This window comes from Pseudomonas sp. Marseille-Q5117, assembly GCF_946901175.1.
In the GTDB taxonomy this organism is placed as follows: domain Bacteria; phylum Pseudomonadota; class Gammaproteobacteria; order Pseudomonadales; family Pseudomonadaceae; genus Aquipseudomonas; species Aquipseudomonas iranensis.
In genome coordinates this window covers 1-56,141 of record NZ_CAMPPP010000002.1, presented here as the reverse complement: position 1 = coordinate 56,141, position 56,141 = coordinate 1, and the positions used below count along the sequence as shown (strand labels likewise).

Sequence of the window (56,141 nt, the reverse complement as noted above, 5' to 3'; positions counted from 1 at the left end):
CTCCGGCCTCCACCTCGGTGGCCGATGTGCGCAGCTACCTCAATCAATTTCTGATGGACCCCTACGTGATCGACCTGCCATGGCCGCTGCGGCGGTTGCTGGTGTCGCTGATCCTGATCAAGCGTCCCGAGCAATCGGCGCATGCCTACGCCTCGATCTGGTGGGAAGAGGGCTCGCCGCTGGTGGTGCTCAGCCGCCGCTTGCAGGAGCAGATGACCCGGACGTGGAAACACGGCCCGGTGGATCTGGCGATGCGTTATGGCGAGCCGTCGATCGAAACCTGTCTGCTGCGTCTGGTCAAAGCGGGACATAAGAAGATCACGCTGGCGCCGCTGTATCCGCAGTTCGCCGACAGCACCACGACCACCGTGATCGAAGAAGCCCGGCGCGTACTGCGCGAGAAGAAGCTCGATGTGCAGTTGTCGATCCTGCAACCGTTCTACGATCAGCCGGAATACATCGAAGCACTGGCCGCCAGCGCGCGTCCGCATCTGCAGCAGGATTACGATCACCTGCTGCTGAGCTTTCACGGCTTGCCGGAGCGCCATCTGAGTAAACTCGACCCGACGGGCAATCACTGCCTCAAGGGCGCCGATTGCTGCCAGACCGCCTCGCCGGCGGTATTGGCAACCTGTTATCGCGCGCAATGTTTCCGTACCGCCGCCGCCTTCGCCAAAAGCATGGGGCTGGCGGACGGTAAATGGTCTGTGTCGTTTCAGTCGCGCCTGGGCCGGGCGAAGTGGATCGAGCCGTACACCGAAGCGCGGCTGGATGAACTGGCCAAAAGCGGGGTGAAAAAGATTCTGGTGATGTGCCCGGCGTTCGTCGCCGATTGCATCGAGACGCTGGAAGAGATCGGCGATCGCGGCAAGGAACAGTTCCGCGAAGCGGGGGGCGAGGAGTTGCTGCTGGTGCCGTGCCTGAACGACGACCCGCAATGGGCCAAGGCGTTGGCCACGCTCTGCGAAAGAGCGCCGCTGGCCCTCTGAGCAAGCCCGCTCACACAGTGATCGTTCCCACGCTCTGCGTGGGAATGCAGCCCGTGACGCTCCGCGTCACTGGACGCGGAGCGTCCCTTGAGGCATCCCCACGCGGAGCGTGGGAACGATCATTGCGGGGGGTTAAATCAGCGGCTCATCCGCCTTCTTCTGCTTCCAGCCATCATTGCCCGGCAGGATCAGGTTCAGCGCAATCGCCACCACCGCGCACAGCGCGATGCCTTTGAGGCCGAAGTCATCAGGACCGGTGCCGGTGCCGACCAGCACGCCGCCGATACCGAACACCAGCGTCACCGAAACAATCACCAGGTTGCGCGCTTCGCCCAGGTCGATCTTGTGGCGGATCAGGGTGTTCATGCCCACCGCTGCGATCGAACCGAACAACAGGCACAGAATCCCGCCCATCACCGGCACCGGAATGCTTTGCAGCAGCGCGCCGAACTTGCCGATGAACGCCAGGGTGATGGCGAAGACCGCCGCCCAGGTCATGATTTTCGGGTTGTAGTTCTTGGTCAGCATCACCGCGCCGGTCACTTCGGCGTAAGTGGTGTTGGGCGGGCCACCGAACAGGCCGGCAGCAGTGGTGGCGATGCCGTCACCGAGCAGGGTGCGATGCAGGCCCGGCTTTTTCAGGTAATCGCGACCGGTCACGCTACCCACGGCAATCACACCGCCGATGTGCTCGATCGCCGGGGCCAGTGCCACTGGAACGATGAACAGAATCGCCTGCCAGTTGAACTCCGGCGCGGTGAAATGCGGCAGGGCGAACCAAGGCGCTGCGGCAATCTTCGCCGTGTCGACCACGCCGAAATAGAACGACATGGCAAAGCCCACCAGCACGCCGGAAATGATCGGCACCAGACGGAAGATGCCCTTGCCGAACACCGCCACGATCAACGTGGTCAGCAGCGCCGGCATGGAAATCATCATCGCCGTCTGATAGTGAATCAGCTCGCTGCCGTCACCGGCCTTGCCCATCGCCATGTTCGCGGCAATCGGCGCCATGGCCAGACCGATGGAAATGATCACCGGGCCAATCACCACCGGTGGCAGCAGACGGTCAATGAAGCCGGTGCCTTTGATCTTCACGGCGAGGCCGAGGAAGGTGTAGACGAAACCGGCTGCCATCACCCCGCCCATGGTCGCGGCAAGACCGAACTGGCCCTTGGCGAGAATGATCGGCGTGATGAAAGCGAAGCTCGACGCCAGGAACACCGGCACCTGACGCCCGGTGACGATCTGAAACAGGATCGTGCCCAGACCCGCGGTGAACAGTGCCACGTTCGGGTCCAGGCCGGTGATCAGCGGCATCAGCACCAGGGCGCCGAAGGCCACGAACAGCATCTGCGCGCCGGACAGCACCGTGCGCCAGAGCGGATCGTTGAACTCTTGCTGCATGGTCACGCGTCCTTCTGCTTGGTGCCGAAGATCTTGTCACCAGCATCGCCAAGCCCAGGAATGATGTAACCGTGCTCGTTCAGACGTTCGTCGATGGACGCGGTGTAGATGGTCACGTCCGGGTGCGCTTGTTCGACGGCAGCAATGCCTTCCGGCGCGGCCACCAGGACCATGGCGCGGATGTCGCGGCAACCGGCCTTTTTCAGCAGATCGATGGTGGCAACCATGGAACTGCCGGTGGCGAGCATCGGGTCGATGATCATCGCCAGGCGCTCGTCGATTTCCGGTACCAGTTTTTCCAGATAGGTGTGCGCTTGCAGGGTTTCTTCGTTGCGGGCAACGCCCACAGCGGAGACCTTGGCGCCCGGGATCAGGCTGAGCACGCCTTCGAGCATGCCGATGCCGGCACGCAGGATCGGCACGACGGTGATCTTCTTGCCGGCGATCTTTTCCACCGACACGGTGCCGCACCAGCCGGCAATGTCGTAGGATTCGAGCGGCAGATCTTTTGTAGCTTCATAGGTCAACAGGGCGCCGACTTCCTGAGCGAGCTCGCGGAAATTCTTGGTGCTGATGTCAGCGCGGCGCATCAGGCCGAGTTTATGACGGATCAGCGGATGGCGGATCTCGAGGATGGGCATGGGAAAGGCTCCGGCGGCGGGCAAAAAAACCGGCCTAGATTAATCTATCCGAGGGTGATGTCCTATAGGACATTCTGTACGTTAGTCCATAAGAGCTTGATTCGACCTCGCGGGATGCGTACCTTTGCCCGCTTTTCCAATTCCGCCAACCCCCTGGAGAGCGCCATGTCCGCTGATCTCGAGCATATCCGTCAAATCATGCGAGAGGCTGACTGCCTGTACACCGAGTCTGAAGTCGAGGCGGCCATCGCCCGCGTCGGTGCACAAATCAACGAACAACTGGCTGACAGCAATCCGGTGGTGTTCTGCGTGATGAACGGCGGTCTGATCTTCTCCGGCAAGCTGCTGACGCATCTGCAATTCCCGCTGGAAGCGTCCTACCTGCACGCGACCCGTTATCGCAACGAAACCAGCGGCGGCGACCTGTTCTGGAAAGCCAAACCGGAAGTCTCGTTCATCGACCGCGACGTGCTGATCATCGACGACATCCTCGATGAAGGACACACCCTGGGCGCGATCATCGACTTCTGCAAACACGCCGGCGCACGCAAAGTGCACACCGCCGTGCTGATCGACAAGGACCACGACCGCAAGGCACGTCCTGACCTGAAAGCCGATTTCGTCGGCCTGCCATGCATCGACCGCTACATCTTCGGTTATGGCATGGACTACAAGGGCTACTGGCGCAACGCCAACGGGATTTACGCCGTTAAAGGCATGTAAGAACCTGCATTGCCCCCTGTGGGAGCGAGCCTGCTCGCGAAGGCGTCGTGTCAGTCAGCATCATTGAAAACTGACACACCGCTTTCGCGAGCAGGCTCGCTCCCACAGTTGTTTTTGTGTGTGCTGATCCTTGCGCGACAGCCATGCTAGAGTTCTCGGCCCCGCCCTCCGGAGCCTGTCATGCGCCTCTTGATCCGCAGTCTCGCCGCCCTGTTGCTGTCGCTCAGCCTGCCGCTGTCCGCCGCGCCGATGCACAGCCAGTTCCTGCCGCCGGACGATCTGACCCTGCGCGACGCTGAACCCGAGCAGCAGCAACTGCTGCAGGTCAGCGAGTATTCGGTGGTGGTCGGTGCGCAGCGCCAGTCCAATCAGCAGCCGATTCCGGTCACCTCATCCTTGTTGATCCGCCTCAAAGGCAAATCGCTGAACAAGGGCGCGACCATCAGCCAGGTGCTGGTGAGTTTCGACGGCGAGAGCAAAAGCCTGAAAAAACCGGCTTACGATGACAAAAACAAAACCCTGACGCTGTTCTATCCGCTCGCTCAATACCGCGTGGTGATGGATCTGTTGCGCAACGACACGGTGTATGTGCAGTTCCTCAGTTATGCCAACGGCCATATCTGGGCCGATTTGCACACCGGGGCGATTCGTCCGCGTTGAGCCGGGCGGTCGGGCAGGGGTAAACTGCCCGCCCCGTGTCATGTCTGCGAGCTGGAGTCGGCAATGCGTAAAGATAAGAAACAAGTGATTGGTGACGAGATCGGCGATGAGCAGATCAAGCTGTTCCTCGATTTTGAGCCGGTCGACGCCACTTCGCCGTCGCTGCACAAACTGATCAAGGCCTACCGCGGTTTGCGCATCGATGACTTCGAGCGCTTTCTGGGCTTCTTTGTTGCGGCGGGTTATGACGTCGATGGCAAGGATGAGCAGGGTCAGACTTTCGTTGACCTGATCAAGGATCAGCGTAATGCCGCCGAGTACATCGAATTGATCGAGAAGGCTCGCACCTGAGGCCACCTCACTACAAAGGTTTGTAAGCCAGAAGTATCGGGTCTTGCCTGGCCATAAAAAAACGCCCCGCACTCAACGAGTACGGGGCGTTTTTCATGCAGCCAGATCAAGCGAAGCTTGGCGTCTCGCTGCTTTCTTCAACCAGTTCCAGGGCGATGTTGTTCTGCGTGTTGATCTTGCGATACAGCGCAGCATCGGTTTCCAGAACCTTTTCACGGGCCGGGAAGATTTCCGCGAGTTTGCTTGCCCACTCGCCGGAGGCCTTGGCCGGGAAGCACTTCTCGATCAGTTCGAGCATGATCGAAACGGTCACCGATGCGCCTGGCGATGCGCCGAGCAGGGCAGCGAGGGAGCCGTCCTTCGCTGCGACCAGTTCGGTACCGAACTGCAGGATGCCGCCCTTTTTCGGGTCTTTCTTGATGATCTGCACCCGTTGGCCGGCCACTTCCAGGCGCCAGTCTTCGGCTTTCGCCTGCGGGTAGAAACGGCGCAGGGATTCCAGACGCTGTTCCATCGACTGCATCACTTCGCTGACCAGGTACTTGGTCAGGTCCATGTTGTTTTTCGCCACCGCCAGCATCGGCCCGATGTTGCCGGCGCGCACCGACATTGGCAGGTCCATGAAGGAGCCGTGCTTGAGGAACTTGGTGGTGAAACCGGCGTATGGCCCGAACAGCAGGGATTTCTTACCGTCGACGACGCGAGTGTCGAGGTGCGGCACCGACATCGGTGGCGAACCCACGGCAGCCTGGCTGTAGACCTTGGCCTGATGCTGCTTGACCACTTCCGGGTTATCGCAACGCAGCCACTGGCCACTGATCGGGAAGCCGCCGAAGCCTTTGCTTTCTTCGATGCCCGAAGCCTGCAGCAACGGCAGGGCCGCGCCACCGGCACCGAGGAAGACAAACTTTGCGTCGACTTCGCGGGTGTTGCCGTTGTTGACGTCCTTGATGCTGACGGTCCAGCCGGCGCCGTTACGCTTGAGGTCGGTCACGCGCTTGCAGTATTTGACCTGGGTGTCCGGCGCGCTGCTCAGGTGTTTGAGCAACTGATTGGTCAGGGCGCCGAAGTTGACGTCGGTGCCGTTCATTACGCGGGTGGCGGCGAGGACTTCGTCGGGCGAGCGGCCCGGCATCATCAGCGGCATCCACTCGGCCATCTTGCCCTTGTCTTCGGTGTACTCCATGTCGGCGAACGCGTGGTGCTTGCTCAGGACATTGAAGCGTTCCTTGAGGAACGACACGCCGCTCTCGCCCTGAACGAAACTCAGGTGCGGCACCGGGCTGATGAAGGATTTGCTCGAGCCGAACGTGCCCTTTTTGGTCAGGTACGACCAGAACTGTTTCGACACCTCGAACTGGGTGTTGATGTGCACGGCTTTCTTGATGTCGACGCTGCCGTCGGCGGCCTGCGGCGTGTAGTTCAGCTCGCACAGGCCGGCGTGACCGGTACCGGCGTTGTTCCACGGATTGGAACTCTCGGCGGCGCCGGAATCCATCAGCTCGACGACTTCCAGCTTGATCGCGGGGTCGAGCTCTTTGAGCAGTACGGCCAGGGTGGCACTCATGATGCCGGCCCCTACCAGAACTACGTCGACTGCTTCGTTATGCGCCATTTAACGCGTCTCCCAAATCTGCAGCACCAAATTGTCGGCATGGCTGCCAGGCGTTCCAGGGCAGGTCAGTGGGCCCGGGCTATCCGTGGTCAGGTGGGCCATGTCCGAATCTTCGCAATTTTTCGCAACTTCGACGGATGCGTGCGGCCTGGTTTCAAGCGTTCCATGAACGCATTTTCACGCAGGGCTGGCAATTCGACTTATGGTCGAGTCATCCGTTTTCGTGCAACCAAATCCGTAGCGGACAGGCTTCAGGCTCCGATGTTCGAGGTATACCCGGTCCTGTGTCGTTGGGCTGTTTCGGACGCTAATGGTGCATGTTCAGACGCAAAACTATTCATTTGCTCGCCACACTCTTGTGAAGTTGTGAAAACCCGTTTTTTTCACGCTCTTTTGAAGACGTGAACCTCAAAAAAGGGCTGCCTTGGCCTGGCACCTGCCCGCTAGGGCAAAACAACGCGGTGGCCGAGCGAATGACAGCTCTGCAGATTCGCGAAAAGCGGGTTTTTGCCGGAAGAACAGGCAAGCGCGCCAACTTCACTCGATCTGTGTGGGCGGCTCTCTGTGGGCGATTTTGATGTCGATGCATGCGCATTGACGCTGTTGCGGGGCCCGATCAGGAGACGTCCTTATAATCGGGGGGAGATTGTAGCGAAGAAATGCGCGCAGTTGCTCGTGTTTAATGACTTTTATTAGGCATCCGGTCAGATGCTCAACTGCACCTGACCCCGTGCGCGCATTTGTCGCGGTACGACCCGGGCGCTGGCGGGCAGCGGCTGGTTCAGCCAGGTCAGGCGGATTTCTTCGATTTCCACCCAGCCGTCGCCCATCGGTTGCAGGCTGCACTGCTTGAAAGCCTGGCAATGGCCGTTGCGGTCGAGCAGGGCGAAGCTGCGATGCAGCGGGCGTGGGGCGAACAGCGAGATCAGATAGCGCATGGCAGAGTTCCTTGAAGGAGGACTGCTTTGAAGCTTGTCGGCAAGCCATGACGCCAGGGTGTATGGACGGTGAAGAATGTGTGACAGGAACCGCTTTCGGTGGGGTTTGTCTGACATTGCAGTATCCACTGTGCGGCGCTGGTTACGCGCAGTGGCCCACCGCTATACTGCCGGCCTGTTTGTGCCTGATTCTGGAGAGAAGAGCATGTTGCAACGCCTGTTGTTCGGTTTGATCACTGTCGCCGGTTTGACCCTCGCCGGCTGCGCCCACAGCCCGCAACAACTGAATCCGGAGCCGAAGCTGACCACGCAACTGCCAGCGGTCGGTCGCGGCCAGCCTGTCATCGTGCGTGTGGTCGACGGTCGTCCGTCGCCAACCCTCGGCACCCGTGGCGGTCTGTACCCGGAAACCAGCGCCATCACCGTACAGCGCGAGCAGATCCTGCCCAAGCTGCAAGCCCAGGCCGAAGCCGCCGTACGCCTGCTCGGCTTCACCCCGACCACCAACGCACCCAACGCGCCGCAGCTGACCGTGACCCTGGCCGAGCTGAAGTACCAGTCGCCGAAAGAAGGCATGTACGTGACCGAAGCGACCATCGGCGCGACCTTCCGCTCCGACGTGCAGAACGCCAACCGCCGCTACAGCGGCCGTTACGGTGCGTCGCTGGACCAGCGCTTCGGCATGGCGCCGAATCAGGAGACCAATACCAAACTGGTCAGCGATGTATTGAGTGATGCGCTGACGCGTCTGTTCAAGGACCCGACCGTGGGTCAGGTGCTCGCTGAGTAAGTTTGCAGCGAATGTGAAAAAGCCCGGGGCCAGTGATGGTTCCGGGCTTTTTTGTGGATCTGAGATTTGTGTCGTATGGGAAATCGATTCCCCTCACCCCAGCCCTCTCCCGAGGGAGAGGGAGCCGATCGCGTGTGCTTCAAAACCTGAGTTCGGCGCGGTATCTCAAGTCGGCGTATCTACCGCAAACACCTCGTTCAGTCCCCTCTCCCCAAGGAGAGGGATCCGATCGCGTGTGCTTCAAAACCTGAATTCGGCGCGGTATCTCATGTCGGCGTATCTACCGCAAACACCTCGGTCAGTCCCCTCTCCCTCTGGGAGAGGGCTAGGGTGAGGGTGCTTTTGACGTTCAGGCTGCCTGGGAATAGAAATCAAGCACGCTCACGCCAGTCAACAAATCGGTCTCGGGCAGATCCGCATGCTGATGCCCGCCCAGCGCGCAATACACCAGCCAGTGCCGGTCCTGCACGTTGAAGGCGAGGCTGCCGACCAGGCTTTGCTGGTCGTCGTAAGGGGTGATGAGGTACAGGCGATCCTGGTTTTCCGCGTGCAGCATGTCGCATTCCATTCGGGTTTCGAGGCGCGCAGGGTGAAGCATCCACGTGACGATGCCATGACACAGGACAGCCATCGGTCGATTGTCAGGTTATTTGTCGCAAAGGCTGGGGCAGGGCGTCAGGGTTTGGGTAGAATCCGCGCCGCGGTCGTCGGTCTGGCGTCTGCCACACCGGTTAAGTTCGAGGTCTGTGATGTCGCTGCACTTGATGACGCTGTTTACCGCCCATCCCGCCAAGTTGATCAACCTGCTGGCCTTGCTGCTGGCCTTTCCGGGCAGTTGGCTGCTGCACGCGACCCGCCGCCGCGAGCAACGCGCGCAGGCCAGCCTCGCCGCCCAGCGCCAGGCGCAGCCGAATGCCGAGCCGATGCTCGATTGGGCGACGTTGCGCATGAACCGGTTTTTCTATCGTTTTGGTTTTGCTTGCCTGGGGCTTGCTTTGATCGTTTCCTGGATCAGCACCCGCTTCTGAAGCAATAGCAAACCTGTGGTGAGGGGATTTATCCCCGTTGGAGTGCGCAGCGCTCCCAAGTTTTTTACCTGAGAAAAAACAGGGCCTGCTGCGCAGTCCAGCGGGGATAAATCCCCTCGCCACAGCTGTTGCCTACAGCGGCAACCCAGCCTTGACTCGATACTGATTGCGCACCGGCGTTGCATATTGCAGCACCAGATACGGCCGGTGCTCAGCGGGGCAGGCGTCCAGCCGGCTCTGCCATTCATCCTGTGCCTTGGCCAGTTCGTCAGCCGGGAACACCTCGGCAGCCTTCGGCACGTTCAGTTGCGGATCGGCATCCGCCCACTGCGCGTACGCCAGGTAATGCACCGGGAACAACCGGTAGCCGCCGAGAATCTGCTTGTCCATTTCGATCGCCAATTGCTTGGTGTCTTCAAACACCTCGGTGATCGGCGCGGCAAAATTCACGTGGACCCGGCCCTTGTAGCCGGTGATGCCCTTGGCGATGCTCACGTCATCCTCGCCCGGCGCCTTGGCGTAGGTGCCGGTGGTGGCGCGGATGTATAGCTCGCGGGCCTTGGCCTGATCGCACGGGTCGTACTCATAGCTGATCGACACCGGCGTCACGTTGAGCGAGCGGATCACTTCGCCGAACGGCTCGTCCTTGCGGCTCATGTGAAACATCTTGAGGATCGCCGACTCGGTACGGTCGTCGCCGTCCTTCGCCCGCCCTTCAGCCTGAGCAATCCAGATCGAGGCGCAATCGTTGCGGATCGAGTGATTGATATACGCCGACAGCAATTGATACGCCGCCATTTTCTCGCGACGGCCGGTGATCGAACGGTGGACGATAAAGCTCTTGTTCAAGCGCATCAGGTCACTGACAAACGGCTTTTGCAGCAGGTTGTCGCCAATCGCGATGCGCGGCGTCGGCAGGCCGGCGTGGTACACGGCATAGTTGACGAAGGCCGGGTCCATGACGATATCGCGGTGGTTGGCGATGAACAGGTAGGCGCTGCCGGACTTGAATTGCTCGACACCGGTATACGTCACGCCGTCGGTGGCGCGCTCGATGGTGTGGTCGACGTAGAACTCGACTTTGTCCTGTAAGGTAGCCACGGAATTCACGTCGGCAAACTCACGACGCAGCCGATGGGCTATAAGAGGTTTGAGCATCCAGCCGAAGGCACCGGCAAAACGCGGGAAGCGGAAGTGGGTGAGGATATCTAGAAACGCCTTGTCGCCGAGCAGTCTTGCCAGTACCGCAGGTACTTCGCTGTCGTCGTAAGGTCGGATGGCATCGAATTCGCCCATCATGCTCTCTTGTTGGAAACGGCTAGGGTAAGTAAAGGGTTTGATCGAAAACCCGCGGGGCACGGTCTGAAAAGTAGCCAGACAAAAATAGCCCTGCAAATAGACCGGCGATTATACGCACAAGTCACTGGGGAGACCGCGATGCTGGAAAATGCACTGTATGAATGTCCGTATTGCGGTGAGGAAGTCGAGACCACTCTGGATTTGTCCGCTGGAGATCAGACGTATATCGAAGACTGCCAGGTGTGCTGTCGTCCGATCACCTTTGTCCTGCAGGTACATGAAGAAGAGTGGCATCTGGAAGTCTTCAGCGAAAACGAGTGAGGGCCGCGTATGCAGCGCATCTACGAACCGGCGAACCTGATGGAGGGCGAAATGCTCAAGGGCATGCTTGCCACTGAGGGGATCGAGGCGCATCTGATTGGCCGTGATCTGGTGGGCGGTGCGGGTGAATTGCCGATCTTCGGCCTGCTCTGGCTGTCGGTGGATAACGATCAGGCCGAATACGCCCGCGAGTTGATCACCGCGTACAATGCCGCGCTGCCGCTGCCCGGCGACGAACCGGAAAGCTTTCCCGGCACGCTGGTCTGTTAGGCTGGCCTTCGTTTTATTCAGAGTCGTGTTGCCCCATGTGTGGACGTTATGCCCTGTTTCGCTGGAACCGCGACTTCGCGGCCCTGCCAGGTTTTCCCGCCGATCAGCAGGCGCAGTGGAACATTTCCCCGAATGACTCGGTGTTGATGCTGCGTGCCGAAGAAGATGGCCAGCGCACCTTGGCCCGTGCGCGCTGGGGCCTGACGCCGCCGTGGCTGACCGATCTGTCGAAGACCCCGGCCCATGCCCGCGCCGAAACCGTCGCTGAACAACCGATGTTTCGTGAGGCCTTGCGCTTGCGTCGCTGCCTGCTGCCGGCCAACGGTTTCTACGAATGGCGTGGCACCCAGCGCAAGCGGCCTTACTGGTTGACGCCGGGGGAGGGCTCGTCGTTGTTTTTCGCCGCGATCTGGGAAGCGTATCCGGTGCAGGAGCAGGTCTGGCTGAGCACGGCGGTGATTACTCAGTCGGCGGCGAGTCAGCGGCGGCCGTTGATTCTTGATGAAGCGGGGCAGGCTGCCTGGCTTGATCCTGAAACGCCGCTGCATGTGTTGCAGGGTTTGCTCGCCAGTGAACCGGCGGCATTGCGCGAGCGAGTGCTGGCGAATCTGGTGAATGATCCGAAGTTGAACGGGCCGGAGTGTTTGACCCCGGCTTGATTTGCGTGGATCAAAAGCCCCTCACCCCAGCCCTCTCCCGGAGGGAGAGGGAGCCGAATGGGGATGCTTCAGAGGTACACCGATCTGAACGATCTGTTGTGAATCCATAATCGACTGTTTTTTTCCAGGTCGATGTAGAGCGCAAGACATCGCGGTCGGTCCCCTCTCCCGGAGGGAGAGGGCTAGGGTGAGGGGCTCTTGATCTTTCAAACCTTGAACTGATTGATCAACCGCCGCTGCTGTTCCGCCAGTTTGGTCAACCCGGCGCTCGCCGAACTCGACTCATCCGCACCGCCGGCCACTTCATTCGCCACCTGACCGATGTTGATCACATTGCGGTTGATGTCGTCGGCCACTGCGCTTTGCTCTTCTGCCGCACTGGCGATCTGCGTGTTCATGTCGTTGATCACCGACACGGCCTGAGTAATGGTCTCCAGCGCTTCGGCCGCTTTCGCCGCGTGCTGCACGCTTTCGTCGGTGCGGTTCTGGCTGTCTTCCATGACGCGCACCACATCGCGGGTGCCCTGTTGCAACTGCTGGATCATGCTCTGGATTTCTTCGGTGGCCTTCTGGGTTTTCTGCGCCAGATTGCGCACTTCATCCGCGACCACTGCAAAACCGCGACCCTGCTCGCCGGCTCGCGCGGCCTCAATCGCCGCGTTCAGTGCCAGCAGGTTGGTCTGTTCGGCGATGCCGCGAATGGCGGTGAGGATGGCGTTGATGTTTTCGCTGTCCTTGGCCAGCGTCTGCACCACCTCGACAGCCTTGCCGATTTCCACCGCCAGTACGCCAATCGAATTCGACGTGTCGCGGACGATCTGCATGCCCTGGCTGGCGGCCTGATCGGCGTTGCTTGCCGCTTGTGCTGCCTGGGTGGCGTTGCGCGCCACGTCCTGGGCGGTGGCGGTCATTTCCTGCACCGCAGTCGCCACCTGATCGATTTCGGCCATTTGTTTCTGCACGCCGATGTTGGTGCGAATGGCGATGTCGGCGGTGTGTTCCGAAGAATCGCTGACGCTCTGCACCGAGGTCACCACTTGCGTAATCATCGCCTGCAACTTGGCGAGGAAGGTGTTGAAGCCTTTGGCAATCGAGCCCAGTTCATCGCTGCGGTCGCTGCTCAAGCGCCGGGTCAGATCGCCTTCGCCCTGAGCGATGTCATCGAGCATGGCGACCATTTGCTTGAGTGGCCGCGCAATGCCGTGACCCACCAGCCAGATCACCAGCAGGCCGATGCCGGCGATGATCAGGCCGACCATGGCCATGCCGAAGGTGTCGGATTTGCGCTGGGCGTCGAGGTCGGCCTGGAGGTTTTGCAGATCGGCCATGACTGCGTTGAGCGGCAATTGCAGCATCAGTGTCCAGCGTGCGTCGGTCTGGCCGATGCCGAACGGCAGGTACAGCTCGATACGGCCCTTGGCCTGATTCACCGAATAGGTGACCTCGTCGCGCTTGAGGTTGGCGAGATTGCTGGCCTGTTCGGCGTCGAGGATGTCGCTGACTTTTTCACCGAATTTGCTCGAGTCCTTGGTGTAGGCAACGATCCGCCCGTTGCCGCCGACCAGGGCCATTTCACCGGCGCCGCTGTAAAGCTTCTGGTTGGCGGCGAGCAGCATGTCCTGAATGAAGTTCACCGAGAGGTCGGCGCCGACGATGCCCTGGAACGCGCCGTTGACCATGATCGGTTCGATGAACGAGGCGAGCATGACGATCTTGTCACCGACCTTGTACGGTGCCGGGTCGATCACGCAGGGTTTCTTTGTCTCTTTCGAGCACAGGTAATACTCGCTGGCGCGTATGCCGGTGGACAAGGTTTTCTGGTCGTCGACATCGGCCAGTTTGTCCACGCCCAGGCTGCCGTCGGTATTGCGGAACCACCACGGCAAAAAGCGCCCGGTGGCCGGGTCGATACCGACCACGGCGCTGCCGATGTAGGCCGCGTCATTGTGGTCCAGTGCGTTTTTTTCCCAGCCGATGTAGGTGCCGAGAATCTTCGGGTTCTTTTCGACGTTTTCCTTGATCAGGCTGATCAGTTGTTCGCGGCTGAGACTCAGGCGCGGCTGGCCATCGGCGCCGGTTGTACCGAGCAAGGCGTTGACCCGTACCAGGCCGCCGGCAATCAGCAGCGGCGCTTCCAGTTCGCGCTGGATCTGGCTGACCTGGGTCTGCGCCAGCGAGGTCAGGCGCTGTTCGATGACTTGCTCGAACTGCGCCTGGGTGCGCTGTTGCACCATTTCTTGAGTGCGAGCGCCGGAGAACAGCGCGTACAGCACCAGCGCCGCGACCACGCTGAGAACGATGGCGCCGGCCAGAGCGGCGACGGAAAACTGGATCGACTTGAACTTCATGGGAGCTCCGCACGCAAGAGGACAATCTGCGAGGGATTTATCGGCGGGGGGTGCAGGGCCATGAGAGACGTTGGTCGGAATCGGCCCGCGATGTCGCTGATGGATCGGTGCGCGGCGGATTCAATGCGCTTGAGGAATTTCCACGAGGTCTTGCGGCCATAGGTGAATGTACGCGTAATGCGTCCGTTGTATCTGGCGCCGATACAATTAGCCGCCTAGGATACGCCTCAGGTTTTCAGGGAGCTTTTGAATGAACAAGACATTAGTAGTAAGTGCTTTGAGCGCAGCGCTGTTGCTGGCCGGTTGTCAGTCGGTCAACACCACCAGCGGCGGTGCCGTGGGCGTGGAGCGCAAGCAGTACATGTTCAGCATGCTGTCCTCGCAAGAGGTCGACCAGATGTACGCGCAGTCGTATCAGAAGACCGTCGGCGAGGCGTCGAGCAAAGGTGTGCTGGACAAGACCAGCCCTGAAGCCAAGCGCGTGCAGACCATCGCCAACCGCTTGATCGCCCAGGCGCCGACCTTCCGCCCGGACGCGGCGCAGTGGCAATGGGAAGTCAATCTGATCAAGAGCGATGAGCTCAATGCCAACTGCGGTCCCGGCGGCAAGATCATCTTCTACACCGGGCTGATCGACAGCCTGAAACTCACCGACGATGAAATCGCTGCGGTCATGGGCCATGAAATCGCCCACGCCCTGCGCGAGCACGGTCGTGAAGCGATGTCCAAGGCGTACGGTATGGAGATGGCCAAGCAGGGCGCCGGTGCCCTGTTCGGTCTGGGGCAGGACAGCCTGGCGCTGGCCGACACCGTGGCCAACTACGGCATGACCTTGCCCAACAGCCGCGCCAACGAAAACGAAGCCGACCTGATCGGCCTGGAACTGGCCGCCCGCGCCGGCTACAACCCGAACGCGGCGATCACCCTGTGGGACAAGATGAGCAAGGCTTCCGAAGGCGCGCCACCGGAATTCATGAGCACCCACCCGGCGTCGAGCAGCCGCATTGCTGCGTTGCAGGCAGCGATTCCGAAAGTGATGCCGTTGTACGAAAAAGCCCCGAAGTCTTAAAAGTCGAAGGACACAACGATTCTTCAGGTTGGGAGGGCTGTTGTGGCGAGGGGATTTATCCCCGATGGGCTGCGAAGCAGCCCCAAAACCTGCAAATGCGCTATGTATGACACTCTGAGGCAGCAGGTTTGGGGGCGCTTCGCGCCCCATCGGGGATAAATCCCCTCACCACAGGTTTTGGGTAGTTCAGTAGACGGGGTTAAACCCAGCCGCTGCTCTGCATCGCTTTATAAACCGCAACAATCGCCAGAATCATGAACGCCGAAGCCGCGAGGCGGCGGATCAGGGTCAGCGGCAGTTTCTCTGCAGCAAAGTTACCCGCCAGGACCACCGGCACGTTGGCAATCAGCATGCCCACGGTGGTGCCGATGATCACCAGCCACAGTTCCGGATATTGCGCGGCGAGCATCACCGTGGCGATCTGCGTCTTGTCGCCGATTTCCGCGAGGAAGAACGCGATCAGCGTGGTCAGGAACGGCCCGAACTTGCGCGCCGTGCTGGCTTCGTCGTCATCCATTTTGTCCGGGACCAGGGTCCACAGTGCCGTGGCGGCGAAGCTGGCGGCGAGGATCCAGTGCAGGACGGCGTCGGAGAAAAAACTGCCGACCCAGGCACCTACCGCACCGGCTGCTGCGTGGTTGGCCAAAGTCGCGGCGACAATCCCGGCGATGATCGGCCAGGGTTTGCGAAAGCGAGCGGCGAGAATCAGCGCGAGCAGTTGCGTCTTGTCGCCGATTTCGGCCAAGGCAACGATAGCGGTGGGAACGAGTAGCGAGTCCAGCATCAGGGATTTCCTAAGGGGCGGGTCGACACGGCTATGACACGTACAGCCTTCCCGCCCCGGGTAAGGTGTGCGTGTCATAGGTCTTGTCAAACCCTGCGATCCGTCTGGTGCGGACGCTTGGGTCGCATACGCCATGATCTGAGGATCAAGTATGTTGACGTATGCCGGACGAGCTTGGCGCTCGTGGGAGACTACTCCCCTAGGACGGAGCGGATTCTGCCTAGGCAAATACGATTGGGCAAGAACAAATTTTCAGCCGCGCTTGGCCCGGTAGATCCGGAAACCATTGCCTTCAGCCTTGATCGCACACACGCCCAGGTGCTCCTCGATCAGCGGCTGATACTTGAGGAAGCTGTTCGCCACAAGGCGCAGTTCGCCACCGTTTTTTAGATGTTTCGCCGCTTTTCGCAGCAGGTTCTCCGTAGCGAAATAATCGGTGTGCACGCCGACATGGAATGGCGGATTGCTCAGAATCGCGCTCAAACCCATCGGCGCGGCGTCGATGCCGTCGCCGGTCAGCACTTCGGCTTCCAGGCCATTGGCGGCGAGGGTCAGACGGCTGCTGGCGGCGGCGAACGCGTCGACATCCAGCAACGTCACCTGATTGTGCGGATAGCGACGTTTCACCGCAGCCCCGAGCACGCCGGCGCCGCAACCGAAGTCGAGCAGATGGCCGCTCGGCAGTTTGTCCAGATGCTCCAGCAGCAGGGCGCTGCCGCGATCCAGTCGACCGTGGCTGAACACGCCCGGCAGGCTGATGACTTTCAACGGCCCTTCGGCCAGCGGCAGTTCGTAAGTCTGCGCCAGGCTTTCCAGCGGTTTCGCTTCAGGCGCATTGGCCACGGTGACTTGCCAGAGCTGGCAGTGGCGGGCGCTGTCGAGTTTGCGTGGCTTGCCAAACGGATTGAGCTGTTTGGATGCGCCTTCGATGCCGCTGCGTTTTTCCCCGACCAGAAACACCTCGCGCCCGGCCAGACGCGACGCCACGGCGTTGAGGATGTAATCGGTCAGGTCCTTGGATTTGGGCAGGAACACCACAGCGCTGTCGAATTCGCGCTCGGGCACGTTTACGCCGAAATGGCTGCGGCCTTCGAAACGTGCGTCCAGTGCGGCTTGATCGCCAGCGTGCCAGCACCAGCCGAACGCGTTGGGCAAGCGCCCGAGCAAATCATCGGCGGGCAGGCCGGCCAACAGCAGCGAACCCTGGAATAACTCGGCCTGACGAAGCAGTACTTCACTGCGCGGATCCATAACTGCTCCTTGAAAAAAAGTGCCGCAGTTTATCAACTGACGACCCGCAGCGCCTCACCGCTGAAGAACGCCTGGGCGTTTTCGCTCAGTTGCCCGACGATACGCTGGCGCGCCTCACGGCTGCCCCAGGCGTTGTGCGGGGTGACGATCAGGCGCGGGATATCGGCAGCGAGCAGCGGATTGCCCTGGGTCGGTGGCTCGACACTCAACACATCGGTCGCCGCACCGCCGAGGTGGCCGCTACGCAAAGCGTCGGCCAGCGCTTGCTCGTCGATCAAGCCGCCACGAGCGGTATTGACCACAAATGCGCCGGGCTTCATCGCGGCCAGCTCGCCGGCGCCGATGAAGTTCCGGGTGTGCTCGTTGAGCGGGCAGTGCAGGGTCAGGGCGTCGATCTGCGGCAGCAGTTCTTCCAGCGGCAGGCGATCCGGCCGAGCCGGGCGCCCCGGAATCTGCCCGAGCAACACGCGCATGCCAAACGCTTCGGCCAGTCGCGCCACGGCGCCACCGAGTTCGCCATGGCCGAGCAGGCCGAGGGTTTTGCCTTGCAGTTCGACGATCGGGTAGTCGAGCAGACAGAACTGTTTCGCCTGTTGCCAGCGGCCTTCGCCCACAGCCTTTTGATAGTCAGCCAGGCGCGTGGCGAGGTTGAGCAACAGCATGATCGTGTGTTGCGCCACCGACGGCGTGCCGTAAGCCTGGCAATTGCACACGGTGATGCCCTGAGCGCGGGCGGCAGTGAGGTCGACGTTGTTGGTGCCGGTGGCGCTGATCAGGATCAGTTTCAGTGGCGGGTTGGCAGCCATCGCGGCCGCGTCGATCATGACTTTGTTGGTGATCGCCACACTGGCGCCGTACAGGCGTTCACTGACCTGTTCCGGCAGAGTGTGAGCGAACAGCTGCAAGTCGCTGAAGCATTCACGCAACGGACCGAGGTCCAGATCGCCGAGATCCAGCGAAGGGTGATCAAGGAATACCGCGCGGCGCGTGTTCGTCATCAACTGTACCTTTTGTGCTGTGAGCGGAGGGCGTACTCTGCCGAGCCTACCAGATGAAACAAATCGTTACGCTGATCCCGCAGCGGACACATAACCTTGTGGCGAGGGGATTTAGCGAAACGTCGCACCGCCCCGATCGGCTGCGCAGCCGTCGCAAAATCATTGCCTGCGGGCCAGACAGAAGTTTTTGGGGCTGCTTCGCAACCCAACGGGGATAAATCCCCTCGCCACAGGACTGTGTTCTTTACAGATTTTTTATTGACCCAAGCTGCCCCAAAGGAGCCCCCATGTACTGGACCGAGTTCTTGACCGTTGCCCTGATCCATCTGCTCGCCGTGGCCAGCCCCGGCCCGGACTTTGCCGTGGTCGTGCGCGAGAGCGTGACCCATGGGCGCCGCGCCGGCACCTGGACCGCGCTGGGCGTGGGCACGGCGATTTTCCTGCACGTTGGCTATTCGTTGCTCGGCATCGGTCTGATCGTGTCGCAATCGATCGTGCTGTTCAACGCCCTGAAGTGGGCGGCGGCGGCGTATCTGCTGTACATCGGCTTCAAGGCCTTGCGCGCGCAGCCAGCGAAAACTGTGGCCGATGATCTGCATCAGGAGGCCGGTGAGCGCACGGCGCGCGGGGCGTTCACCTCGGGCTTTGTGACCAACGGACTGAACCCGAAAGCCACGCTGTTCTTTTTGTCGCTGTTCACCGTGGTGATCAACCCGCACACACCGCTGGTGGTACAGGCCGGTTACGGGGTGTACCTGGCGGTGGCGACGGCGATCTGGTTTTGCCTGGTGGCGATGCTGTTCAGCCAGCAACGCGTGCGCGCCGGCTTCGCGCGCATGGGCCACTGGTTCGACCGCACTATGGGCGCGGTGCTGATCGCTCTCGGCGTGAAAATCGCGTTCACCGAGATGCATTGAGAACTGGAACACATCAATCCCTGTGGGAGCGAGCCTGCTCGCGAAAGCGCCAGTCCAGTCACCAAAAATGTCGACTGACCCGACGCCTTCGCGAGCAGGTCGTGTTTTCTTCAACTTTGGCCCGAAATGCTGGCGCAAAGCTAGCATTTGTCCGGCTCTGCAAATCATTCCTTTGGCTGATTTGACTGTCATGCAGGCGCACTAGAGTACGAATCTCTCCGCCAACACCGTGCAGTCAGAAAAGGGATTCTTATGTTGCAGACTCGGGTCATTCCGCCGGCCGATGGGGCCTACCAGTATCCATTGCTGATCAAACGGCTGCTGATGTCCGGCGCCCGTTACGAGAAAACCCGCGAAATCATCTACCGCGACCAGTTGCGCTACAGCTATCCGACCCTGATCGAGCGGGTTGCGCGGCTGGCCAATGTGCTGACGGCTGCCGGCGTCAAGGCTGGTGACACCGTGGCGGTGATGGACTGGGACAGCCACCGCTACCTGGAATGCATGTTCGCCATTCCGATGATCGGCGCGGTGATCCACACCATCAACGTGCGTCTGTCGCCCGAGCAGATCCTTTACACCATGAACCACGCCGAGGACCGCTTCGTGCTGGTCAACAGCGAGTTCGTCGGGCTGTATCAGGCCATCGCGCCGCAGTTGACCACGGTCGAGAAAACCCTGCTGCTGACCGATCTCCCGGAGAAAACCGCTGAGCTGCCCAGCCTCGTCGGCGAATACGAGCAACTGCTGGCCGCCGCGAGTGCGCAATACGATTTCCAGGACTTCGACGAAAACTCGGTCGCCACCACGTTCTACACCACCGGTACCACCGGCAACCCGAAAGGCGTGTATTTCACCCATCGGCAACTGGTGCTGCACACCATCGGCGTGGCGACGATCATGGGTTCGATCGACAGCGTACGCCTGCTCGGCACCAACGATGTGTACATGCCGATCACGCCGATGTTCCACGTCCACGCCTGGGGTCTGCCGTACGTGGCGACCATGCTCGGGCTCAAGCAGGTCTATCCGGGGCGCTACGACCCGGACTATCTGGTGGAGTTGTGGCGCAAGGAGAAGGTCACCTTTTCCCATTGCGTGCCGACCATCCTGCAGATGCTGCTCAACGCCAAGGCCGCGCAGGGTGCGGATTTTGGCGGCTGGAAAATCGTCATCGGCGGCAGCGCACTCAATCGCAGCCTCTATGAAAACGCCAAGGCCCGAGGCATTCAGCTGACGGCCGCGTACGGCATGTCGGAAACCGGGCCGCTGGTGTCCTGCGCGCACCTCAACGACGAATTGATGGCCGGCAGCGAAGACGAGCGCACCACTTACCGGATCAAGGCCGGCGTGCCGGGGCCACTGGTCGAAGCGGCGATTGTCGACGGCGAGGGCAATTTCCTTCCGGCCGACGGCGAAACCCAGGGCGAACTGGTGCTGCGCGCGCCATGGCTGACCGAAGGTTATTTCAACGAGCCGCAGAAGGGCGCCGAGCTCTGGGCCGGTGGCTGGTTGCACACCGGTGACGTCGCCACGCTCGACAGCATGGGTGTGATCGATATTCGTGACCGCATCAAGGACGTGATCAAGACCGGCGGCGAGTGGATCTCCTCCCTCGATCTCGAAGACCTGATCAGCCGCCATGCCGCGGTACGCGAAGTAGCAGTGGTGGGCATCGCCGATCCGCAATGGGGCGAGCGCCCGTTTGCCTTGCTGGTGGTCCGTGAAGGCCAGGTGATCGGTGCACGGGAACTGAAGGAGCACCTCAAGCCGTTCGTCGAGCTGGGGCACCTGAGCAAGTGGGCGATCCCCAGTCAGATCGCCCTTGTTACCGAAATTCCCAAGACCAGTGTCGGCAAGCTCGACAAGAAGCGCATCCGCCTCGACATCACCGAATGGCAGGCCAACAACAGCACCTTCCTTTCGACACTTTAAGTGCCTGCTGGCGCGCCGAAACCGGCGCGCCAGACCCACCAAGCAAGCGCTTGGCTTGTGAAATCGAAAAAATCAGCCATCCTTGCCGTGCCGACGTGTGTCGGACTGGCGAAAGGACTGTTCCAGAGTGGTTGGCGGCTGCAAATCACACTTTAGAGGGATCAAGCACTACCACCCGCTGGCTATAGTCCGCTCAAGGACTTTTTGAAAACGGAGCACACGCACTGAACGGGGCGAGCAACTCTGGAACGATTTCGGGCAGCCCTGGCGCCCGGTCCTCCACAGCGTTTTTAAAAGTACTCACTGCCATAACAATAATGCACATGGAGTAGCGTCGATGACCTCAGTAAACCAGTTCTGGCGCCGGGCGAAACTGCCTCTGGCGGTCAGTCTTGCCTCCTCGCTCGCCGGGCCTGCATTCGGCGTCAGTTTCAACGTCGGTGAAATCGAAGGCCAGTTCGACTCGTCCCTGTCGATCGGTGCCAGTTGGTCTACTCAGAGCCCGAACAAGAACCTCATCGGCGTCAACAACGGCGGCCGTGGCCTGTCGCAGACTTCCGATGACGGTCACGCCAACTTCAAGAGCGGCGAAACTTTCTCGAAGATCTTCAAGGGCATCCATGACCTTGAATTGAAATACGGCGACACCGGCGTGTTCGTCCGTGGCAAATACTGGTACGACTTCGAACTGAAGGACGAGAGCCGCGAGTTCAAGGACATCAGCGACAGCAACCGCAAAGAGGGCGCCAAGTCCTCCGGCGGGCAGATCCTCGACGCCTTCGTCTACCACAACTATGCGATCGCCGATCAGCCGGGTTCCGTGCGTCTCGGCAAGCAGGTCGTGAGCTGGGGTGAAAGTACCTTCATCGGCGGCGGCATCAACTCGATCAACCCGATCGACGTCTCCGCGTTCCGTCGTCCGGGCGCCGAGATCAAGGAAGGCCTGATTCCGGTCAACATGTTCTACGTGTCCCAGAGCCTCACCGATAACCTCTCGGCCGAAGCGTTCTACCAACTGGAATGGGATCAGACTGTCGTCGATAACTGCGGCACCTTCTTCTCCCAGCCGGACATCGTTGCCGACGGTTGCGACAACAATCTGCGCGTACTGAACAAGCGTTCGCAGATTCCGGCGATCGCTCTGGGGCCGTTGGCCGCCAACGGTGTGAACGTCGACCAAGAAGGCGTGCTGGTACGCCGTGGGCCGGACCGTGACGCGCGCGATAGCGGTCAGTGGGGCGCGTCCCTCAAATACATGTTCGAGCCACTCGACACCGAGTTCGGCGCCTACTTCATGAACTACCACAGCCGTGCGCCGATCTTCAGCGCCACCGGTGCCCCGCAATCGGTCTACAACACCGCCGCCAGTCTGCCGGGGCCGTTTGCCGCGCTCGCACCGCTGCTGGTTGCGGGCAACTCCAATTACTTCATCGAATACCCGGAAGACATTCGTCTCTACGGTCTGAGCTTCTCCACCACCCTGCCTACCGGTACGGCGTGGAGCGGTGAGATCAGCTACCGTCCGAACGCGCCGGTACAACTGAACTCCACCGACATCCTGTTTGCCGGCGTGCGTCCGCTGGGCGGCGCGCTGACCAACGCTTCGCTGCTGACCGGCGTGCCGGGTCAGGATCTGCATGGCTATGAGCGCAAGGAAATTACCCAGATCCAGACGACCTTCACGCACTTCTTCGATCAGGTCATGGGCGCCAGCCGTCTGACCCTCGTCGGTGAAGTCGGCGCGACCTACGTCGGTGGCCTGGAAAGCCGTTCCGACAAGCGCTATGGCCGTGACCCGGTCTACGGTCCGGGCGAATTGCCGGCCACTGGCGGTATCGATACCTGCGCTAACATCCTCAACAACAGCACCATCAACGGTGCAGGTCCCGGTTCGCCGCAGAACAACCGCAGCCGCAATTGCGAAAACGACGGTTTCACCACGTCGATGTCGTGGGGCTACCGTGGTCGGGCGATCTGGGAATACAACGACGTGTTTGCCGGTGTGAACCTCAAGCCGAACGTGGCCTGGTCCCACGATGTCAGCGGTTACTCGCCAGGCCCTGGCGGCAACTTCGAGGAAGGTCGCAAAGCGGTCAGCCTGGGCGTCGATGCCGAGTACCAGAACACCTACACCGCGAGCCTGGCTTACACCAATTTCTTCGACGGCAAGTACACCACCGTGGATGACCGCGACTTCGTGGCGCTCAGCTTCGGCGTGAACTTCTAAGCACTGCATTTCAGGACGAACGAATTTATGAAAATAACAAAGAGTCTGTTCCACGCCGGTTTTCTGGGCCTGTCGCTGCTGGCGACCAGTGTCATGGCGGCGGTGCCTGCTGCCGAAGCGGATAAACTGGGCAAGAGCCTGACGCCGATGGGTGCGGAAATGGCCGGTAATGCCGACGGTTCGATCCCGGCCTGGAAACCGCTGCCGAAAAACGCCGGCAGCGTCGACAGCAAAGGCTTCCTGTCCAACCCTTACGCCAGTGAGCAACCGCTGTTCACCATCACCGCCAAGGATGTCGACAAGTACAAGGACAAGCTCGCCCCGGGCCAGTACGCGATGTTCAAGCGCTACCCGGAAACCTTCAAGATGCCGGTCTATCCGTCCCATCGCGGCGCCACCGTGCCGGATGACGTGTTCGCCGCGATCAAGAAGAACGCCACCAGCACCAACCTGGTGTCCGGCGGCAATGGTCTGGAAAACTTCGATACCGCCGTGCCGTTCCCGATCCCGAAAACCGGTGTGGAAGTGATCTGGAACCACATCACCCGCTATCGCGGCGGCAGCGTGACCCGTCTGGTGACGCAGGCCACGCCGCAACCGAACGGCTCGTACAGCCTGGTGTACTTCCAGGATCAGTTCGTGTTCCGCGACAAGATGAAGGACTACGATCCGGCGAACCCGGGCAACATCCTGTTCTACTTCAAGCAGAAAGTGACCGCGCCGGCGCGTCTGGCCGGTGGCGTACTGCTGGTGCACGAGACGCTCGATCAGGTCAAGGAGCCGCGTTCGGCGTGGGTCTACAACGCCGGTCAGCGTCGTGTGCGCCGTGCACCGCAAGTGTCGTATGACGGCCCGGGTACTGCCGCCGACGGCCTGCGTACTTCCGACAACCTCGACATGTACAACGGTGCGCCGGATCGTTACGACTGGAAGCTCGAAGGCAAGAAAGAGATGTACATCGCTTCCGACAGCTACAAGCTCGACGATCCGAAACTGAAGTACTCGGACATCATCAAGGCCGGCCACATCAACCAGGACTTGGCTCGCTACGAGCTGCGCCGCGTCTGGCACGTGGTCGCGACCCTGAAGGAAGGCCAGCGCCACATCTACGCCAAGCGTGACTTCTACATCGACGAGGACACCTGGCAGGCAGCGGTCATCGACCACTACGACGGTCGTGGCCAACTGTGGCGTGTAGCCGAGGCGCATGCCGAGAACTACTACGACAAGCAAGTGCCGTGGTACGCCCTCGAAACCCTCTACGACCTGCAGTCCGGCCGTTATCTGGCACTGGGCATGAAGAACGAAGAGAAGCAGGCGTATGACTTCGGCTTCACCGCCACCACCAGCGACTTCACCCCGGCCGCTCTGCGTCAGGATGGTGTTCGCTAAACCTGCGTAAACCCGAGGCCGCATCCTCGTGAAAACGCCCCGACCGGTTCGGGGCGTTTTTGTGTCTGTAGCCTTTTTGTAGCCATTTGTAGCAGCGACCTTCATTACCTCTTCGTTTAAGGCTAGGCTGCGGACATCTGCAACGCCGCCAATCGCCTTCGAACAAGAGCCGGCCATGACTGATCTGTCCCCACTTCCGGGTCCCGCAAGCATCACCGTCGCAGCACTGGACGGGCGTTTTTTCCGCCCGCCGCTGCCTGATGGCTATGTCTTGCGGCCGCGCCTTTGCCAGCGTCTGCAGGCCGGGCTCGGAGGTCGGTTGCTGCTGGTCAGTGCCCCGGCCGGGTTCGGCAAAAGCTCGCTGGCGGTGGAGTTCTGTCAGAGTCTGCCGGCGCACTGGCAAAGTCTCTGGCTGGGCTTGAGCCCACGGGACAGCGATCCCGGACGTTTTCTTGAGCGCTTGCTCGAAGGTCTGCAGGACTATTTTCCTGCGTTGGGCGCTGGTGCCCTCGGCCTGTTGAAAATGCGTCAGCGTCATCAGCCATTCGCCTTCGAAGAATGGCTCGACGGTCTGCTCGATGAGCTGGCGCTGCATCTCGATCCTGCTGCACCGCTGCTGCTGGTGCTCGACGATTACCACCTCGCCCAAGGCCCGGTGCTGGATCGTTGCCTGCAATTTTTCCTCAATCATTTGCCCGATGGCTTGTTGGTGATGGTCACCAGTCGCCAGCGCCCGGACTGGCATCTGGCGCGTCTGCGCCTGTCGCGACAATTGCTCGAGCTGCACGAACAGGACTTGCGCCTGACCCACGACGAAGCCCTGACCTTGCTCGACCGCCACAGCAGCTCACTGCGCGGCGAAGCACTGGAAAGCCTGATCCAGCGCAGCGAAGGCTGGGTTGCCGGTCTGCGCTTCTGGCTGCTGGCGGTGGCCGAGGCGGGCAACGATGCCGCGCTGCCGCAAGCACTGAACGGCGGCGAAGGACTGATACGCGACTATCTGCTCGAAGAAGTCATCGATTGCCTGCCGGCCGAAGTGCAATCGTTTCTCTACGAAACCGCTCCGCAGGAACGCTTTTGCAGCGAGCTGTGCGATGCGGTCCGCGAAGCTCATGACAGCGCCGAGATCCTGCGCTTTCTGCTCGCCCATCAGGTGTTTCTGGTGCCGCTGGACGAGCACGGTCACTGGTATCGCTATCACCATTTGTTTTCCGACTTGTTGCGCAGCCGACCAATCGCCCAGGCGATGGTGCCCAACGCCACCCTGCATTTGCGCGCCTGCCGCTGGTTCAATGCGCAAGGCCTGCTCGACGAAGCGGTGGAGCAGGCCTTGCGTGCCGGGCATCTCGATGTCGCGGCAAATCTCGTACAGAACCTGTCCGAAGAACAGCTGCTCGCCGAGCAGAACGTCGGCATGCTGCTGCGCTGGAAAATGGACTTGCCCGACAGCCTGCTGATCAGCACGCCACGGCTGATCGTGCTCTACAGCTGGGCGCTGGGGCTGGCCTGTCAGCTCGACGCCGCTGAGGAGCTGGCCAGCCATTTAAGCCGCTTTCTGCCAGCACCTTCAGCCACTGCGCAGAAATCCATGCTGGCGCAGTGGCTGGCATTGAGCGGGATCATCGCTCGCGGGCGCGGCCATCGCGAACTGACCCTGCGCTATTGCAGTGAAGCGCTGGAGAGCCTGCCGGCCAAGCGTTATGGCCAGCGCCTGATGTGCCTGTCGACCTTGTCCAATCTGGCGATCGCCGACGGTGATCTGTGGCGCGCCCGTGGCCTGAACCGTGAGTCCCTCGAGCTGGCACAGCGAGTCGGCAATCCATTATTCGAAGCACTGGCGCACTACGACAGGGCGCGGGTTCTGCAATCGCGGGGCGAGATCCTGCGCGCGCTGGATGAAGTGCATCAGGGCCTGGAACGCTTGCGCGGTCTGTCGCCGCAACGCCTGTACGCCGTGCGCGCGCGGCTGACGTTGTATGAAGGTTTCCTGCTGGCGATGCGTTTGCAGCCGCAGGCTGCACGCGTACGCCTGCTCGCCGGGATTGGCGAGGCGCGGGCTTGTCGCGACATCAGCGTACTGATCGGCCACTGCGTGATTGCCCGCCTCGACGGCGCCAGCGGCGAGTTCGCCAAGGCCTTCGCCGAACTCGCCGAAGCCGAACGCCTGATGCACATCTGGGACGTACCGCCGATCTACTATCTGGCGATGATCACCCTGGTCAAATGCGAACTGTGGCTGGCGCAGGGGCGTATTGATCTTGCCGAGGCGTGGCTTGCGCGCCTGGGCCAGACCTACACCGGTGAACACGCTGCCGCACCGCCAGAGTTTCATCCACAGCTGCCACTGCACGTGGAACTGCAACAGGCGCTGCTCGATGTGATTCAGGGGCAACCGATGCTTGCCGAAGGGCGCTTGAACGTGTTGCATGAAAACGGCCAGCAGACCGGGCGGCAGTTGCTCAGTGTGATGGCGTTGACGCAGAAAGTGGCGTTGTTGCTGGCAGGCGGTCGAGAGACAGAAGCCCGCAAGGCATTGAGTCAGGCGCTGGAAGCCGCCGCCGGAGGCGTGCTGCAGCCGTTCGATGCCTTGATGAAGGGGCACGAGAACTGGCTGCGAAGCCAATTGCAGGCTTCGCCGGCACTCACAGAACAGCAATTGCTTGAACACCTCCCGCCAGCGGCGCCTCGCCAGGTTGTGGATTGCGCAGTGGCAGAGCAACTCAGCAGCCGCGAACTGGCCGTACTACGCCTGATCGCTCAAGGCTGTTCGAATCAGGAGATCAGCGAACAGTTGTTCATCTCATTGCATACCGTGAAAACCCACGCAAGCCATATCAACAGCAAGTTGGGGGTCGAGCGGCGCACGCAAGCAGTGGCACGGGCGAAAGAGCTGGGTATGTTGTTGTAAACAAGATGGTACTTAGCTGCTAACCATTACCTGAAGAACTATCTTTGCTGTCTGTCAACAAAGTCATGAAATTAACCCCGCTCTTTGAATATTCTTCAATAAAGGCGGCTGCGTCAGGAAAGTTTTTTATTAGAAAGCGTTGAGCGGCTGGGGATGTTTCGAACTCAAATACAGTGTTGGCTCCGGTAGACGCTTGCTTCACTCCATCAGGATAATCTTGCTTGTTGAGAATTATGTAATAATCCAAATAGCCACGAGATCCGGCATTTAATATAGGCTTGTAGTTTTCTTTAGGGAAACTGATTGAGAAATTTTGGCCCTGCTTCAGAGGAACCCTCTTCTGGTCTGAGACCAGATATATAGATGCATCCTTTATACGCACATTGACAGGAAATGTGCCTTTATTGATCGCTTGGCAGTTGATATGCCATGTCCAGTTGTCGCCTTTTTCGCTACTGCATTCAGTTTCGATATTTGCTGACAGACTGGATATTATTTTTTGGACCTCAATGGCGGTTTTCTTTTCTTCAATTGCAATTTTAGGCTTTTCTACAAGATGATAGGTGATGGCGAATTGTAAAATTGCTCCGATAATTACGCCGGCGAGCCCTGATACCATTGATATCGTATGATCTTTCATTAAAGCACCTTTGTTGGTCTTGGTAATTGGTTGAATTTTTATGAGCAGGGCCTAGGAGAACAGATGCTTTCTGATAGAGATGAAGTCATATTTTTTGCTGTTCATGATGGCGATTAGGCAAGCGAGGCAGTAAAAGACTGAATCAACTTGTTCAGTTGAGATTTCTATTCTGGAGTGTGCGTGGGCTATCTTGTTACGCAGTCTTTGTGATTTTTTGAACTCGCCACTGATATCCCCCCAAGCAGGTATTTTTGAAAGGTCGTCTGTCGAACATGACTCTCTGCCGGCTATTTTGATCTTGTCGTCGAGACTCAGGTGTTCAAGGGCATGATGTAACTCTGAGTGTAGGTGACTTTTATAGTCTTGAATTTTCAAGGTGATGAATGATTCAATGGCAGTGTAATAGGTAAAGAAACTCAGCTTTGTATCGCCCCGAGACTCTAGTAAGTAAGCCTCGCAGGTTAGTGTTTTATATAGGTCAAGTTTTTTATAGGCTCCCGGCTTGAATCCAGCTACTGCGAATTTGGCAATCGGATAATTGGCAGAGGCGTGAAGGAGGTCGCCGTAAATACTTCCTTCTAGAACGACTTTTTGATGCTTGTAGTCGATTTCACTGATTTCTAGTTCGAGTGGTTCAGAATCGCTGGAACCAATATTTCGCTCCAGGTAGTCTTCTTCGAACTTTGATCCGTAATCTAATAGCGTGACGTGAAGGAGGCTCTCAAAGTCATCATGCAAATAAACGGATTCTTTGAGGGAGTAATGTTGCTCTTGCGATTTCAAGAAAGGCGTAGGGCTTTCAAGTGTTAGGTGTTTTTCCACAATTGAATAAGAGGCGCCTGTTATTTTGGCAATTGCAGTCAGTTTTTCATTTGTCAGTTTGTTCTTTAGGTTCTTCAACTAACTAGTCCTTTAGTGGTTTCACATGGTCGCGGGCGATTTTACAGGTAAACCTGGAGTTTCGGTACTTGAGAAACGGTGGTGAGCTCCTGTGAATGTCGACAGCTTTGGTTTGAATCGGGGTTTCGGAAGGGCAATAGCATAGAACGTTAAAATTTCACCAATGTTTTGTCATGATGTAAGCCGTCAAGACAAAAAATTGGATTTCCGTAACCATGAATTCTAAAGATACTCCCCTTATCCGCGAAACCTTCCCCGTCGGCCCGCTCCAGTGCAACTGCACCATCATCGGCGACCCGATCACGAAAGAAGCCATCGTCGTCGACCCGGGCGGCAATCCAGACTTGATCATGGCGCGCCTCGGCGCCCATGGCCTGAAAGTCGTCAGCATCATCCACACTCACGCGCATCTCGACCACTTTCTCGCTTCCGGGCAGATGAAGGAGAAAACCGGTGCGACCCTGCATCTGCACAAGGAAGACCAGTTCCTCTGGGACAATCTGGAGATGCAGTGCCAGATGTTCGGCGTGCCCTACACCCCGGTGCCGTCGCCGGATCGCTGGTTGAGCGATGACGAAGAACTCGCCTGCGGTTGCGGTGTGGCACTGCACACGCCGGGCCATACACCCGGTTCCATGAGCTTTTGGTTTTCCGAGGCTAAGCTGTTGATAGCCGGCGACACGCTGTTTCGTCGCGGGGTAGGGCGTACGGATTTGTGGGGCGGCGATCAGGCGACCATCGTGCGTTCGATCAAGCAGCGGCTGTATACGCTGGACGAGGACGCAACGGTTGTCACCGGGCACGGTCCGGACACGCGTCTGGGTGATGAGATGCGTGAGAACCCGTTTGTGCGTGCCTGAATTTTTTGTCACGGGCAGCGGGTGGAATTTTTGCGCATTGTCATGATCCAACGCCCGCGCAGGTCCATTGATTGATCAGTGGCCGCTGCACCACAGAATGCAAAAAACCAGGAGCTCTCCATGTTCACCACGCGTCGTTTGATTATTGTCGCTACTGCCGTGGCCGTGCTGTCCGGCTGCGCCTCGCCCAATCCGTATGACAATCAGGGTCAGGTCGACGGTGGCTCGCAAGGCATGAGCAAAACCGCCAAATACGGTGGCCTCGGTGCGCTGGCCGGTGCACTTGCCGGTGCCGCCATCGGCCACGACAACCGTGGCAAGGGCGCCTTGATCGGCGCTGCCGTCGTCGGTGCCTCCGCGGCAGGCTATGGCTACTACGCCGACCAGCAGGAAAAGAAACTGCGCGCGAGCATGGCCAACACTGGCGTTGAAGTGCAGCGTCAGGGCGATCAGATCAAGCTGATCATGCCGGGCAACATCACCTTCGCCACCGATTCGGCGAACATCGCACCGAGTTTCTACCAGCCGTTGAACAACCTGGCCAACTCGCTGAAGGAGTTCAACCAGAACCAGATCGAAATCGTCGGTTACACCGACAGCACCGGCAGCCGCCAGCACAACATGGACCTGTCACAGCGTCGTGCGCAGAGCGTGGCGACCTACCTGACCTCGCAAGGTGTCAGCGGTGCCAACCTGTCGGCCCGTGGCGCCGGCCCGGATAACCCGATTGCCAGCAACGGTGACGTGAATGGCCGCGCGCAGAACCGCCGCGTTGAAGTCAACCTGAAAGCGATTCCGGGTCAGCAGTACGGTGGTCAGCAGCAACAGCCGGGTACGGTTCAGCAGTATCCGTAAGCGATTGCCTGGATGAAGAAATGCCCGGTCTTATGATCGGGCATTTTTTTGTGTCGCCTGTAGCGGCCCTTTCGCGAGCAGGCTCGCTCCCACATTTGAAATGCATTCCCCTTGTGGGAGCGAGCCTGCTCGCGAAGAGGCCGGCAAGCGCAGCGAAGATTGCAGATACAAAAAAGCCCCCGGACACATCACTGTCCGGGGGCTTTTTGTTCGCAGCGAAACCCGATTACTTCTTCAGACCATAATGCTCATCGAGCATGCCCGGCGAATTCGGGCTCTTCGGCGCGTAATCACGCGGTGGTTCCTGATCGCGCGGTGGCGTCAGGCGTTCGCGGGGTGCCTGCGCAGCATCGGCGTGCAGGGCGGCGATCAGGCGCTGGCGGGTCTGCTCGTCCAGGGCCAGACGATTGGCGCCCTCGGCGAGGTGGTCCTGCACTTCCTGATAGCTCTGGGTCAGCTTCTTGACCAGCATCGCGGTGCTGTTGAAGTGGGTGACCACTTCGTTCTGATAACTGTCGAAACGCTCCTGGATATCATCCAGTTGACGCTGCGTGCGGCTCGGTGCGGCGTTCGGCGCAACGCGCGCGATCAGGAATCCAATGGCGACACCCACAACCAGGGCAAGAGTCGGTAACAACCAAACTAAGAGCGAGTGTTCCACGAGTCCTTCCTCTATAAACGGCTTTGCTTTACGTTAACGGCTCGAACCTGCGCTGTATACCGCGATTCACTCGCAATAGATTGGCACAGACAATTTGCTAGACGAGTCGACCCGATTCGAGGTCACGGAGTTCCTCCCTTGCTGATGCGTGAAACCCCTGTAGTGATTGACGGCCCTGTCGGCCAAATTGAGGCTTTGTATCTGGATAACGAGCAGCCGCGCGGCATCGCGCTGATCTGCCATCCGAACCCGGTGCAGGGCGGCACGATGCTCAACAAGGTCGTCTCGACCCTGCAGCGCACCGCGCGCGACGCAGGCCTGATCACCTTGCGTTTCAACTATCGCGGCGTCGGCGCCAGCCAGGGCTCGCACGACATGGGCACCGGTGAAGTCGACGACGCCCAGGCCGCCGCCGCATGGCTGCGGGAAAAGCACCCGGACTTGCCGCTGACCCTGTTCGGTTTCTCCTTCGGCGGATTTGTTGCAGCAAGTCTCGGCGGCCGTCTCGAAGCCCAAGGCTCGCAGCTTGAGCACCTGTTCATGGTAGCGCCGGCGGTAATGCGTCTGGGCGAGCAGGATCAACTGCCGCAACTGGGCAAGCTGACGGTGATCCAGCCGGAAACCGATGAAGTCATCGATCCGCAATTGGTCTACCAGTGGTCGGAACAACTCCAGCGCCCCCATGAGCTGCTGAAAGTGGCAGAATGCGGACACTTTTTTCACGGCAAGCTGACCGATCTCAAGGATCTGCTGTTGCCGCGTCTCTCGAATTGATTGCAGTCTGACAAGCGATTACCCATGACCAACCGTATCCGCATTCTCACCGGCATCACCACCACCGGCACGCCGCACCTGGGCAACTACGCCGGCGCGATCCGCCCGGCAATCCTCGCCAGCCGCGACAGCCAGGCCGATTCGTTCTATTTCCTGGCCGACTACCACGCCTTGATCAAATGCGATGACCCGCTGCGCATCCAGCGCTCGCGTCTGGAAATTGCCGCGACCTGGCTGGCCGGTGGCCTCGATGTCGATCGGGTGACCTTCTACCGCCAGTCCGACATCCCGGAAATTCCCGAGCTGACCTGGCTGCTGACCTGCGTCGCCGCCAAGGGCCTGCTCAACCGTGCGCACGCCTACAAGGCGTCGGTGGACAAGAACGTTGAAACCGGTGAAGACCCGGATGCCGGCATCACCATGGGCCTCTACAGCTACCCGGTGCTGATGGCCGCGGACATCCTGATGTTCAACGCGCACAAGGTGCCGGTCGGTCGCGATCAGATTCAGCACGTGGAAATGGCTCGCGATATCGGCCAGCGTTTCAACCATCTGTTCGGCCAGGGCAAAGAGTTTTTCACCATGCCTGAAGCGCTGATCGAGGAAAGCGTGGCCACCTTGCCGGGCCTCGACGGTCGCAAGATGTCGAAGAGCTACGACAACACCATTCCGCTGTTCTCCAGCGCCAAGGAAATGAAGGACGCGATCTCGCGGATCGTCACCGACTCCAAGGCCCCGGGCGAAGCGAAAGATCCCGATAACTCGCACCTGTTCACTCTGTTCCAGGCCTTCGCCACCCCGGCGCAGGCTGACGAGTTCCGCAGCGAGCTACTCGGTGGTCTGGGCTGGGGTGAAGCGAAGAACCGCCTGTTCCAGTTGCTCGACAACGAGCTGGGCGAGGCGCGCGAGAAGTATCACCAGTTGATCGAGCGTCCGGCGGATCTGGAAGACATTCTGCAGATCGGTGCGAAGAAGGCTCGTGCGGTGGCCACGCCGTTCCTCAACGAACTGCGCGAAGCCGTTGGCCTGCGTTCTTTCGTCAATCAGGTTCAGGTCGCCGCGACTACCAAGAAGAAAGCCGCGAAAGCCGCACGTTTCGTCAGCTTCCGCGAGGACGACGGCAGCTTCCGTTTCCGTCTGCTGGCGGCCGATGGCGAGCAATTGCTGCTGTCGCGCAACTTCGCCGACGGCAAAACTGCCGGCCAGGTGACCAAACAGTTGCAGTCCGGCGAGCCGCTGGACGTGCGTACTGAAGAATTGAGCTTCAGCGTCTGGCTGGCCGGTGAGTGCGTCGGCGACAGCCCGGCCTTCGCCGACGCTGCCGCGAGAGACGCCGCCATCGAGGCGTTGCGCGTCGCGCTGACTCCAGCTCAAGACTGATCGGCGGCACGACCCGACCAAGGGCCGATTGCCATTCCCACAGGCCGTCGCTACAGTGACGGCCCGTTTTTGTTGCCTTGCTAACGAATTATGACGCCCCTAGAACGATATCAAGCTGATCTGAAACGCCCGGATTTCTTCCATGACGCCGCGCAGGAAACTGCTGTGCGTCACTTGCAGCGTCTGTACGACGACTTGATCGCCGCTGACCAGAACAAGCCGGGCTTGCTCGGCAAGCTGTTTGGCAAAAAGGATCAGGCACCGGTCAAGGGCCTGTATTTCTGGGGTGGCGTCGGTCGCGGCAAGACTTACCTGGTCGACACCTTCTTCGAAGCGTTGCCGTTCAAGGAAAAGACGCGCACGCACTTCCACCGCTTCATGAAGCGTGTGCACGAAGAAATGAAGACCCTGGGCGGCGAGAAGAACCCGCTGACCATCATCGCCAAGCGCTTTGCGGCCGAGTCGCGGGTGATTTGCTTCGATGAATTCTTCGTCTCCGACATCACCGACGCGATGATCCTCGGCACGCTGATGGAAGAACTGTTCAAGAACGGCGTGACCCTGGTCGCGACGTCGAACATCGTTCCGGACGGTCTGTACAAGGATGGCCTGCAACGGGCGCGCTTCCTCCCGGCCATCGCCCTGATCAAGCAGAACACCGAGATCGTCAACGTCGACAGCGGCGTCGATTATCGTCTGCGTCACCTCGAGCAAGCCGAGCTGTTCCACTATCCGCTCGACGAAGCTGCGCACGAAAGCCTGCGCAAGAGCTTCAAGGCGCTGACGCCGGAGTGCACGGCGGCGGTGGAAAACGATGTGCTGATCATCGAGAACCGCGAAATCCGTGCCCTGCGCACCTGCGACGACGTGGCCTGGTTCGACTTCCGCGAACTGTGCGACGGCCCACGCAGCCAGAACGACTATATCGAGCTGGGCAAGATTTTCCACGCCGTGCTGCTCAGCGGCGTCGAGCAGATGAGCGTCACCACCGACGACATCGCCCGCCGCTTCATCAACATGGTCGACGAATTCTACGATCGCAACGTCAAGCTGATCATTTCTGCCGAAGTCGAACTGAAGGATCTGTATACCGGCGGACGCCTGAACTTCGAGTTCCAGCGCACGCTGAGCCGACTGCTGGAGATGCAATCCCACGAGTTTCTGTCGCGGGCGCATAAGCCTTAATCGGAGTCTCGGCAAGGAAAAGGGCCTGCGATTGCAGGCCTTTTTTTATGGGGCCAGTTCAGCGAGGCAGGTTTCCAACGTTGATTGCTGTTGGCAGCCAACCAGAAGCCACAGCAGAATTCTCGCTTTGCGCGGGCATAGGAACCCAGCCATCAGGGTACCTTTGCGCGTCATATCGATTTCACTCCCGACGAAGCCATAGGTCGCTTGCGCCGTCGCGCCACAACCGGTGCGGGTGGCGATGATCACCGGAATATGCCGGGCAATCCCTTCGATGACGTTGGCCCAGTTCGCTGAGACATGGCCGGCGCCGAAGCCAGCGATCACCAGGCCGGCGTAACCCAGCTCCACAACTTTCTCTAACAGCAGACTGTCTGCACCGAGCGAAGCTTCCAGCAAAGCAATATGCTGGCGGGTGTTTTGCGGCATCGGCAAAACATGGCGCGCAATCGGGGGATGGAAGTAGCGCGGTGCGCCTTCGACTAACAAGCCGGCAGGGCCGGTCAAGGGCGAGGCGAAGGCGTGCATGGCCATTGAATCGACCTTGCGCACGGTGGTGGCGCGGTGAATCTCGCCGTTGATAACCACCTGTGCTCCGCGCCTATGACTGCATGCCGCCAACGCAACGCGACCGGCATCCAACAGGTTTGCCGGGCCGTCAGCGCCCGCTTGCATAGCAGAGCGCATGGCACCAGTCAGCACCAGTGGCTCGTCGTGCGCCCACAGGTAATCGAAGAAAACAGCGGATTCCTCCAGAGTGTCTGTGCCCTGGATGATGATGACTGCGGCCACGCCTTGACTGATCTGCGCGTTAGCCCAGGCCAATACGTTCAAGAGGTAGTCGAAATCCAGCGAAGCGCTGGGTAAAAGACCGAAAGTCTCGACGGTTGCTCGTGCGAGCACATTCAACTCCGGCACGGTGTTCAGCAACGCTTCGCCGGACACCGCCGGAACGACGCCTTGGCCGTCTTGCGTCGATTGCATGCTGACAGTGCCGCCGAGAGCGGCAATCGCCAGTTTTGGCAGTTCCATGTGATACCTCGCGAAGAACCGGCTGTTCTGGAGACGATCCAGAAGCCAGCCGGGGCAGGGATAAAGTCAGTGGCTGGCGAGCCATCCAACGATTGGCAGGATCAAAAGCGTACTGAGGGCCATCGACAACACATTGCCGATAAAGCCATGCATAAAGCCTGGCAGCCGCTGCGCGAGGGCGCAGGCCAGTGGCGGGGCGATCAGGGCGCCGAGCAGCGCACTGGAGATGATCACTTGCCAAGCGCCGCCGAAGGTAAGGATCGCAGCCGGAACAACGGACACCAGCGGTACATAGGTCGGATACCAACCGCGCTCCATCCACTGCCTGCGCCAGATCACCACGCCTATGGCCGACGTCAACGCCTGACCGGCCAGCAGTTGCGGCAGCAGACCGGTGCCGTAGACCGGGCTCATTGGGTTGAGTGTAAATGCGAGCAACGCGCCGACAATCAGTCCCAGGCTCGCCCACTCATTGCCGAAGAAAGGTGCTTCGGAGAAATCCGCCAAGACCCGGCGCATGCTCCATACCACGCCATAATCCGGCGCCTTGCTGGGCACGGTGACACTGGCTTCCACGGCGGCCTGCTCGGGTTCCGCGGATTTCACCAGGCTCGGCACGCAGCGACAGAGCAAGAACGCGCCGATGCTGGCGATGGCCATGCCCGAAACGTTGCCGATCACCACCGGCAGGCCGAGTGGATTGCACACGTAGTTAACGATGAGCAGACACAGCGGTGTCACGAACAGGGCGCCCATGATTGCGCCGTTGATCGCGACTTTCCAGCCGGCGCCAAACATCAGCACCATCGCGGCCGGCAAGGACACAAATGCCGCGAAGGTGGGCTGCCAACTGGTGGCGGTAACGGTCCAGCCCCACAGCAGATTGCTCAGCACCAGACCCAGTAACGAGCTTGTCACTAACCATGGCCACAGTCCGCTGCCGTAGCAAATGGTGAAGCCTTGCCAGGTTTTCCCGGTTCGATTCGCCCAGTAACCCAGGTAAGCACCGGCCAGAAGGCCTATGGAGGCAAACTCGTGTTTATAGAACGCCACCTCGCTGATGTCGCCGAGCACCCAGCGCAGCCATGCAGCGGCGTCAGGAAAACTCGAGACCATATGGCCGTAATCCGGCCAGCGCGCCGACCACAGCGAATGATTGGTTAAGGAAAGCCAGGCGATCAATGCCGCTGCCCCCAGGAGCAGGCCGATGATGGTGTTGTCCATCGGGGTTCTGGTCATGATTGGTTTTCGTTGTTTTGTGTGAATGTCCATAGCCCTGCCTCCGGTTAACGCGGCAGGGATGGATGCAGGGTGTAACCGAGCATCCGGTCGTAGACGTCACAGCGCCGATCACGGTGCAGATCATTCAGGTCGTTCCAGATTGGCGCACTGCGCGAGCTGGTCAGGTCAATATCGGCGAAGAGGATTTCCTGCTGATCGGCGGACGCTACGCGGCCGATCGGCCAGCCGTTGGTGCCAGCGATCAAAGAACATCCAAGGTAGCGAGCGCCACGTTCTTCGCCGATTCGGCTTGCCGCCGCAATGAACACATTGTTGACGTGCGCGGCGGTCATGGTCAGGTACGAAGCCATGCACTTGCCGGCCTCATCGAACAAGGGCGGTGGTGTCCAGACCCAGTTGTTCAGACTGCAGATGATATCCGCGCCCTGCTGGCTGAGGATTCTCGGAACTTCGGGAAACCAGATGTCCCAGCAGATCAGCAGACCGATACGGCCGATCGGCGTTTCGAACACCGGGAAGCCGCTATCGCCGGCAGTGAACCAGAGCTTCTCCAGATTCCACAGGTGCGCCTTGCGGTATTTGCCGATGAAACCGTCAGGCCCCAGCAACACGGCTGTGTTGTACAGCCGCGATCCGTCGCGTTCGGCCAGCCCGGCCACCAGATACACCTGATGCTGGCGAGCAAAATCCTGCCACCGGCTCACGCACGGCCCATCTGGAACCGATTCGGCGTGTTCGAACGCATCCTGTCGAGTACGAAAGTAATAACCGGTATTCGTCAGCTCGGGCAGAACGATGAGATTGGCACCGCCATTGACCGCCTGCAGTGCCAGCTCCAGGCTGTTACTCAGATTCGCTGCACGATTTTGCGTACCGACCTGCGGATCACATTGCACGACCGCAACACGAACGGGGCTCGTTGACTCATTCATTTTTCATGATCCCTTATTGTTGTTTTCACGCCATTGAATGGCGAGGCACATAAGAGTCGAGTCGGCAGCGGAACGTAAGTCGGCGCTTTCCGGTTAGTGTGTAGTACGCCTCCTAGGACGCTTGAACGTATATCGACGGCGCAAGCTCAGCGCGTTGAATTGCCCATGACCGAGGGGCAGCGTGAGGCCCGATCATGGCCCAGTCTGGTAATGCGGATAGTCATCTAGCTTGAAGCCGCCATTGAACCGGGCCCCGGTCTTTTCACAAATATGGATCACAGCATCGATGGCACCGCGAAAGCAGGGCTCTGTCCAGCCGGCATCCACCGAAAACGACTCGCCAGACAGATAGAGTCCGGAAACGCTTGAATAGTCGCGGTTGTATTTCATCAGGCATACAGCGTCGTGGTAGGCGCCGGGGCGGTAAAGCTTGGCACAGCCCAGTGAGTTCTTGTCGGTCATCCAACGCTGGACGACGGCCTGTTCCAGGCCTATGTATGGCGAGATGCGCTGGCCGATGTTGCTGCAGTTGAGCAAGATGCGATCAAGTTCTTCGGCGCATTTGGCGACCAGTTCCTTGTCGCTGAAACAGCTGAGTTTGGTCGCGTCATCCTCCCAGGTGTAACTGAGAAGAATGCAGTCATAGCTATAGTGCTCGTTATAGCGGTAGGTATAAACGTCGTGGATGAAGCTGTCCGTGACGATGGCCTGGGGGATGGCGGTATTGCCGGACAGAAAGGATTTCTTCAGCGGCGCGAATACCTTGCAACTGGTTTCCCAATGCGCGGTCTTGTACGCGTTGATCGTTTCGAACGGCAACATTTGCGCAGGGAAATTGTCCAGCTTGATTCTTGTCTCGATCAGCCACGAAGGCAGCGTCATGATCACCGAATCAAAATCATTGAAGTGTTCCTGAGCTTGCTGCGGGTGACTCTGTTTCCAGTTGTAGTAGACGCGGGTTCTACCACTGGCGAGCTTTTTCAGGCGGGTGACCGAGCTGTCTGTCAGCAGGCCTTCTCGGCGCTGCAAGCTGTGCTCATGGAGCGACATCGGCGATTCATCTGGCTTGATGAACATCAGGCACTCGCTGAGCGCCGCGAGCCCGAGGTAGCGTGGCCTTTCAAATTGCAGTCCGGTGGAATCGAAAACCGCATTGCTGAAGACATGCGGCGAGTCAGACAGAGGGTCGCCTTTTTCATCTACTCGGCCCAACACCAACTGCAAGTGACTGCTGAAGCCGAATATGGCGGTGCGCAGCGGATACAGTGCGCAGACGTCATAGAATGCACCCCAGCTGCCGTCACCAATGCCGATGGCATAAAAAATCGCCGACTCTTCTGCCGACATCCCCATTCCACCGAAGTCGCCCGGAGTTTCTTTTTCCCAGCGCTGTAGCACTGGCATGCTCACCAGATCACGGAAGGAAACGGCGTGATACCTGGCGACAATAGCTGCCCACACGGACTCCCATTCCTCGCTCGCATAACTGTCGCAAACGTGCCGGGTCATGCGGTCGGCGAACGCTCTCCATTTTGCATACACCGCTTGCAGCTCCTCGCCGGGAGGGTGGGTCTGACCGTCGGCGTTTTTCCAGATAAGCATTTGCGGCGTAGCCTGCTTTGACAGGCTGCCCTCGCGCAGATAGATGCCGGTTGATTTGACCCATTGGCTGCCGGGATTGGCAAAGTCTGAAAGGGCCAGGTCGAATATCGTCGCGTAGTAGGCCATCAGCGAACGACCGTCCTTCGGCGATTCTCCTTCGCGATTGAACAAAGGCATACGCATCGCACCCATTTCGAATGGGGTATGGCTGGCCTTGGATCGGGGACTGCCGGGAACGGTCAGGTGTCTGCCGCCGATTCGCGAGGACTGTTCGATCAGCGTGATCTGGGTGAAGCCGCAGCGCAGCAATTCTCTCGCTGCCGTCAGGCCTGTGATGCCTGCTCCGATGATGCAGATTCGATGGCTCGAATCAGTCGCTTGGGCGATTCCGCCTGGCTGCTCCAGTAACGCGCGGTAGTCAAAACACAGGTCCGGCGGATTGGGGAAACGGGCTTTCCATTTGTCCTGTGGCGAACGTTTTTTGCGTTTTTCAAGGCCTGGAGCCTGTGAGGGATAGTTGTAGCTGGAGCCGATGGTCACTGTTGATCTTCCCTGATGCGATGTGCTTGGGAAGTAGTCTGGTCGGCGCAGGCACGTCCGAACAGTCGTAAAACACAGCCAGACGCTGTTCTGTTTTCGTTCATTTGTGTCGGACGAATCACAACTTACGAGCCAGTCCCCGTGGAAGGACTACACCCACAGGGACGTCAGTCTGGCGGAAGTTTACGCAGCCTGCTGAAACTGCTGCCGATACTGGTTCGGCGACAGTTCAGTGTGCTGGCGGAACAGTCGCGCGAAGAAGCTCGCATCGTCGTAACCAACCTCATAACTGATGGTCTTGATGCTCTTGCGCGTGCCCGAAAGCAAGCCCTTGGCCGTCTCGATGCGCAGGCGCTGCAAGTAGTGCAGCGGTTTGTCGCCGGTGGCGGTCTGGAAGCGGCGCATGAAGTTGCGGATGCTCATGCCGTGCTCGCGGGCGACGTCTTCGAAGCGGAACTTGTCGGCAAAATGTTCTTCGAGCCACTGCTGGATCTGCAGGATGATCACGTCCTGATGTAGCTTCTGCCCACCGAAGCCGATACGTCCCGGCGAATAGCTGCGTTGCACTTCGTAAAGGATGTCGCGGGCCACCGCTTGCGCTACGTTCGCGCCGCAGAAGCGTTCGATCAGATAGATGTAGAGATCGCAGGCCGAGGTCGTGCCGCCGGCGCAATAGAGATTGTCGGCGTCGGTCAGGTGCTTGTCCTGATTCAGATAGACCTTGGGGAAGCGTTCGGCGAAGGCATTGAAGAAGCGCCAGTAGGTGGTCGCTTCCTTGCCGTTGAGCAGCCCGGCTTCGGCGAGCCAGAACACTCCGGTGGCTTCGCCGCATAACACCGCGCCGCGCGCATGCTGTTCGCGCAGCCACGGCAGGATTTGCGGGTAACGGCTGCACAGCGTGTCGAAATCGTCCCAGAACGCCGGGAGGATGATCACATCGGCATTTTCCAGGCCGCCGTCGACCGGCATCACTACGTCGCTGAAGCTTTTTACCGGTTTGCCATCGGGGCTGACCAGGCGCGTTTCGAACGCCGGCGTCAGGCCGTGGCCCAGTTGTTTGCCGTAACGCAGGCTGGCCACATGGAAAAAATCCTTGGCCTGCATGAGGGTGTAAGCGAAAACCCGGTCAATGGCCAGGATGCTGACGCGCCGCAAGGGCGGGGAGACGTGCTTAGACATAATTCAACTTTTGTTTTGTTTTTATAAGGGAAAGTGGTCACCAGACGGCTGGATCGTCTTATTTTTTGTCGGATGTGTCCAGTGTCCCGTAGCGGAAGTCGGGCTTAGTCTCTGAGAGCCGAATCCCTCCAACAACAAAGCAAGGTGCCGCATGATCCCCAGAACCCTGTTCAGCCCCGAGCACGAATTGTTCCGCGACAGCGTGCGAACATTCCTCGAAAAAGAGGCCGTGCCGTATCACGCGCAGTGGGAGAAGCAGGGGCACATTGATCGCGCACTGTGGAACAAGGCGGGAGAGGCGGGGATGCTGTGCTCGCATCTGCCGGAAGAGTACGGCGGGCTGGGCGCGGATTTCCTCTACAGCACCGTAGTAATTGAAGAAGTCGGGCGTCTGGGCCTGACCGGTATCGGCTTTTCGCTGCACTCGGACATCGTCGCACCGTACATCCTGCATTACGGCAGCGAGGCGCTGAAACACAAATACCTGCCGAAACTGGTCTCGGGCGAAATGGTCACGGCGATTGCCATGACCGAGCCGGGCGCCGGTTCCGACCTGCAAGGGGTGAAGACCACGGCGGTGCTCGACGGTGACGAATATGTCATCAACGGCTCGAAAACCTTTATCACCAACGGCTTTCTGGCTGACCTGGTGATCGTGGTGGCCAAGACCGATCCCAAGGCTGGCGCCAAGGGCACCAGTCTGTTTCTGGTGGAGGCGAATACGCCGGGCTTCGAGAAGGGCAAGCGCCTGGAGAAAGTTGGCATGAAGGCGCAGGACACCTCGGAACTGTTCTTCCAGGATGTGCGCGTACCGAAGGAAAACCTTCTCGGCCACGCGGGGGCCGGGTTTGCCTATCTTATGCAGGAGTTACCGCAGGAACGTCTGACCGTGGCTATCGGCGGCCTGGCCTCGGCCGAGGCAGCGCTGCAATGGACACTGGATTACACCCGTGATCGCAAGGCGTTCGGCAAGGCGATTGCCGATTTTCAGAACACCCGCTTCAAACTGGCCGAGATGGCCACCGAGATTCAGATCGGCCGGGTCTTCGTCGACCGCTGCCTGGAGCTGCATCTGCAGGGCAAACTCGATGTGCCGACGGCGGCGATGGCCAAATACTGGGGCACCGACCTGCAATGCAAAGTCCTCGACGAGTGCGTGCAATTGCATGGCGGCTACGGCTTCATGTGGGAATACCCGGTGGCCCGGGCGTGGGCGGATGCGCGGGTGCAGCGGATTTATGCCGGCACCAATGAAATCATGAAGGAGATTATTGCGCGGTCGCTTTGATGATCGTTCCCACGCTCTGCGTGGGAATGCCGCCGGGGACGCTCCGCGTTCCGCTGTTAAGGTAATCCGACTGGCCTCTTCGCGAGCAGGCTCGCTCCCACAGGGGATCACCGTACCTGTGGAGCGAGCCTGCTCGCGAAGCTTCTAGCGGTCAATCAAGGCGCCGGATTCGGATGATCCTTGTGAATCGCCTCGATCCCGGCCAGCACTTCATCGGACAGTTTCAGATCAAAACTGGCAATGTTGCTGTCCAGTTGCTCAAGCGTCGTCGCGCCGATGATGTTGCTGGTGACGAAGGGTTGCTGGGTCACGAAGGCCAAGGCCATTTGTGCCGGGTCCAGACCGTGTTCACGGGCCAGGGCTACGTAACGGCTGCACGCCGCCTCCGATTGCGGGTTGAAATAGCGGCTGAAGCGGCTGTAAAGGCTCAGGCGGCCTTTCGGTGGGCGAGCGCCGCCTTCGTACTTGCCGGAGAGAAAGCCGAATGCCAGCGGCGAATAGGCGAGCAAGCCGCACTGTTCGCGGGTGGCGATCTCGGCCAAGCCGACTTCGAAGCTGCGGTTGAGCAGGTTGTACGGGTTCTGGATCGACACTGCACGCGGCCAGCCACGGGCTTCGGCCAGAGCCAGAAAGCGCATGGTGCCCCACGGCGTCTCGTTGGACAGGCCGATGTGGCGGATCTTGCCGGCCTTCACCTGTTCGTCGAGGGCTTCGAGGGTGTCTTCCAGCGGCGTCAGGTTGGCTTCGATCTTGTGCTTGTAGCCCAGCTGTCCGAAAAAGTTGGTGCTGCGTTCCGGCCAGTGCAATTGATACAGATCGATGTAATCGGTCTGCAGGCGCTTGAGACTGCCGTCCAGTGCTTCGGTGATGTGCTGGCGGTTGTGGCGCAGGTTCTTGTCGCGGATGTAGTCGATGGTGTTGCCGGGGCCGGCGATCTTGCTGGCGAGGATCCAGTCGGCACGGTCACCGCGACTCTTGAAGTAATTGCCGATGTAGCGCTCGGTGGTGGCGTAGGTTTCGGCTTTCGGCGGCACCGGATACATTTCGGCGGTGTCGAGGAAATTGATCCCTGCCTTTTTGGCCCGTTCAATCTGGGCGAAGGCTTCAGCCTCAGTGTTTTGCTCGCCCCAGGTCATGGTGCCGAGGCAGATTGCACTCACGTTCAGGTCGGTACGGCCTAGCTGGCGATAGTCCATCGGGTGCTCCTTGGGCAAAACAATCATAAAAGCAGGTTGAAAAATTTTTCGCAATCTGCATAATTGCCGACCTCTTTCTGCAGTGGAAGTGATGCGCCGCCGCCGAAGAATCTTGCCGTTGAACGGACGCGCCGACCCGAGCCCCCGAAAGCGTCTGTATCCGGCTGCCTTTGACTTGTCAAAGTACGCACTATTCAGTAAGATCCGCCGTCTTATTTACAGGCGGCCCCTGAGGCTATAAAGAATGAAAACTTTTACTGCTAAACCGGAAACAGTAAAGCGCGACTGGTTTGTCGTCGACGCTGCTGGTCAGACCCTGGGTCGTCTGGCCACCGAAATCGCGAGCCGTCTGCGTGGCAAGCACAAGCCTGAGTACACTCCTCACGTTGACACCGGCGACTACATCGTCGTGATCAACGCCGAGCAGATCCGTGTTACCGGCGCTAAAACCACTGACAAAATGTACTACTCCCACTCCGGTTTCCCGGGCGGCATCAAGTCGATCAACTTTGAAAAGCTGATCGCCAAAGCCCCTGAGCGCGTGATCGAGACCGCGGTTAAAGGCATGCTGCCTAAAAACCCACTGGGTCGCGACATGTACCGTAAGCTGAAAGTCTATGCGGGCGCTGCACACCCTCATACTGCTCAGCAGCCCCAAGAACTGAAGATTTAACGGAATAGTTCATTATGTCGGCGACTCAAAATTACGGCACTGGCCGTCGCAAGACCGCAACCGCACGCGTTTTCCTGCGTCCGGGTACTGGTAACATCTCCATCAACAACCGTTCGCTGGATAACTTCTTCGGCCGCGAAACTGCCCGCATGGTAGTTCGTCAGCCGCTGGAGCTGACCGAGACTGTCGAGAAATTCGACATCTACGTCACCGTGATCGGCGGTGGTGTAAGTGGTCAGGCTGGCGCAATCCGCCACGGCATCACTCGCGCTCTGATGGACTACGACGAAACCCTGCGTAGCGCTCTGCGCAAAGCTGGCTTCGTTACCCGCGACGCCCGTGAAGTTGAACGTAAGAAAGTTGGTCTGCGTAAAGCGCGTAAGCGTCCGCAGTACTCGAAGCGTTAATTCCGCTTCCACGTTCAAAAAAGAACGCCCGCCTCCTCACGGAAGCGGGCGTTTTTTTATGCGTGCGATTTATCAAAGAATTGCGTTGTGACAACTTGCCACAGCCGTAGACCCCCTATACTCCAAGGCTTGAGGGGTTGATCCCCGGGGAATTAACCTTGTCAGAATTGGGGGTTTTCATTACCATTCGGGCAAAATTTTTATAAGTAACATTTGATTTATTTAGTAGACGCCTGATTTAACAGGCCAAAAAAGCTGATGGGAGAGGACTGAATGAGCAATGACGGCGTGAATGCAGGCCGGCGTCGCTTCCTGGTGGCAGCCACATCCGTGGTGGGTGCTGCAGGAGCGGTGGGGGCTGCGGTCCCGTTCGTGGGGTCATGGTTTCCCAGTGCCAAGGCGAAAGCTGCCGGTGCACCGGTGAAAGTGAATGTCAGCAAAATCGAGCCAGGCCAGCAGATGATTGCTGAATGGCGCGGCCAGCCGGTGTTCATTGTCCGCCGTACCGAGGAAATCCTGGGGAATCTCAAGAAGATCGAGGGTCAGCTCTCCGATCCGACCTCCAAAAACTCCACGCAACCCACTTATGTCGACCCTGAAGTACGCTCGATCAAGCCGGAAATTCTCCTGCTGATCGGGATCTGTACGCACCTGGGTTGCTCACCGACCTTCCGTCCCGAAGTGGCACCTGCGGATCTGGGCAAGGACTGGGTAGGCGGCTATTTCTGCCCGTGCCACGGTTCCCACTACGATCTGGCTGGCCGCGTCTACAAGTCGCAACCTGCGCCTTTGAACCTGCCAGTTCCCCCGCATTCCTATGAGACCGATGACCTGATTGTCATTGGCGTCGATACGGAGAAAGCGTGATGAGCAAGTTCATGGATTGGGTTGATGCGCGCTTTCCCGCGACCAAAATGTGGGAAGACCATCTCAGCAAATATTACGCACCAAAAAACTTCAACTTCTTCTATTTCTTCGGCTCGCTGGCGCTGCTGGTGCTGGTCAACCAGATCGTCACCGGCGTTTGGCTGACGATGAGCTATACGCCGTCGGCAGAAGAGGCGTTTGCTTCCGTTGAATACATCATGCGCGACGTCGAGTACGGCTCGATCCTGCGTCTGCTGCACTCGACCGGCGCCTCGGCGTTTTTCATCGTCGTCTATCTGCACATGTTCCGCGGCCTGCTTTATGGTTCGTACCAGAAACCGCGCGAGCTGGTCTGGGTGTTCGGCATGCTGATCTACCTGGCACTGATGGCCGAAGCGTTCATGGGGTATCTGCTGCCGTGGGGCCAGATGTCCTACTGGGGTGCCCAAGTGATCATCTCGCTGTTCGGTGCGATTCCGCTGATCGGCGATGACCTGACCCAGTGGATTCGTGGTGACTACCTGATCTCCGGAATCACCCTGAACCGCTTTTTCGCCTTGCACGTTGTCGCGCTGCCGATCGTGATTCTCGGTCTGGTGGTCTTGCACATTCTGGCGCTGCACGAAGTCGGTTCGAACAACCCTGATGGCGTCGATATCAAGAAGCACAAAGACGAAAACGGCATCCCCCTGGACGGCATCGCGTTCCACCCGTACTACACGGTGAAGGACATTGTCGGCGTTGTGGTGTTCCTGTTCATCTTCTGCTTCATTGTGTTCTTCTTCCCGGAAATGGGCGGCTACTTCCTCGAAAAGCCTAATTTCGAGCCGGCCAACCCGTTCAAGACGCCTGAGCATATTGCCCCGGTCTGGTACTTCACGCCGTTCTACGCAATCCTGCGTGCGGTGCCGGACAAACTCCTGGGCGTTATCGCCATGGGGGCGGCGATTGCGGTGCTGTTCGTGCTGCCTTGGCTGGATCGCAGCCCGGTGAGATCGATGCGCTACAAGGGCTGGCTGAGCAAAATCTGGCTGGTGGTGTTCTGCATCTCCTTCGTGATTCTCGGCATTCTTGGCGTTCTGGCGCCGACGCCAGGGCGCACGTTGCTGTCGCAGGTCTGCACCTTCCTGTATTTCGCCTACTTCATTCTGATGCCGTTCTACACCCGGCTCGAGAAGACCAAACCGGTTCCGGAAAGGGTGACTGGCTGATGAAAAAGTTATTTCTTGCTCTGATTTTTGCTGCGCTGCCTTCCCTGGTTTTTGCTGCCGAGGGTCATGGTCCGGAACTGGAAAGTGTCGATATCGACGTCTCCGACAAAGCCGCCCTGCAGGATGGTGCGCGGACCTTTGCCAACTATTGCATGGGTTGCCACAGTGCCAAGTTCCAGCGTTACGAGCGCGTCGCCGATGACCTCGGCATCCCGCACGAGTTGATGCTGGAGAAGCTGGTGTTCACCGGTGCCAAGATTGGCGACCACATGAACATCGGCATGCAGCCGGCCGACGCCAAGACCTGGTTCGGCGCAGCGCCGCCGGACCTGACTCTGGTAGCGCGAGTACGCGGCACCGACTGGCTGTACGGTTACCTGAAGTCGTTCTATGAAGACCCGGCGCGTCCATGGGGCGTGAACAACAAGGTCTTCCCGAACGTCGGCATGCCTAACGTGCTGGTCGGCCTGCAAGGTCGTCAGGTCGTCGGCTGCAAACAGGTGCAGATCGTCGAAGACGGCAAGAAGCAATACGATCCGCTGACCGGCACGCCGCTGACCCATGAAGCGTGCGATCAGTTGACCATCGTGCCGAAGTCCGGTGCTCTGAACGAAGAGCAGTTCGATGAGAAGGTCAAGAATCTGGTAACCTTCCTGGCTTACTCGGCTAACCCGGTTAAGCTGCAACATCAGCGCATCGGTACTTATGTCTTGCTGTACCTGGCGTTCTTCTTTGTGTTCGCCTACCTGCTCAAGCGTGAATACTGGAAAGACGTGCACTGATACGCTTCAAGCATTGCTGTTAATCGCGCGCGCCCAAGGGCGCCTCCGCTAAAGCAGGATCTGCTCAGTCAGACCCTGCGGGAGGTGCCCTCTGGGCGCGCGCGTTTTTCCGGTTCCGACAAATTCAACAAGCGAGGAGGATCGCCATGGGCGTGACCAATCGGTTGGCCTGTTACTCCGACCCCGCCGACCACTATTCCCACCGAGTGCGCATCGTGCTTGCAGAGAAGGGTGTCAGCGCCGAAATCATTTACGTGGAAGCGGGCCGCCAGCCGCCTAAACTGATTGAGGTGAACCCTTACGGCAGTCTGCCGACGCTGGTCGATCGTGACCTGGCGTTGTGGGAGTCGACCGTGGTGATGGAGTATCTGGATGAGCGTTACCCGCACCCGCCGCTGATGCCGGTTTATCCGGTGGCGCGGGCCAACAGCCGTCTGCTGATCCACAGGATTCAGCGTGACTGGTGCGGGCTGGTGGATCTGATTCTGGATCCCAAGAGCAAAGAGGCCGCACGGGTCGTGGCGCGCAAGGAATTGCGCGAAAGCCTGACCGGCGTTTCGCCGCTGTTCGCCGACAAGCCGTTCTTCCTCAGTGAGGAACAAAGTCTGGTGGATTGCTGCCTATTACCCATACTCTGGCGTTTGCCGATTCTGGGTATTGAACTGCCGCGGCCGGCCAAGCCGCTGCTTGATTATATGGAGCGCCAGTTTGCGCGTGAGGCTTTCCAGGCGAGTCTGTCTGGTGTCGAACGCGATATGCGCTAAGGCTTAAGGAGCCGCTATGAACTCCAGTCGACCTTATCTGGTCCGCGCGCTCTACGAGTGGATTGTGGATAACGATTGCACCCCGCACATGCTGGTCAACTCCGAGTACCCGGCGGTGCAGGTGCCACAGGGTTTTGCCAGTGACGGCCAGATCGTCCTGAACATCTCGCCGAGTGCCGTGCGTCATCTGCACATGGATAACGACGTGGTGACGTTCGAAGGCCGCTTCGGCGGTGTTCCGCACAGTCTCTACGTGCCGATCAGCGCGATCCTGGGCATTTATGCGCGTGAGAACGGCCAGGGAATGGTGTTTGACCTCGAGTTGCCGATGGACGACGAGGAAGACATCGATCCGGATGACGACTCGCCGCCACCGGGCAGCGAGCCGCCACGCCCGAGTGGCCGGCCAAGCTTGAAGGTTGTGAAATAAAAAAAGGCGATCCGGATGGATCGCCTTTTTTGTGTCTGCCTTTTACGGTCAGTCGATGTATTCGAACAGCTTCACAATCTTCTGCACACCAGACACACCCTGAACCAGATTGGTTGCCTGAGTGGCTTCCTGTTTGGTCAGCAGGCCCAGCAGGTAGACGATGCCGTTCTCGGTCACGACTTTGATGCGCGAGCCAGGAATGCTGGCGTCGGTGAGCATCTGGGTCTTGATCTTGGTGGTCAGCCACGCGTCGTTCTGGCGCGCGAGCAGGGAGGACGGTTGCAGCACTTGCAGCTCGTTGTGCACCTTCTTTACGCGCTGGACGTTGGCGGCGGCCTGTTCGGCTTTGGCCTTGAGGTCTTCGCGCGGAGTCTGGCCGGCGAGCAGGACGACGCCGTTGAAGCTGGTGATGACAATGTGCGAGTCGTTGTCCAGTGCCGGATCGGCCTTGGCGATGTTCACGCCTGCTTTGGTTTCGATCAGCGAGTCGTCGATCTTGCTGCCGAAGGTGCGCGTGCCGCGGTCGTCTTCGATCGGCGCTTCACGGCTGGCGTTCACCACCGAGGTGCAGCCGCTGATGCCGAGGCACAGGGTCAAGGCCAGAAGGCCAAGGCGATTAGGGGTCATTCTTCACTCCCGAACAGTTGGCTGTCGATCAGATCGCAAAGGCAATGGATCGCCAGCAAGTGGACTTCCTGAATACGTGCAGTGACGTTGGCCGGTACGCGAATCTCGACGTCCTCGGGCAACAGCAGCGACGCCATGCCGCCGCCATCGCGTCCGGTCAAAGCTACGACAATCATTTCGCGATCATGTGCGGCCTGGATCGCTTGAATAATGTTCGCCGAGTTGCCGCTGGTCGAAATCGCCAGCAACACATCGCCCGGCTGGCCGAGCGCGCGGATCTGCTTGGAGAACACTTCGTTGTAGCTGTAATCGTTGGCGATCGAGGTGATCGTCGAAGTGTCGGTGGTCAGCGCAATCGCCGGCAGGCTCGGACGCTCGCGCTCGAAGCGGTTGAGCAGCTCCGAAGAAAAATGCTGGGCATCGCCGGCCGAGCCACCGTTGCCGCACGAGAGCATTTTGCCTTCGTTGAGCAGGGCGTTGACCATGATCTGGCTGGCTTGCTCGATGTGCGGTGCAAGTACGTCCATCGCCTGTTGCTTGGTGTCGATACTGGCCTGGAAAAGCTGGCGAATTCGGGATTGCATGTCCATCTGTGTGACCTTAAGTGGCGCGGCTGTTCGGCACGTGAATGTGCAGCCGGCAAAGCAAAGAGCAAAATGTGTCGGACGAAAACAGGGCAGGGTGCAGGCGATCAACTGTCGAAAGCATTCTGCAACCAGTTCAGCTGATTCGGGTGGCTATCGATCGCCACCACATCGAAGCGGCAGGGGGAATTGGCCCAACGCGACTCGCGCTGAAGAAAATACTGTGCCGCAAAGATCAGTTTCTGCTGCTTGCGCTCGTCGATACTGGCGAGCGCGCCACCCCATTGGGTGTTTTTTCTGTAGCGAACTTCAACGAATACTACTGTATCGCCATCAAGCATGACCAGATCAAGCTCGCCGCGTTTGCATAACCAGTTCTGCGCCAGCAGGCGCAGACCTTGTTGTTGCAGATGTTCGAGCGCCTGGCGCTCGGCATCCTTGCCGCTTTGCGAGCGTGACCTGTCGGGCATTAGCGCGGTGTGTCCGGCAGGCGCTGCACCTGACCACTGACGAACTGTGCCCATGGCAACTGGCGCACTACGCGCTGGGTCTGGGTCATGCCGAGGCTGCCCGACTGACCTTCGATGCGGCTGTCCGGCAGGGCCTTGAGTTGGCCAAGGCGCGGTGCCAGGCGATAGGCGTCGGCGCCCATGGCGTACAGGCGACCGAGGCTGCCATTGGCTTGCGGCCATTGCGCAGCTACTTGCTGGCGCAGCGGATCGCTGGTTTCCAGCAACCATGGGGTTTCGCAGAAGCGAATGCCGTTCATGTCGTTGTACTGGTTGACGTCGCCGCTGGCGCTGTACACGTGGGAAGTCGCGTAGACCGGCACGTCACCGGCGTACTGGAAGTTCAGGGTCGGCTTGATCTGCTGGGCCTGTTGCGGCGTGGCGGCCAAGAAGATGAATTCGATGTCCTGGCGACGCGAAGGCTGGGCGGCGACATTGGTGCCGGCAACATTCTGCAGGCTCTTGGCGCGAGCTTCGCTCTGACGCAGTTGGAACATATCGGCGATCTGCTGGGCCAGTTGCACCGGCTGATCGACACGTTCGGTGGCAACGATGCTGCCGCCATTGGCTTGCCAGTCCTGGCTGAAGGCACGCAGGACGCGATCGCCCCATTCGCCCTTCGGCACCATGATCGCGGCGCGATGCAGGCCATCGGCACGGGCGCGACGGGAGACTTCGCGAGCTTCATCTTCAGCAGCGAGGCCGAACTGGAACAGTTGCGCCGGGCCTTGCTCGCCTTCGCTGTAGTTCAGCGCCAGGGTCGTGATCGGCAGTTGCGGGCGAGTGCTCAGTTGCTTGACCAGTGGTTTTTCCAGCGGGCCGACTACCAGTTGCACGCCGTCCGCCTGGGCCTTGCGATAGAACTCGTCCATCGAGGTCAGCTTCGAGCTGTCGTAGAACTCGATGGCAGGCGGGTTCTGGCCGGCCTGTTGCGCCTGATAATGCGCGGCCATGAAGCCTTCACGCAGCGCTTTGCCGACCGACGCCAACTGGCCGTCCTGGGGCAGCAGCAGGGCGATTTTGCTCAGTGGCTGGCTGGCCAGTTCCTTGAGTTTGGTCAGCGGCAGCGGCAGGTTGATCGCCGCCGGGTGCTTTGGATTCTGCGCACGCCAGTTGTCGATCGCGGCCTGTTGCTGTTCCAGCGTGCCTGCGGTTTTCACCGCTTGCGCCAGTGCCATCCAACCGCCGAGATCGTCGGTGTTGTTCGGTTGCAATTGATCGGTTGGCAGCGACGCGATCAGGGTCCAGATCGCTTCGTGATTCTTGCTCGCCGCTTCGCCTTCCAGCATCGGTGCAATGAACACACGCTCACGGGCAGCGGCCAGCGTCTGGCCATCGGCTTCAAGGGCGCGGGCGTGAACAGTGCCAGCGCGCACTTGCTGCTCTTCCGGCATTTCGCTGAGCTTCTGGAAGCTTGGATGGCTCAGGGCAGTCAGCGCAGCTTTCGGCTGATTGCGCGTCATGGCCAGTTCGGCGGACAGCGTATTGGCGAAAATCTGCTGGCCTGGCTTGAGTTGCTCCACCGGCACTTGTTGCAGGATTTGCGCGGACTGGCCGGCATTGCCTTGGCGATAAGCCTGGTCTGCTGCGCTCAGGCGCAGCAGGGCGGCTTGTTCCGGGGTTTTAGCCTGGGCGGCCTGTTCGAGCAGTTGCTCGATGCTGGCGTCCGGAGTCCGTGGAAGTTCGCCAAGGCTGGAGGAAGGGGAGCTGGCACACGCGGCCAACAAGGCAGCGAGGCAGAGGGCAGTGAGCAGCCGCAGGCAAGCGATCATGTAAGTGTTCCTGATACTCGATCAAATTAGCGTGGAATTGTACCCAAGCACTGGCCGGGGCGCGATGTTACTGGCGTGAATCGGTCAATTTAGCTGGAGTAAATGTTGCGGCAACGCACAACCGGGCGAAAAACCGCACTCGGCCGGAGCGCATCGCAAGCCTCATGACGCGCTACAATGGCCGCTTTTACCGATCACGAGGTGTGCGCTTTGACTGCTCCAGGTCCTTTGAATTCCGCTGCTGGCTCGCTTTATGTGGTGGCGACGCCCATCGGCAACCTGGACGACATCAGCGCCCGGGCCTTGAAGATCCTCCGTGAAGTGGCACTGATTGCAGCGGAAGACACGCGGCATTCGGCGCGCCTGATGCAGCACTTCGGTATCGGTACGCCGCTGGCCGCATGTCACGAACACAACGAACGGGATGAGGGTAGCCGCTTTATTACCCGGTTGCTGGCGGGCGACAACGTCGCGCTGATCTCTGATGCCGGCACGCCGCTGATTTCCGATCCGGGTTATCACCTGGTGCGTCAGGCCCGTGCGGCCGGCATCAATGTGGTGCCGGTGCCGGGTGCCTGCGCGTTGATCGCAGCGCTGTCGGCGGCGGGCTTGCCGTCCGACCGTTTTATCTTCGAAGGTTTCCTGCCGGCCAAGTCGGTCGGGCGCAAGGCGCGTCTGGAAGCAGTCAAAGAAGAGCCACGCACCCTGATTTTCTATGAGGCGCCGCATCGCATTCTCGAATGCCTGCAGGATATGGAAGCGGTGTTTGGCGGCGAGCGTCAGGCTCTGCTGGCGCGGGAAATCACCAAAACCTTCGAAACCCTCAAAGGCCTGCCGCTCAGCGAACTGCGTGCGTTCGTCGAGTCCGACAGCAATCAGCAGCGCGGCGAGTGCGTGGTGCTGGTGGCTGGCTGGACCGCGCCGGAGTCGGAAGACGCGGTCAGCAGCGAAGCCATGCGCATCCTCGATCTCTTGCTCGAAGAAATGCCGCTCAAGCGCGCCGCCGCACTGGCAGCACAAATCACTGGCGAGCGCAAAAACGTGCTGTATCAGGTCGCGCTGGATAAACAGAAAGGCGTGTAAGCCGTCGCCCATGGCGTTCCTGAGGGTTTTAGCGCTTGTTCTTCCGGCGCTCTGCCGTTAACCTTCGCGGCGGAGAGTCGATCGGACAGTCGCTGCCCTCTATGAAAATTAGGGGGGGGAGGAAAGTCCGGGCTCCATAGGGCGAAGTGCCAGGTAATGCCTGGGAGGCGTGAGCCTACGGAAAGTGCCACAGAAAATAACCGCCTAAGCGCGCAAGCGCCGGTAAGGGTGAAAAGGTGCGGTAAGAGCGCACCGCACGTCTGGCAACAGTTCGTGGCTAGGTAAACCCCACTTGGAGCAAGACCAAATAGGGTCCCAAGGCGTGGCCCGCGCTGGGACCGGGTAGGTTGCTAAAGATGTCCAGTGATGGCCATCGTAGACGAATGACTGTTCAAGACAGAACCCGGCTTACAGATCGACTCTCCACCTTTTTCTTTCCCTGCTTGAAACAAAGAAGACGCGGCTGTGTAATATCAGCCGGCCTGGTCTGAAACTCCGGCAGCGGCAAACGCGGTAATAGCCTTTTCCCACCCTGCTTCAATCAACAGCCGAAGCGCCTTTGTAATACCGAAAAAATCTTACTCTTAACAAACTACTTTAACTTTCGAGCGCAGCTTTCAGTGCTGCATCAAGTTATTGGTCGAAACTTCACGTCAGATTCTCGTTGCGCCTCCTTTTACGCCGCTAAATCTCCGTTCTGTAAGGCTTTTCCTTTAATCCGCGCCTTGACGGTGTGGTGGGCGCATTCCTATAGTGTGCGCAAGTGGCGGAAAGTGGCATGAAGTGGGTTTTTTGAGCTCAAAACGATAAAAATTGGAGAAACGCTGACGTGTTTCGCGGAGCTAACGCTATCAGTCTCGATGCAAAGGGCCGTCTCGCCATGCCGAGCCGGTACCGTGACGAGCTCGATTCGCGCAGTTCCGGTCAATTGATCGTGACCATTGATGCCGTTGATCCGTGCCTGTGTGTCTATCCACTCGATGAGTGGGAAATTATTGAAACCAAGTTGCGCGCACTCCCTTCGCTTCGCGAAGAGAACCGTCGCCTGCAACGTTTATTGATTGGTAATGCCGTCGACCTCGAACTCGATGGCAGTGGTCGTTTCCTGGTTCCGCCGCGTTTGCGCGAATACGCCAAGCTCGATAAGCGCGCGATGCTGGTCGGCCAACTGAACAAGTTCCAATTGTGGGACGAGGATGCATGGAACGCGGTGTCTGCCGCTGACCTTGCTGCTATTCAACAACCGGGCGCGATGCCTGATGAACTGCGTGATTTGATCCTGTGACTATTGATAGCGGCTTTAACCACATCACCGTACTGCTTGACGAAGCCGTCGAGGCTCTCGCCGTACGTCCTGATGGCTGCTATCTGGACGGCACGTTCGGGCGCGGCGGGCACAGTCGGTTGATCCTCAGCCAGCTCGGGCCGGACGGTCGGCTCATCGGATTCGACAAGGATCCTCAAGCGATTGCCACCGGGCAAACGCTAGCGGCCGAAGACGGCCGCTTTGTCGTTGTGCAGCGTAGCTTTGCCGAGCTCGGTTCGGTGGTTGCCGAGCAAGGCCTGACCGGCAAGGTCAGCGGCATTCTGCTCGACCTCGGCGTGTCGTCGCCGCAGCTCGATGATGCCGAGCGCGGCTTCAGTTTCCTCAATGACGGGCCGCTGGACATGCGCATGGACCCGTCCCGTGGCATCAGCGCTGCCGAATTCGTCAACACCGCGCCGGTGGAAGAAATCGCCCGGGTGTTCAAGGAATACGGCGAAGAACGTTTCTCCGGGCGTATGGCCCGTGCCGTCGCCGAGCGTCGTGACATCAAGCCGTTCGAGCGCACCGCCGATCTGGCCGAAGTGCTGAAAGTCGCCAACCCGGCGTGGGAAAAGGGCAAGAACCCGGCTACCCGCGCGTTCCAGGGTTTGCGCATTCACGTCAATAACGAACTCGGCGATCTGGAAGCCGGCCTCGACGCCGCGCTTCAAGCGCTGGAAGTTGGCGGCCGTCTGGTGGTCATCAGCTTCCACTCGCTGGAAGACCGCATCGTCAAACTGTTCATGCGCAAGCTGGTGAAAGGCGAGGCCGACAACCTGCCGCGCAACCTGCCGGTTCGCCACGTCGCCTTCGAACCGAAAATCAAAATCCACGGCAAAGCGCAGACGGCCTCCGACGCCGAACTCAAAGCCAACCCACGTTCCCGTAGCGCCGTCATGCGTGTCGCGGAGAAGTTGCGGTGAGCAAGCTTTTCGCCAAACCACTGCCCGGCGGCAGCTTTCTGATGCTGCTGCTGTTTATCGGCGTGCTGTTTTCGGCCATTGCCGTGTCGTACAGCGCGCACTGGAACCGGCAGTTGCTCAACACCCTTTATAACGAACTCAGCGTGCGCGACAAGGCGCAGGCCGAGTGGGGACGCTTGATTCTCGAGCAGAGCACCTGGACCGCGCACAGCCGCATCGAAGTGCTAGCCACCGAACAACTGAAAATGCACATCCCTGGCGCGGCTGACGTGAAGATGGTGGCGCCATGATGAAACTCGAAGGCGCACTGTTCCCATGGCGCTTCCGCCTGATGGTGGCGCTGCTCGGCCTGATGGTCGCGGCGATCTGCTGGCGGATCATCGACCTGCAAGTGGTCGACCGTGACTTCCTCAAGGG

At 59.5% G+C, this 56,141-nt stretch carries 55 protein-coding genes, 1 other RNA gene, 1 pseudogene and 1 riboswitch (1 of these 58 running past the window's edge); of the genes and pseudogenes, 33 read left to right on the top strand and 24 right to left on the bottom strand.

The window, feature by feature from the left end; all coding sequences use genetic code 11:
• Positions 1-989, top strand: the 3' portion of a protein-coding gene (gene hemH / locus OC605_RS03320; protein WP_186569158.1) for a ferrochelatase. The gene continues 37 nt to the left of window position 1, outside the view; the window shows 989 of its 1,026 coding nt (coding positions 38-1,026); its start codon lies beyond the left edge, outside the window; the stop codon is at positions 987-989.
• Positions 990-1,121: 132 nt separating this feature from the next.
• On the opposite strand, the gene OC605_RS03315 is transcribed toward hemH, so the two are convergent.
• Together OC605_RS03315 and upp are read right to left on the bottom strand one after the other, a co-directional pair.
• A complete protein-coding gene (locus tag OC605_RS03315; RefSeq protein WP_262136301.1) occupies positions 1,122-2,396 on the bottom strand; it encodes a uracil-xanthine permease family protein in 1,275 nt (424 codons plus the stop codon).
• A 2-nt stretch (positions 2,397-2,398) separates the two neighbouring features.
• The gene (upp, locus tag OC605_RS03310) at positions 2,399-3,037 is read right to left on the bottom strand and encodes a uracil phosphoribosyltransferase (RefSeq protein ID WP_024014279.1); all 639 of its coding nucleotides are present in this window, start codon (positions 3,035-3,037) and stop codon (positions 2,399-2,401) included.
• A gap of 165 nt (positions 3,038-3,202) precedes the next feature.
• Here upp and OC605_RS03305 point away from each other — a divergent pair, with 165 nt between their 5' ends.
• The 3 genes from OC605_RS03305 (at position 3,203) to OC605_RS03290 (ending at position 4,771) form a co-directional block, all read left to right on the top strand.
• Positions 3,203-3,760 carry a hypoxanthine-guanine phosphoribosyltransferase gene (locus OC605_RS03305; protein WP_016773231.1) on the top strand — a complete coding sequence of 186 codons (558 nt, stop codon included), beginning with the start codon at positions 3,203-3,205 and terminating at the stop codon, positions 3,758-3,760.
• Between the two features lie 180 nt (positions 3,761-3,940).
• A complete protein-coding gene (locus OC605_RS03295; protein WP_262136300.1) occupies positions 3,941-4,420 on the top strand; it encodes a hypothetical protein in 480 nt (159 codons plus the stop codon).
• Positions 4,421-4,483: 63 nt separating this feature from the next.
• Positions 4,484-4,771: a PA4642 family protein gene (locus OC605_RS03290; RefSeq protein WP_262136299.1), complete on the top strand. Its 288-nt coding sequence runs from the start codon at positions 4,484-4,486 to the stop codon at positions 4,769-4,771.
• A 106-nt stretch (positions 4,772-4,877) separates the two neighbouring features.
• On the opposite strand, the gene mqo is transcribed toward OC605_RS03290, so the two are convergent.
• Entirely contained in the window at positions 4,878-6,386 is a 1,509-nt protein-coding gene (gene mqo, locus OC605_RS03285) for a malate dehydrogenase (quinone) (protein WP_262136298.1), read from the bottom strand.
• Between the two features lie 704 nt (positions 6,387-7,090).
• Positions 7,091-7,324, bottom strand: a complete 234-nt coding sequence (locus tag OC605_RS03280; RefSeq protein WP_039761314.1) for a hypothetical protein — start codon at positions 7,322-7,324, stop codon at positions 7,091-7,093.
• A 205-nt stretch (positions 7,325-7,529) separates the two neighbouring features.
• Here OC605_RS03280 and OC605_RS03275 point away from each other — a divergent pair, with 205 nt between their 5' ends.
• On the top strand, positions 7,530-8,114 hold the full coding sequence (locus OC605_RS03275; protein ID WP_024014276.1) for a YajG family lipoprotein: 585 nt from the start codon (positions 7,530-7,532) through the stop codon (positions 8,112-8,114).
• Between the two features lie 349 nt (positions 8,115-8,463).
• On the opposite strand, the gene OC605_RS03270 is transcribed toward OC605_RS03275, so the two are convergent.
• The gene (locus OC605_RS03270) at positions 8,464-8,670 is read right to left on the bottom strand and encodes a hypothetical protein (RefSeq protein ID WP_016770662.1); all 207 of its coding nucleotides are present in this window, start codon (positions 8,668-8,670) and stop codon (positions 8,464-8,466) included.
• 193 nt (positions 8,671-8,863) lie between these two features.
• On the opposite strand from OC605_RS03270, the gene OC605_RS03265 reads away from it, so the two are divergent.
• The gene (locus OC605_RS03265) at positions 8,864-9,142 is read left to right on the top strand and encodes a hypothetical protein (protein ID WP_016770663.1); all 279 of its coding nucleotides are present in this window, start codon (positions 8,864-8,866) and stop codon (positions 9,140-9,142) included.
• Positions 9,143-9,274: 132 nt separating this feature from the next.
• On the opposite strand, the gene OC605_RS03260 is transcribed toward OC605_RS03265, so the two are convergent.
• Positions 9,275-10,438 carry a 1-acyl-sn-glycerol-3-phosphate acyltransferase gene (locus tag OC605_RS03260; RefSeq protein ID WP_174823868.1) on the bottom strand — a complete coding sequence of 388 codons (1,164 nt, stop codon included), beginning with the start codon at positions 10,436-10,438 and terminating at the stop codon, positions 9,275-9,277.
• Positions 10,439-10,579: 141 nt separating this feature from the next.
• Between OC605_RS03260 and OC605_RS03255 the strand changes: the two genes are divergently transcribed.
• From OC605_RS03255 to OC605_RS03245, 3 genes are read left to right on the top strand one after another with little or no spacing between them, the layout of a single operon-like run.
• The gene (locus OC605_RS03255; RefSeq protein WP_016773238.1) at positions 10,580-10,762 is read left to right on the top strand and encodes a CPXCG motif-containing cysteine-rich protein; all 183 of its coding nucleotides are present in this window, start codon (positions 10,580-10,582) and stop codon (positions 10,760-10,762) included.
• Between the two features lie 9 nt (positions 10,763-10,771).
• Positions 10,772-11,032, top strand: coding sequence for a putative signal transducing protein (locus OC605_RS03250; protein WP_016773239.1), 261 nt, complete (start codon positions 10,772-10,774; stop codon positions 11,030-11,032).
• A gap of 35 nt (positions 11,033-11,067) precedes the next feature.
• Positions 11,068-11,691 (top strand): SOS response-associated peptidase, encoded by a 624-nt coding sequence (locus OC605_RS03245; RefSeq protein ID WP_016773240.1) that lies wholly within the window; start codon positions 11,068-11,070, stop codon positions 11,689-11,691.
• 206 nt (positions 11,692-11,897) lie between these two features.
• Here the strand turns inward: OC605_RS03245 and OC605_RS28100 are convergent, their stop codons facing one another.
• The gene (locus tag OC605_RS28100) at positions 11,898-12,641 is read right to left on the bottom strand and encodes a methyl-accepting chemotaxis protein (protein WP_410055980.1); all 744 of its coding nucleotides are present in this window, start codon (positions 12,639-12,641) and stop codon (positions 11,898-11,900) included.
• A gap of 111 nt (positions 12,642-12,752) precedes the next feature.
• Positions 12,753-12,950: pseudogene (locus tag OC605_RS28095) on the bottom strand (HAMP domain-containing protein); the annotation flags it as partial.
• A gap of 1,339 nt (positions 12,951-14,289) precedes the next feature.
• Between OC605_RS28095 and OC605_RS03235 the strand changes: the two are divergent.
• Positions 14,290-15,108 (top strand): M48 family metallopeptidase, encoded by an 819-nt coding sequence (locus OC605_RS03235; RefSeq protein ID WP_016773242.1) that lies wholly within the window; start codon positions 14,290-14,292, stop codon positions 15,106-15,108.
• Positions 15,109-15,307: 199 nt separating this feature from the next.
• On the opposite strand, the gene OC605_RS03230 is transcribed toward OC605_RS03235, so the two are convergent.
• From OC605_RS03230 to OC605_RS03220, 3 genes are all read right to left on the bottom strand, one after another.
• Positions 15,308-15,892 carry a TMEM165/GDT1 family protein gene (locus OC605_RS03230; RefSeq protein ID WP_041479980.1) on the bottom strand — a complete coding sequence of 195 codons (585 nt, stop codon included), beginning with the start codon at positions 15,890-15,892 and terminating at the stop codon, positions 15,308-15,310.
• Between the two features lie 89 nt (positions 15,893-15,981).
• Positions 15,982-16,104: riboswitch (yybP-ykoY riboswitch) on the bottom strand.
• Between the two features lie 40 nt (positions 16,105-16,144).
• On the bottom strand, positions 16,145-17,143 hold the full coding sequence (locus tag OC605_RS03225; RefSeq protein WP_123444174.1) for a class I SAM-dependent methyltransferase: 999 nt from the start codon (positions 17,141-17,143) through the stop codon (positions 16,145-16,147).
• Between the two features lie 32 nt (positions 17,144-17,175).
• Positions 17,176-18,141 carry a 2-hydroxyacid dehydrogenase gene (locus OC605_RS03220; RefSeq protein WP_262136296.1) on the bottom strand — a complete coding sequence of 322 codons (966 nt, stop codon included), beginning with the start codon at positions 18,139-18,141 and terminating at the stop codon, positions 17,176-17,178.
• A 287-nt stretch (positions 18,142-18,428) separates the two neighbouring features.
• On the opposite strand from OC605_RS03220, the gene OC605_RS03215 reads away from it, so the two are divergent.
• The 5 genes from OC605_RS03215 to OC605_RS03195 all read left to right on the top strand — a co-directional run bounded on the left by OC605_RS03215 (position 18,429) and on the right by OC605_RS03195 (position 27,520).
• Positions 18,429-19,058 carry a LysE family translocator gene (locus OC605_RS03215; RefSeq protein WP_262136295.1) on the top strand — a complete coding sequence of 210 codons (630 nt, stop codon included), beginning with the start codon at positions 18,429-18,431 and terminating at the stop codon, positions 19,056-19,058.
• Between the two features lie 252 nt (positions 19,059-19,310).
• The gene (locus tag OC605_RS03210) at positions 19,311-20,993 is read left to right on the top strand and encodes a fatty acid--CoA ligase (RefSeq protein WP_262136294.1); all 1,683 of its coding nucleotides are present in this window, start codon (positions 19,311-19,313) and stop codon (positions 20,991-20,993) included.
• 337 nt (positions 20,994-21,330) lie between these two features.
• Positions 21,331-23,220 (top strand): DUF1302 domain-containing protein, encoded by a 1,890-nt coding sequence (locus tag OC605_RS03205; protein ID WP_262136293.1) that lies wholly within the window; start codon positions 21,331-21,333, stop codon positions 23,218-23,220.
• A gap of 27 nt (positions 23,221-23,247) precedes the next feature.
• On the top strand, positions 23,248-24,612 hold the full coding sequence (locus tag OC605_RS03200; protein ID WP_262136292.1) for a DUF1329 domain-containing protein: 1,365 nt from the start codon (positions 23,248-23,250) through the stop codon (positions 24,610-24,612).
• Between the two features lie 175 nt (positions 24,613-24,787).
• The gene (locus tag OC605_RS03195) at positions 24,788-27,520 is read left to right on the top strand and encodes a LuxR C-terminal-related transcriptional regulator (RefSeq protein ID WP_262136291.1); all 2,733 of its coding nucleotides are present in this window, start codon (positions 24,788-24,790) and stop codon (positions 27,518-27,520) included.
• Positions 27,521-27,539: 19 nt separating this feature from the next.
• Here OC605_RS03195 and OC605_RS03190 read toward each other — a convergent pair whose 3' ends face one another.
• Together OC605_RS03190 and OC605_RS03185 are read right to left on the bottom strand one after the other, a co-directional pair.
• Positions 27,540-28,160, bottom strand: a complete 621-nt coding sequence (locus OC605_RS03190; protein WP_262136290.1) for a hypothetical protein — start codon at positions 28,158-28,160, stop codon at positions 27,540-27,542.
• Positions 28,161-28,211: 51 nt separating this feature from the next.
• Positions 28,212-29,060 carry a hypothetical protein gene (locus tag OC605_RS03185; protein WP_262136289.1) on the bottom strand — a complete coding sequence of 283 codons (849 nt, stop codon included), beginning with the start codon at positions 29,058-29,060 and terminating at the stop codon, positions 28,212-28,214.
• A 215-nt stretch (positions 29,061-29,275) separates the two neighbouring features.
• Here OC605_RS03185 and OC605_RS03180 point away from each other — a divergent pair, with 215 nt between their 5' ends.
• Entirely contained in the window at positions 29,276-29,920 is a 645-nt protein-coding gene (locus OC605_RS03180) for an MBL fold metallo-hydrolase (protein ID WP_262136288.1), read from the top strand.
• 120 nt (positions 29,921-30,040) lie between these two features.
• Positions 30,041-30,775 (top strand): OmpA family protein, encoded by a 735-nt coding sequence (locus tag OC605_RS03175; RefSeq protein WP_262136287.1) that lies wholly within the window; start codon positions 30,041-30,043, stop codon positions 30,773-30,775.
• Positions 30,776-31,001: 226 nt separating this feature from the next.
• On the opposite strand, the gene OC605_RS03170 is transcribed toward OC605_RS03175, so the two are convergent.
• Positions 31,002-31,436: a YhcB family protein gene (locus tag OC605_RS03170; RefSeq protein WP_016773251.1), complete on the bottom strand. Its 435-nt coding sequence runs from the start codon at positions 31,434-31,436 to the stop codon at positions 31,002-31,004.
• Positions 31,437-31,580: 144 nt separating this feature from the next.
• Here OC605_RS03170 and OC605_RS03165 point away from each other — a divergent pair, with 144 nt between their 5' ends.
• From OC605_RS03165 to zapE, 3 genes are all read left to right on the top strand, one after another.
• Positions 31,581-32,210, top strand: coding sequence for an alpha/beta hydrolase (locus OC605_RS03165; RefSeq protein WP_262136482.1), 630 nt, complete (start codon positions 31,581-31,583; stop codon positions 32,208-32,210).
• A gap of 24 nt (positions 32,211-32,234) precedes the next feature.
• A complete protein-coding gene (locus OC605_RS03160; protein ID WP_262136286.1) occupies positions 32,235-33,590 on the top strand; it encodes a tryptophan--tRNA ligase in 1,356 nt (451 codons plus the stop codon).
• Positions 33,591-33,680: 90 nt separating this feature from the next.
• Positions 33,681-34,775 (top strand): cell division protein ZapE, encoded by a 1,095-nt coding sequence (gene zapE, locus OC605_RS03155; protein ID WP_133338315.1) that lies wholly within the window; start codon positions 33,681-33,683, stop codon positions 34,773-34,775.
• A 45-nt stretch (positions 34,776-34,820) separates the two neighbouring features.
• Here zapE and OC605_RS03150 read toward each other — a convergent pair whose 3' ends face one another.
• The 5 genes from OC605_RS03150 to OC605_RS03130 all read right to left on the bottom strand — a co-directional run bounded on the left by OC605_RS03150 (position 34,821) and on the right by OC605_RS03130 (position 41,203).
• Positions 34,821-35,807, bottom strand: coding sequence for an asparaginase (locus tag OC605_RS03150; RefSeq protein WP_262136285.1), 987 nt, complete (start codon positions 35,805-35,807; stop codon positions 34,821-34,823).
• Positions 35,808-35,873: 66 nt separating this feature from the next.
• Positions 35,874-37,046 (bottom strand): hypothetical protein, encoded by a 1,173-nt coding sequence (locus OC605_RS03145; protein WP_410055975.1) that lies wholly within the window; start codon positions 37,044-37,046, stop codon positions 35,874-35,876.
• Positions 37,047-37,093: 47 nt separating this feature from the next.
• Complete coding sequence (locus OC605_RS03140; RefSeq protein ID WP_133338321.1) at positions 37,094-37,981, bottom strand: nitrilase family protein; 888 nt, start codon at positions 37,979-37,981, stop codon at positions 37,094-37,096.
• A gap of 192 nt (positions 37,982-38,173) precedes the next feature.
• Positions 38,174-40,123: a flavin monoamine oxidase family protein gene (locus tag OC605_RS03135; RefSeq protein ID WP_262136283.1), complete on the bottom strand. Its 1,950-nt coding sequence runs from the start codon at positions 40,121-40,123 to the stop codon at positions 38,174-38,176.
• Between the two features lie 183 nt (positions 40,124-40,306).
• On the bottom strand, positions 40,307-41,203 hold the full coding sequence (locus OC605_RS03130; RefSeq protein ID WP_162999820.1) for a GlxA family transcriptional regulator: 897 nt from the start codon (positions 41,201-41,203) through the stop codon (positions 40,307-40,309).
• A 250-nt stretch (positions 41,204-41,453) separates the two neighbouring features.
• Between OC605_RS03130 and OC605_RS03125 the strand changes: the two genes are divergently transcribed.
• A complete protein-coding gene (locus OC605_RS03125) occupies positions 41,454-42,590 on the top strand; it encodes an acyl-CoA dehydrogenase family protein (RefSeq protein ID WP_186569179.1) in 1,137 nt (378 codons plus the stop codon).
• Positions 42,591-42,745: 155 nt separating this feature from the next.
• On the opposite strand, the gene OC605_RS03120 is transcribed toward OC605_RS03125, so the two are convergent.
• Entirely contained in the window at positions 42,746-43,786 is a 1,041-nt protein-coding gene (locus OC605_RS03120; RefSeq protein WP_262136282.1) for an NADP(H)-dependent aldo-keto reductase, read from the bottom strand.
• Positions 43,787-44,030: 244 nt separating this feature from the next.
• Here OC605_RS03120 and rplM point away from each other — a divergent pair, with 244 nt between their 5' ends.
• The 7 genes from rplM to OC605_RS03085 all read left to right on the top strand — a co-directional run bounded on the left by rplM (position 44,031) and on the right by OC605_RS03085 (position 48,920).
• Positions 44,031-44,459 carry a 50S ribosomal protein L13 gene (gene rplM, locus OC605_RS03115; protein ID WP_003228062.1) on the top strand — a complete coding sequence of 143 codons (429 nt, stop codon included), beginning with the start codon at positions 44,031-44,033 and terminating at the stop codon, positions 44,457-44,459.
• 14 nt (positions 44,460-44,473) lie between these two features.
• Positions 44,474-44,866 (top strand): 30S ribosomal protein S9, encoded by a 393-nt coding sequence (rpsI, locus tag OC605_RS03110; protein WP_003228056.1) that lies wholly within the window; start codon positions 44,474-44,476, stop codon positions 44,864-44,866.
• A 273-nt stretch (positions 44,867-45,139) separates the two neighbouring features.
• The gene (gene petA / locus OC605_RS03105; RefSeq protein WP_007917031.1) at positions 45,140-45,733 is read left to right on the top strand and encodes a ubiquinol-cytochrome c reductase iron-sulfur subunit; all 594 of its coding nucleotides are present in this window, start codon (positions 45,140-45,142) and stop codon (positions 45,731-45,733) included.
• Positions 45,733-46,944: a cytochrome b gene (locus OC605_RS03100; protein ID WP_024014252.1), complete on the top strand. Its 1,212-nt coding sequence runs from the start codon at positions 45,733-45,735 to the stop codon at positions 46,942-46,944. Before petA ends, OC605_RS03100 begins: the two co-directional genes overlap by 1 nt.
• Positions 46,944-47,726, top strand: a complete 783-nt coding sequence (locus OC605_RS03095) for a cytochrome c1 (RefSeq protein ID WP_024014251.1) — start codon at positions 46,944-46,946, stop codon at positions 47,724-47,726. The genes OC605_RS03100 and OC605_RS03095 overlap by 1 nt, the downstream gene beginning before the upstream one ends.
• Positions 47,727-47,872: 146 nt before the next feature.
• Positions 47,873-48,490 carry a glutathione S-transferase N-terminal domain-containing protein gene (locus OC605_RS03090; RefSeq protein ID WP_007961620.1) on the top strand — a complete coding sequence of 206 codons (618 nt, stop codon included), beginning with the start codon at positions 47,873-47,875 and terminating at the stop codon, positions 48,488-48,490.
• 16 nt (positions 48,491-48,506) lie between these two features.
• Positions 48,507-48,920, top strand: coding sequence for a ClpXP protease specificity-enhancing factor (locus tag OC605_RS03085; RefSeq protein WP_016773263.1), 414 nt, complete (start codon positions 48,507-48,509; stop codon positions 48,918-48,920).
• Between the two features lie 48 nt (positions 48,921-48,968).
• Here OC605_RS03085 and OC605_RS03080 read toward each other — a convergent pair whose 3' ends face one another.
• The 4 genes from OC605_RS03080 to OC605_RS03065 form a co-directional block, all read right to left on the bottom strand.
• Positions 48,969-49,547, bottom strand: coding sequence for a BON domain-containing protein (locus OC605_RS03080; protein ID WP_024014250.1), 579 nt, complete (start codon positions 49,545-49,547; stop codon positions 48,969-48,971).
• Positions 49,544-50,137 carry a phosphoheptose isomerase gene (locus OC605_RS03075; protein WP_008082788.1) on the bottom strand — a complete coding sequence of 198 codons (594 nt, stop codon included), beginning with the start codon at positions 50,135-50,137 and terminating at the stop codon, positions 49,544-49,546. Before OC605_RS03075 ends, OC605_RS03080 begins: the two co-directional genes overlap by 4 nt.
• Before the next feature lie 101 nt (positions 50,138-50,238).
• A complete protein-coding gene (locus OC605_RS03070) occupies positions 50,239-50,601 on the bottom strand; it encodes a YraN family protein (protein WP_016773265.1) in 363 nt (120 codons plus the stop codon).
• Entirely contained in the window at positions 50,601-52,412 is a 1,812-nt protein-coding gene (locus OC605_RS03065) for a penicillin-binding protein activator (RefSeq protein WP_262136281.1), read from the bottom strand. Before OC605_RS03065 ends, OC605_RS03070 begins: the two co-directional genes overlap by 1 nt.
• Before the next feature lie 177 nt (positions 52,413-52,589).
• Here OC605_RS03065 and rsmI point away from each other — a divergent pair, with 177 nt between their 5' ends.
• From rsmI to ftsL, 5 genes are all read left to right on the top strand, one after another.
• Positions 52,590-53,495: a 16S rRNA (cytidine(1402)-2'-O)-methyltransferase gene (gene rsmI / locus OC605_RS03060; RefSeq protein ID WP_016773267.1), complete on the top strand. Its 906-nt coding sequence runs from the start codon at positions 52,590-52,592 to the stop codon at positions 53,493-53,495.
• A 73-nt stretch (positions 53,496-53,568) separates the two neighbouring features.
• Positions 53,569-53,922, top strand: an RNA gene (gene rnpB / locus OC605_RS03055) — RNase P RNA component class A.
• Positions 53,923-54,324: 402 nt separating this feature from the next.
• Complete coding sequence (gene mraZ, locus OC605_RS03050; protein ID WP_007917012.1) at positions 54,325-54,780, top strand: division/cell wall cluster transcriptional repressor MraZ; 456 nt, start codon at positions 54,325-54,327, stop codon at positions 54,778-54,780.
• Complete coding sequence (gene rsmH / locus OC605_RS03045) at positions 54,777-55,724, top strand: 16S rRNA (cytosine(1402)-N(4))-methyltransferase RsmH (RefSeq protein WP_016773268.1); 948 nt, start codon at positions 54,777-54,779, stop codon at positions 55,722-55,724. Before mraZ ends, rsmH begins: the two co-directional genes overlap by 4 nt.
• On the top strand, positions 55,721-56,014 hold the full coding sequence (gene ftsL, locus OC605_RS03040; protein ID WP_016773269.1) for a cell division protein FtsL: 294 nt from the start codon (positions 55,721-55,723) through the stop codon (positions 56,012-56,014). The genes rsmH and ftsL overlap by 4 nt, the downstream gene beginning before the upstream one ends.
• Positions 56,015-56,141 lie beyond the last annotated feature (127 nt).

Coding starts and splice junctions, on each gene's coding strand:
- OC605_RS03205 (WP_262136293.1), top strand. CDS start 21,331: ATGACCTCAGTAAACCAGTTCTGGCGCCGGGCGAAACTGCCTCTGGCG.
- rpsI (WP_003228056.1), top strand. CDS start 44,474: ATGTCGGCGACTCAAAATTACGGCACTGGCCGTCGCAAGACCGCAACC.
- OC605_RS03250 (WP_016773239.1), top strand. CDS start 10,772: ATGCAGCGCATCTACGAACCGGCGAACCTGATGGAGGGCGAAATGCTC.
- OC605_RS03095 (WP_024014251.1), top strand. CDS start 46,944: ATGAAAAAGTTATTTCTTGCTCTGATTTTTGCTGCGCTGCCTTCCCTG.
- OC605_RS03090 (WP_007961620.1), top strand. CDS start 47,873: ATGGGCGTGACCAATCGGTTGGCCTGTTACTCCGACCCCGCCGACCAC.
- OC605_RS03190 (WP_262136290.1), bottom strand. CDS start 28,160: ATGAAAGATCATACGATATCAATGGTATCAGGGCTCGCCGGCGTAATT.
- OC605_RS03065 (WP_262136281.1), bottom strand. CDS start 52,412: ATGATCGCTTGCCTGCGGCTGCTCACTGCCCTCTGCCTCGCTGCCTTG.
- OC605_RS03200 (WP_262136292.1), top strand. CDS start 23,248: ATGAAAATAACAAAGAGTCTGTTCCACGCCGGTTTTCTGGGCCTGTCG.
- OC605_RS03220 (WP_262136296.1), bottom strand. CDS start 18,141: ATGACGAACACGCGCCGCGCGGTATTCCTTGATCACCCTTCGCTGGAT.
- OC605_RS03080 (WP_024014250.1), bottom strand. CDS start 49,547: ATGACCCCTAATCGCCTTGGCCTTCTGGCCTTGACCCTGTGCCTCGGC.
- OC605_RS03230 (WP_041479980.1), bottom strand. CDS start 15,892: ATGCTGGACTCGCTACTCGTTCCCACCGCTATCGTTGCCTTGGCCGAA.
- OC605_RS03195 (WP_262136291.1), top strand. CDS start 24,788: ATGACTGATCTGTCCCCACTTCCGGGTCCCGCAAGCATCACCGTCGCA.
- OC605_RS03145 (WP_410055975.1), bottom strand. CDS start 37,046: ATGACCAGAACCCCGATGGACAACACCATCATCGGCCTGCTCCTGGGG.
- OC605_RS03210 (WP_262136294.1), top strand. CDS start 19,311: ATGTTGCAGACTCGGGTCATTCCGCCGGCCGATGGGGCCTACCAGTAT.
- OC605_RS03245 (WP_016773240.1), top strand. CDS start 11,068: ATGTGTGGACGTTATGCCCTGTTTCGCTGGAACCGCGACTTCGCGGCC.
- OC605_RS03305 (WP_016773231.1), top strand. CDS start 3,203: ATGTCCGCTGATCTCGAGCATATCCGTCAAATCATGCGAGAGGCTGAC.
- OC605_RS03260 (WP_174823868.1), bottom strand. CDS start 10,438: ATGGGCGAATTCGATGCCATCCGACCTTACGACGACAGCGAAGTACCT.
- OC605_RS03270 (WP_016770662.1), bottom strand. CDS start 8,670: ATGCTGCACGCGGAAAACCAGGATCGCCTGTACCTCATCACCCCTTAC.
- OC605_RS03235 (WP_016773242.1), top strand. CDS start 14,290: ATGAACAAGACATTAGTAGTAAGTGCTTTGAGCGCAGCGCTGTTGCTG.
- OC605_RS03125 (WP_186569179.1), top strand. CDS start 41,454: ATGATCCCCAGAACCCTGTTCAGCCCCGAGCACGAATTGTTCCGCGAC.
- OC605_RS03150 (WP_262136285.1), bottom strand. CDS start 35,807: ATGGAACTGCCAAAACTGGCGATTGCCGCTCTCGGCGGCACTGTCAGC.
- rsmI (WP_016773267.1), top strand. CDS start 52,590: ATGGCCGCTTTTACCGATCACGAGGTGTGCGCTTTGACTGCTCCAGGT.
- OC605_RS03225 (WP_123444174.1), bottom strand. CDS start 17,143: ATGGATCCGCGCAGTGAAGTACTGCTTCGTCAGGCCGAGTTATTCCAG.
- OC605_RS03255 (WP_016773238.1), top strand. CDS start 10,580: ATGCTGGAAAATGCACTGTATGAATGTCCGTATTGCGGTGAGGAAGTC.
- OC605_RS28100 (WP_410055980.1), bottom strand. CDS start 12,641: ATGGCCGAAATCGATCAGGTGGCGACTGCGGTGCAGGAAATGACCGCC.
- OC605_RS03140 (WP_133338321.1), bottom strand. CDS start 37,981: ATGAATGAGTCAACGAGCCCCGTTCGTGTTGCGGTCGTGCAATGTGAT.
- rplM (WP_003228062.1), top strand. CDS start 44,031: ATGAAAACTTTTACTGCTAAACCGGAAACAGTAAAGCGCGACTGGTTT.
- petA (WP_007917031.1), top strand. CDS start 45,140: ATGAGCAATGACGGCGTGAATGCAGGCCGGCGTCGCTTCCTGGTGGCA.
- OC605_RS03100 (WP_024014252.1), top strand. CDS start 45,733: ATGAGCAAGTTCATGGATTGGGTTGATGCGCGCTTTCCCGCGACCAAA.
- OC605_RS03160 (WP_262136286.1), top strand. CDS start 32,235: ATGACCAACCGTATCCGCATTCTCACCGGCATCACCACCACCGGCACG.
- OC605_RS03175 (WP_262136287.1), top strand. CDS start 30,041: ATGTTCACCACGCGTCGTTTGATTATTGTCGCTACTGCCGTGGCCGTG.
- upp (WP_024014279.1), bottom strand. CDS start 3,037: ATGCCCATCCTCGAGATCCGCCATCCGCTGATCCGTCATAAACTCGGC.
- OC605_RS03315 (WP_262136301.1), bottom strand. CDS start 2,396: ATGCAGCAAGAGTTCAACGATCCGCTCTGGCGCACGGTGCTGTCCGGC.
- zapE (WP_133338315.1), top strand. CDS start 33,681: ATGACGCCCCTAGAACGATATCAAGCTGATCTGAAACGCCCGGATTTC.
- OC605_RS03165 (WP_262136482.1), top strand. CDS start 31,581: ATGCGTGAAACCCCTGTAGTGATTGACGGCCCTGTCGGCCAAATTGAG.
- OC605_RS03075 (WP_008082788.1), bottom strand. CDS start 50,137: ATGGACATGCAATCCCGAATTCGCCAGCTTTTCCAGGCCAGTATCGAC.
- OC605_RS03280 (WP_039761314.1), bottom strand. CDS start 7,324: ATGCGCTATCTGATCTCGCTGTTCGCCCCACGCCCGCTGCATCGCAGC.
- mqo (WP_262136298.1), bottom strand. CDS start 6,386: ATGGCGCATAACGAAGCAGTCGACGTAGTTCTGGTAGGGGCCGGCATC.
- OC605_RS03070 (WP_016773265.1), bottom strand. CDS start 50,601: ATGCCCGACAGGTCACGCTCGCAAAGCGGCAAGGATGCCGAGCGCCAG.
- OC605_RS03275 (WP_024014276.1), top strand. CDS start 7,530: ATGTTGCAACGCCTGTTGTTCGGTTTGATCACTGTCGCCGGTTTGACC.
- OC605_RS03215 (WP_262136295.1), top strand. CDS start 18,429: ATGTACTGGACCGAGTTCTTGACCGTTGCCCTGATCCATCTGCTCGCC.
- OC605_RS03265 (WP_016770663.1), top strand. CDS start 8,864: ATGTCGCTGCACTTGATGACGCTGTTTACCGCCCATCCCGCCAAGTTG.
- OC605_RS03085 (WP_016773263.1), top strand. CDS start 48,507: ATGAACTCCAGTCGACCTTATCTGGTCCGCGCGCTCTACGAGTGGATT.
- OC605_RS03295 (WP_262136300.1), top strand. CDS start 3,941: ATGCGCCTCTTGATCCGCAGTCTCGCCGCCCTGTTGCTGTCGCTCAGC.
- OC605_RS03180 (WP_262136288.1), top strand. CDS start 29,276: ATGAATTCTAAAGATACTCCCCTTATCCGCGAAACCTTCCCCGTCGGC.
- OC605_RS03120 (WP_262136282.1), bottom strand. CDS start 43,786: ATGGACTATCGCCAGCTAGGCCGTACCGACCTGAACGTGAGTGCAATC.
- OC605_RS03290 (WP_262136299.1), top strand. CDS start 4,484: ATGCGTAAAGATAAGAAACAAGTGATTGGTGACGAGATCGGCGATGAG.